This is a genomic window from Moritella sp. F3, assembly GCF_015082335.1.
Taxonomy (GTDB): Bacteria; Pseudomonadota; Gammaproteobacteria; order Enterobacterales; family Moritellaceae; genus Moritella.
Window position 1 is genome coordinate 216844 of the sequence record NZ_BLRL01000006.1, and the last position, 46587, is coordinate 263430.

General features: G+C 37.4%; 54 protein-coding genes and 1 pseudogene (1 of these 55 only partly in view). 34 read left to right on the plus strand and 21 right to left on the minus strand.

Annotated elements, in window-relative coordinates; all coding sequences use genetic code 11:
* Both JFU56_RS12810 and JFU56_RS12815 read right to left on the minus strand, forming a co-directional pair.
* On the minus strand, positions 1-103 hold the 5' portion of the coding sequence (locus JFU56_RS12810; protein WP_198437690.1) for a hypothetical protein. It extends 539 nt beyond the left edge of the window; 103 of the gene's 642 nt are visible here — the first part of the coding sequence; its start codon is at positions 101-103; its stop codon lies beyond the left edge, outside the window.
* A gap of 353 nt (positions 104-456) precedes the next feature.
* Entirely contained in the window at positions 457-1722 is a 1266-nt protein-coding gene (locus tag JFU56_RS12815) for a hypothetical protein (RefSeq protein ID WP_198437691.1), read from the minus strand.
* A 505-nt stretch (positions 1723-2227) separates the two neighbouring features.
* On the opposite strand from JFU56_RS12815, the gene JFU56_RS12820 reads away from it, so the two are divergent.
* Positions 2228-2728 carry a hypothetical protein gene (locus JFU56_RS12820; RefSeq protein WP_198437692.1) on the plus strand — a complete coding sequence of 167 codons (501 nt, stop codon included), beginning with the start codon at positions 2228-2230 and terminating at the stop codon, positions 2726-2728.
* A 33-nt stretch (positions 2729-2761) separates the two neighbouring features.
* Here the strand turns inward: JFU56_RS12820 and JFU56_RS12825 are convergent, their stop codons facing one another.
* Both JFU56_RS12825 and JFU56_RS12830 read right to left on the minus strand, forming a co-directional pair.
* On the minus strand, positions 2762-3073 hold the full coding sequence (locus JFU56_RS12825) for a hypothetical protein (protein ID WP_198437693.1): 312 nt from the start codon (positions 3071-3073) through the stop codon (positions 2762-2764).
* Between the two features lie 87 nt (positions 3074-3160).
* On the minus strand, positions 3161-3640 hold the full coding sequence (locus JFU56_RS12830) for a hypothetical protein (RefSeq protein WP_198437694.1): 480 nt from the start codon (positions 3638-3640) through the stop codon (positions 3161-3163).
* Positions 3641-4035: 395 nt separating this feature from the next.
* Here JFU56_RS12830 and JFU56_RS12835 point away from each other — a divergent pair, with 395 nt between their 5' ends.
* Genes JFU56_RS12835 through JFU56_RS23170 form a run of 3 tightly spaced genes read left to right on the plus strand, consistent with a single transcriptional unit; the run spans position 4036 to position 7405 of the window.
* On the plus strand, positions 4036-6528 hold the full coding sequence (locus tag JFU56_RS12835) for a hypothetical protein (protein ID WP_198437695.1): 2493 nt from the start codon (positions 4036-4038) through the stop codon (positions 6526-6528).
* A 59-nt stretch (positions 6529-6587) separates the two neighbouring features.
* Complete coding sequence (locus JFU56_RS12840; protein WP_198437696.1) at positions 6588-7262, plus strand: hypothetical protein; 675 nt, start codon at positions 6588-6590, stop codon at positions 7260-7262.
* A gap of 11 nt (positions 7263-7273) precedes the next feature.
* On the plus strand, positions 7274-7405 hold the full coding sequence (locus JFU56_RS23170) for a hypothetical protein (RefSeq protein WP_256432184.1): 132 nt from the start codon (positions 7274-7276) through the stop codon (positions 7403-7405).
* 53 nt (positions 7406-7458) lie between these two features.
* Here JFU56_RS23170 and JFU56_RS12845 read toward each other — a convergent pair whose 3' ends face one another.
* From JFU56_RS12845 to JFU56_RS12855, 3 genes are all read right to left on the minus strand, one after another.
* On the minus strand, positions 7459-8013 hold the full coding sequence (locus tag JFU56_RS12845) for a hypothetical protein (RefSeq protein ID WP_198437697.1): 555 nt from the start codon (positions 8011-8013) through the stop codon (positions 7459-7461).
* A 582-nt stretch (positions 8014-8595) separates the two neighbouring features.
* On the minus strand, positions 8596-9126 hold the full coding sequence (locus JFU56_RS12850) for a GNAT family N-acetyltransferase (protein ID WP_198437698.1): 531 nt from the start codon (positions 9124-9126) through the stop codon (positions 8596-8598).
* Complete coding sequence (locus tag JFU56_RS12855; protein WP_198437699.1) at positions 9123-9392, minus strand: DUF1778 domain-containing protein; 270 nt, start codon at positions 9390-9392, stop codon at positions 9123-9125. The genes JFU56_RS12850 and JFU56_RS12855 overlap by 4 nt, the downstream gene beginning before the upstream one ends.
* Positions 9393-9672: 280 nt before the next feature.
* On the opposite strand from JFU56_RS12855, the gene JFU56_RS12860 reads away from it, so the two are divergent.
* The 4 genes from JFU56_RS12860 to JFU56_RS12875 all read left to right on the plus strand — a co-directional run bounded on the left by JFU56_RS12860 (position 9673) and on the right by JFU56_RS12875 (position 11476).
* Positions 9673-10176 carry a hypothetical protein gene (locus JFU56_RS12860; RefSeq protein ID WP_198437700.1) on the plus strand — a complete coding sequence of 168 codons (504 nt, stop codon included), beginning with the start codon at positions 9673-9675 and terminating at the stop codon, positions 10174-10176.
* 191 nt (positions 10177-10367) lie between these two features.
* Positions 10368-11021, plus strand: coding sequence for a site-specific integrase (locus JFU56_RS12865; protein ID WP_198437701.1), 654 nt, complete (start codon positions 10368-10370; stop codon positions 11019-11021).
* Positions 11022-11038: 17 nt separating this feature from the next.
* Positions 11039-11260, plus strand: coding sequence for a hypothetical protein (locus tag JFU56_RS12870; protein WP_198437702.1), 222 nt, complete (start codon positions 11039-11041; stop codon positions 11258-11260).
* 3 nt (positions 11261-11263) lie between these two features.
* Positions 11264-11476, plus strand: coding sequence for a hypothetical protein (locus JFU56_RS12875; RefSeq protein ID WP_198437703.1), 213 nt, complete (start codon positions 11264-11266; stop codon positions 11474-11476).
* 158 nt (positions 11477-11634) lie between these two features.
* Here JFU56_RS12875 and JFU56_RS12880 read toward each other — a convergent pair whose 3' ends face one another.
* From JFU56_RS12880 to JFU56_RS12890, 3 genes are all read right to left on the minus strand, one after another.
* Entirely contained in the window at positions 11635-12429 is a 795-nt protein-coding gene (locus JFU56_RS12880) for a hypothetical protein (protein WP_198437704.1), read from the minus strand.
* A gap of 1036 nt (positions 12430-13465) precedes the next feature.
* Positions 13466-14902 (minus strand): DNA cytosine methyltransferase, encoded by a 1437-nt coding sequence (locus tag JFU56_RS12885; protein WP_198437705.1) that lies wholly within the window; start codon positions 14900-14902, stop codon positions 13466-13468.
* Positions 14903-14971: 69 nt separating this feature from the next.
* Positions 14972-15190 (minus strand): hypothetical protein, encoded by a 219-nt coding sequence (locus JFU56_RS12890; protein WP_198437706.1) that lies wholly within the window; start codon positions 15188-15190, stop codon positions 14972-14974.
* Between the two features lie 600 nt (positions 15191-15790).
* Between JFU56_RS12890 and JFU56_RS12895 the strand changes: the two genes are divergently transcribed.
* From JFU56_RS12895 to JFU56_RS12940, 10 genes are all read left to right on the plus strand, one after another.
* Positions 15791-16507: an integrase gene (locus JFU56_RS12895; RefSeq protein ID WP_198437707.1), complete on the plus strand. Its 717-nt coding sequence runs from the start codon at positions 15791-15793 to the stop codon at positions 16505-16507.
* A 17-nt stretch (positions 16508-16524) separates the two neighbouring features.
* Positions 16525-16776 (plus strand): hypothetical protein, encoded by a 252-nt coding sequence (locus JFU56_RS12900; protein WP_198437708.1) that lies wholly within the window; start codon positions 16525-16527, stop codon positions 16774-16776.
* A gap of 232 nt (positions 16777-17008) precedes the next feature.
* Positions 17009-17242, plus strand: coding sequence for a hypothetical protein (locus tag JFU56_RS12905; RefSeq protein WP_198437709.1), 234 nt, complete (start codon positions 17009-17011; stop codon positions 17240-17242).
* A gap of 15 nt (positions 17243-17257) precedes the next feature.
* Positions 17258-17752, plus strand: a complete 495-nt coding sequence (locus JFU56_RS12910; protein WP_198437710.1) for a hypothetical protein — start codon at positions 17258-17260, stop codon at positions 17750-17752.
* A gap of 26 nt (positions 17753-17778) precedes the next feature.
* Positions 17779-17970, plus strand: a complete 192-nt coding sequence (locus JFU56_RS12915; protein ID WP_198437711.1) for a hypothetical protein — start codon at positions 17779-17781, stop codon at positions 17968-17970.
* 402 nt (positions 17971-18372) lie between these two features.
* Positions 18373-18630, plus strand: a complete 258-nt coding sequence (locus JFU56_RS12920; RefSeq protein WP_198437712.1) for a hypothetical protein — start codon at positions 18373-18375, stop codon at positions 18628-18630.
* A 392-nt stretch (positions 18631-19022) separates the two neighbouring features.
* On the plus strand, positions 19023-19445 hold the full coding sequence (locus tag JFU56_RS12925) for a hypothetical protein (protein WP_198437713.1): 423 nt from the start codon (positions 19023-19025) through the stop codon (positions 19443-19445).
* Positions 19446-19936: 491 nt separating this feature from the next.
* Positions 19937-20680, plus strand: coding sequence for a hypothetical protein (locus JFU56_RS12930; protein ID WP_198437714.1), 744 nt, complete (start codon positions 19937-19939; stop codon positions 20678-20680).
* 130 nt (positions 20681-20810) lie between these two features.
* The gene (locus JFU56_RS12935) at positions 20811-21020 is read left to right on the plus strand and encodes a hypothetical protein (protein WP_198437715.1); all 210 of its coding nucleotides are present in this window, start codon (positions 20811-20813) and stop codon (positions 21018-21020) included.
* Entirely contained in the window at positions 21013-21513 is a 501-nt protein-coding gene (locus JFU56_RS12940) for a hypothetical protein (protein WP_198437716.1), read from the plus strand. The genes JFU56_RS12935 and JFU56_RS12940 overlap by 8 nt, the downstream gene beginning before the upstream one ends.
* Before the next feature lie 172 nt (positions 21514-21685).
* Here the strand turns inward: JFU56_RS12940 and JFU56_RS12945 are convergent, their stop codons facing one another.
* The 9 genes and pseudogenes from JFU56_RS12945 to JFU56_RS23085 all read right to left on the minus strand — a co-directional run.
* Positions 21686-21940, minus strand: a complete 255-nt coding sequence (locus JFU56_RS12945; RefSeq protein WP_198437717.1) for a hypothetical protein — start codon at positions 21938-21940, stop codon at positions 21686-21688.
* A 38-nt stretch (positions 21941-21978) separates the two neighbouring features.
* On the minus strand, positions 21979-22827 hold the full coding sequence (locus JFU56_RS12950; protein ID WP_198437718.1) for a hypothetical protein: 849 nt from the start codon (positions 22825-22827) through the stop codon (positions 21979-21981).
* 92 nt (positions 22828-22919) lie between these two features.
* On the minus strand, positions 22920-23237 hold the full coding sequence (locus tag JFU56_RS12955) for a hypothetical protein (protein WP_198437719.1): 318 nt from the start codon (positions 23235-23237) through the stop codon (positions 22920-22922).
* Positions 23238-23702: 465 nt separating this feature from the next.
* A complete protein-coding gene (locus JFU56_RS12960) occupies positions 23703-23903 on the minus strand; it encodes a hypothetical protein (RefSeq protein WP_198437720.1) in 201 nt (66 codons plus the stop codon).
* A 74-nt stretch (positions 23904-23977) separates the two neighbouring features.
* Positions 23978-24391 (minus strand): hypothetical protein, encoded by a 414-nt coding sequence (locus JFU56_RS12965; protein ID WP_198437721.1) that lies wholly within the window; start codon positions 24389-24391, stop codon positions 23978-23980.
* A 380-nt stretch (positions 24392-24771) separates the two neighbouring features.
* On the minus strand, positions 24772-25260 hold the full coding sequence (locus tag JFU56_RS12970; protein WP_198437722.1) for a hypothetical protein: 489 nt from the start codon (positions 25258-25260) through the stop codon (positions 24772-24774).
* Positions 25261-25314: 54 nt separating this feature from the next.
* Positions 25315-25845 (minus strand): hypothetical protein, encoded by a 531-nt coding sequence (locus tag JFU56_RS12975; RefSeq protein WP_198437723.1) that lies wholly within the window; start codon positions 25843-25845, stop codon positions 25315-25317.
* A 276-nt stretch (positions 25846-26121) separates the two neighbouring features.
* Positions 26122-26616: a hypothetical protein gene (locus tag JFU56_RS12980; protein ID WP_198437724.1), complete on the minus strand. Its 495-nt coding sequence runs from the start codon at positions 26614-26616 to the stop codon at positions 26122-26124.
* A gap of 811 nt (positions 26617-27427) precedes the next feature.
* Positions 27428-28072, minus strand: a pseudogene (locus tag JFU56_RS23085) (site-specific DNA-methyltransferase); the annotation flags it as partial.
* 719 nt (positions 28073-28791) lie between these two features.
* Between JFU56_RS23085 and JFU56_RS12990 the strand changes: the two are divergent.
* The 7 genes from JFU56_RS12990 (at position 28792) to JFU56_RS13020 (ending at position 33101) form a co-directional block, all read left to right on the plus strand.
* On the plus strand, positions 28792-29211 hold the full coding sequence (locus JFU56_RS12990; RefSeq protein ID WP_198437726.1) for a hypothetical protein: 420 nt from the start codon (positions 28792-28794) through the stop codon (positions 29209-29211).
* A 470-nt stretch (positions 29212-29681) separates the two neighbouring features.
* The gene (locus JFU56_RS12995; protein WP_198437727.1) at positions 29682-30011 is read left to right on the plus strand and encodes a hypothetical protein; all 330 of its coding nucleotides are present in this window, start codon (positions 29682-29684) and stop codon (positions 30009-30011) included.
* Between the two features lie 113 nt (positions 30012-30124).
* Positions 30125-30646, plus strand: coding sequence for a hypothetical protein (locus tag JFU56_RS13000; RefSeq protein WP_198437728.1), 522 nt, complete (start codon positions 30125-30127; stop codon positions 30644-30646).
* Positions 30647-30761: 115 nt separating this feature from the next.
* On the plus strand, positions 30762-31589 hold the full coding sequence (locus tag JFU56_RS13005) for a hypothetical protein (RefSeq protein ID WP_198437729.1): 828 nt from the start codon (positions 30762-30764) through the stop codon (positions 31587-31589).
* 172 nt (positions 31590-31761) lie between these two features.
* On the plus strand, positions 31762-32373 hold the full coding sequence (locus JFU56_RS13010; protein WP_242065955.1) for a hypothetical protein: 612 nt from the start codon (positions 31762-31764) through the stop codon (positions 32371-32373).
* Positions 32374-32514: 141 nt separating this feature from the next.
* Positions 32515-32706: a hypothetical protein gene (locus JFU56_RS13015; protein WP_198437730.1), complete on the plus strand. Its 192-nt coding sequence runs from the start codon at positions 32515-32517 to the stop codon at positions 32704-32706.
* Positions 32707-32774: 68 nt separating this feature from the next.
* Entirely contained in the window at positions 32775-33101 is a 327-nt protein-coding gene (locus tag JFU56_RS13020) for a hypothetical protein (RefSeq protein WP_198437731.1), read from the plus strand.
* Between the two features lie 318 nt (positions 33102-33419).
* Here the strand turns inward: JFU56_RS13020 and JFU56_RS13025 are convergent, their stop codons facing one another.
* Both JFU56_RS13025 and JFU56_RS13030 read right to left on the minus strand, forming a co-directional pair.
* Positions 33420-34181, minus strand: a complete 762-nt coding sequence (locus JFU56_RS13025; RefSeq protein WP_198437732.1) for a hypothetical protein — start codon at positions 34179-34181, stop codon at positions 33420-33422.
* On the minus strand, positions 34178-35602 hold the full coding sequence (locus JFU56_RS13030; RefSeq protein ID WP_198437733.1) for a hypothetical protein: 1425 nt from the start codon (positions 35600-35602) through the stop codon (positions 34178-34180). The genes JFU56_RS13025 and JFU56_RS13030 overlap by 4 nt, the downstream gene beginning before the upstream one ends.
* A gap of 1901 nt (positions 35603-37503) precedes the next feature.
* On the opposite strand from JFU56_RS13030, the gene JFU56_RS13035 reads away from it, so the two are divergent.
* The 9 genes from JFU56_RS13035 (at position 37504) to JFU56_RS13075 (ending at position 46386) form a co-directional block, all read left to right on the plus strand.
* On the plus strand, positions 37504-38067 hold the full coding sequence (locus JFU56_RS13035; protein WP_198437734.1) for a hypothetical protein: 564 nt from the start codon (positions 37504-37506) through the stop codon (positions 38065-38067).
* A complete protein-coding gene (locus JFU56_RS13040) occupies positions 38064-39041 on the plus strand; it encodes a hypothetical protein (RefSeq protein ID WP_198437735.1) in 978 nt (325 codons plus the stop codon). Before JFU56_RS13035 ends, JFU56_RS13040 begins: the two co-directional genes overlap by 4 nt.
* 8 nt (positions 39042-39049) lie before the next feature.
* The gene (locus JFU56_RS13045; RefSeq protein WP_198437736.1) at positions 39050-40576 is read left to right on the plus strand and encodes a hypothetical protein; all 1527 of its coding nucleotides are present in this window, start codon (positions 39050-39052) and stop codon (positions 40574-40576) included.
* Between the two features lies 1 nt (position 40577).
* The gene (locus tag JFU56_RS13050; protein ID WP_198437737.1) at positions 40578-41816 is read left to right on the plus strand and encodes a hypothetical protein; all 1239 of its coding nucleotides are present in this window, start codon (positions 40578-40580) and stop codon (positions 41814-41816) included.
* An 11-nt stretch (positions 41817-41827) separates the two neighbouring features.
* Positions 41828-42553 carry a hypothetical protein gene (locus JFU56_RS13055; protein ID WP_198437738.1) on the plus strand — a complete coding sequence of 242 codons (726 nt, stop codon included), beginning with the start codon at positions 41828-41830 and terminating at the stop codon, positions 42551-42553.
* Positions 42554-42560: 7 nt separating this feature from the next.
* Positions 42561-44147: a GspE/PulE family protein gene (locus tag JFU56_RS13060; RefSeq protein ID WP_198437739.1), complete on the plus strand. Its 1587-nt coding sequence runs from the start codon at positions 42561-42563 to the stop codon at positions 44145-44147.
* A 1-nt stretch (position 44148) separates the two neighbouring features.
* Positions 44149-45270: a type II secretion system F family protein gene (locus tag JFU56_RS13065; protein WP_198437740.1), complete on the plus strand. Its 1122-nt coding sequence runs from the start codon at positions 44149-44151 to the stop codon at positions 45268-45270.
* Positions 45271-45371: 101 nt separating this feature from the next.
* A complete protein-coding gene (locus JFU56_RS13070) occupies positions 45372-45851 on the plus strand; it encodes a hypothetical protein (RefSeq protein WP_198437741.1) in 480 nt (159 codons plus the stop codon).
* Between the two features lie 7 nt (positions 45852-45858).
* A complete protein-coding gene (locus JFU56_RS13075) occupies positions 45859-46386 on the plus strand; it encodes a hypothetical protein (RefSeq protein ID WP_198437742.1) in 528 nt (175 codons plus the stop codon).
* Positions 46387-46587: the final 201 nt, after the last annotated feature.

A 46587-nucleotide genomic window follows, 5' to 3' on the forward strand; every position in this document is an offset into this window, starting at 1 on the left:
AAGCAAGCAAACAAACGTCGCGCTCCGCTTGGGTGCTCAACTCTTTAGTCACTTTGAACAGCCAGTCGCGCTGACTTTTTTCGATTAAAGGCGGTAACGCCATTGTAAGTATACTCGAATATAAACTGAATATAACAACAGTAGCATAAAAAATAAGTTACTGATATTAAATGAACGTGACTTCTGTAGGACTTATTAATAATGGTTTTCACGGAAAGCAGGGTAGGGAAGACATGTAAAGTTACGCCAGGGAAGTTAAAGTGAATAGCGGTCATGGGGTTTGATTGTACAGCCACCAGCAGTAAATTTAATTCAGATTGCTGGTGGCTGTTGTAAGCTAGCAGAAAAAAGCCCTTGTGTTGGTATCAACATACTGGCTTTTATCGCCTGTGAAAGCCACTGAAATGTAATCCTACACTTCAGCGTTACGAGTAGCAATTTAAGAGAATTAGTGCGTTATATTTGTAATAACGCATGAATATAGGGGATGGCTTCCTTTAAGTTATAAGGAACATACCACCAAGTGCTATCCTTACTTGATAAGCCATCTGGTTTAGAGATCGATATGAGTGTTTCATTTTTATGCATAATCTCCACTTGTCTCAAAGTGTTTTTCCCATATTCGTTGCCATAACTAAATAATATAGAAATAACAACTCCAGTATTTGGTATCGTGAAACTCACTTCGCCATAAAAAATGATGTACTCTTCAAACTCTTCAGTAGAAATTTCTATCACTTTAAGTATGATGTCATCATAAGCATTATTTCCATAAGTTCGATCTGAAAGCCCTTTTACGGATTCTTTAATATCTTGTGAATACCTGTCTTCTGTTTCACCTGTGATAGAGCTTTCTAAAGCATAAAGTAGTTTTTGTTTTATTAAGTGATCGGCAATATATTTCCTGTCGAGATTTAACCGCCACTTATGCTCTTTAAGTAGTTTTTCTGGGAAATCTGAGCAATAAAAATCACCTACATAGTGACTTCCCCTTTCAGCCATGCCAAAAGCCACGCCTGAAAATAACACTTCTAACGACCATATAGAGGCGTTATCATGTTCATCACCTAAATACTGGCAACCAAGTTTGTTACCATATTCTTCGAGGGTCATACCGTTAATGGTGACAGATGTAAAACTGTCCTCTAATGGTTCAAGTGCATCATCCCGCTCATCTCTAATAAATATAAATTCCACCTGAATATCTAAATCCAAAAAAGAGACATACATTAAGACATTGTATTGATATAAATGATCAAACTTATCAACTTCGCAGTTGTAACCTTGGTAGCTAATTTTAAACTCTTCAGGGGATATGGCACGTAATCGCTTTGCTAGGTCATTTGCGTGTTGATCAACAAGTTCATCATCGCCATTGCTAGCACTACTGCCATAATTCTTAATGAATTTTCCGTACATTTCCGCTCTAGCACCAAACTCATCATCCTTGACAAGGTGATTTCCATTCATTAAGTGAGCAATTTGACTATGATTTTTACCATACAGGGTATTCGCTAAATAGTTCTCTGCACGTCTTCTATCTAAAGGCGCTTTATCTTTAAACTGAGAAGATAGGCCACCTAGTTGTTCGATCATAGCCGAGTGCTGGTTGCTTTTATTTTCTTTGGTTAATTGGTGGCACAACATCGAGAGTAAATCTGACGTAGTCAGTGCGTCTTGCAGGCGAGCAGTCGCCGCATTGAACTGTTTTTTTGATAGCATGGCGCGTATCTTCCTTAAATTAAGTTATCGGAATATAGTGTCAAAAACTGATTCTCTCCTTAGAGCCTGACAACCGAATAAATTAAGGCTGATAGCATAATAAGGTTTTCATGTATTACTGAGTCGTACTTGGCCGAACGCAAAAAGCGCGAGAGAGGCAACGGCAACGACAACCGATAAGTAAGCATAAACCTGTCCATCAGATGACGCAAATAAAATCTTAAAAGTAGCAAGGTATCATTTAAGTGACAATAGGTGGATGTGAGATCTAAATTTGCAATTTGCTGGTGGCCTTTATTTTGTAACTGGAGTGTATTACCGATACCGTGTACCGGCCTTAAGTGAAAATTTAGTGCCGATGTAAGATTAAATGCCTTTTCCGTTCTTTTAAATCATTAGTCTGCAGATCACGGAAAGCAGATTTTACAGTTCTGCAAATTGATACAGGTATTCGTGGTGGCTATGCTATATTTATGATAATTATTGAGATCACAAAGGAATATGTATGGACTTTTTTGACTTGGAAATGCAAAAGAAGATTGCTGAAAAAGATTTATCTAAAGGCGACTCAATTTGGCCGACTTGTATAGTGCAACTACCAAATGGGCAAAAGCAGGCATTAAGTTTCCCGTTTCAAAATAACGAGGAAAAAGCATATAATTTATTAAAATTACGTCGCTACATTCAAAGAGTTCACGCTGATAGTTACATGTTGGTATTAGAGGTTTGGGTATCGGCAGAGCAAATTCCAACGATGACAGAAAATCGACAAGAAGAGGTTTTATTTGCCGTTCACGACGGGAATGAAGAGACACATTACAATTGGCCTATTACACGTAATGATGACGGCACAGGAATGCTAACAGAGCCAAGAGATAACGATATGGCGAATGCACAAGGTTCATTTGCTGATTTATTTGATATTACTGTGTTTGAACAATTGAATACTACTCAAAAACGTAAACTCGATAAAGTTATTGATAAGATGATGAAAACATATCATTAAACGTTAAGGGGGAGGGCGCGGCAAGAGCAGCCGCTAATTAATTTCCATGTCGCAAAGTAACTGCATAGCTAAGTTCACGCTCCAATTTGGTTCGCTTTTAGGGTAAGAATCGAAGTTTCTTATTAATGATAAATGCGAACATTCATCCTTACAGAGTTCTTCTTGTTCTTCGTGATAATAAGAATTGAGTGATTCGAATGAAACGATAGTAAACCACTTTTTTGAATCATCGACATATAACCTTACTTTATCTTGCTTCATAGAGTCTTGTGATAACTGAACCAGTACATTTGCAATGCATGGGACCTCGTTATTTAACCAGGCTGGATACTCTGAATTATGCATTCTAACTCCTGTAATAAACTTAATTTATACGAATTAAGTATGGCACAAATAATTAAGTGTTAATTATGAAAGCCACACACAATCCCGCTATTTTACCCATTCCGATATTTCCTTCAATGTACGCGCATTACCTGTAAACGAAGTGCAGTTTGAGCGAGTTGCTAATTTAGGATGCTTATTTACCCATTCTTTAAGAGCTATATGGCAAGGGCTATCGACAAACGCATCCGTAAAAGAATGGTAATGATAGTCATCTTTCTTCACAAGCGGAACGCCAAAACAGGCCGCAAAGTCAACTATCTCAGCTTCATTCAATTTTGAAAGGTCGACGACATTTTCATCATCATATCGACAAAGATGGTAGCCGACCCTATTGCGGGAAGTCCCCATCCTACAAGCATTTTCATCTAAATATTTCAGCGTTGCATTGCTAATTTCTGCTCGACCAGTAGCACCGGATCTGAGTATTTTAGGTTTTTTCTCGGAGATCATTACCCCTCGGTAGCCAAATTCTGCAATAAATGTCCTGTTCCCAACCGTTTTGCTGTAAATCAGATCTCTACTCATATCAATTCCTTGTGTTGATCATTAACAGAGAGTATAGCCATTATCGGCACATTCACCGTTTCCGTAATCTCTGGCCAGCAGCTCACTGAAAACGAATAAAGATGCTAAGTATTTTGTATAGCCATTTGTATCTACGTAAAAAAGGCCTCCATCTGCATAATTTGTAGCTGGTGGCCTTTTTCTAATAAAAACATTTATACGAGTCAATGTCTGATATTATTACTATTATCAAAAGGTGAATTAAGATTTGTATTGATATGCAAATGACTTTCTCGGTTCTGTACCGCAGCAGCAAGAGATTTCACCACAAGACTGACGATAACACCCAAAAATACTCAATTTCGTTTTTTGTGTTTTTGAATAATATAGCGGCAAATAAACACTCTAAGGCGAAAATGAAATATATAAATCAGAATAGATCTACCGATCTAAATTCACTACTAAGTGAAATAAAAGCGATTCTAGGCATAAAGTTATCTCGCGCTAAAGAACGACACGCAACAGCTATGGGCTTGAATAGTTACAACCATCTTATTGGGAAAATCAAAAGGGAGGGTGAGGTAAGCACTGAACTAAGCTCTTACATTGATTTAGCTAAAAATCAAATGTTCTCGGTCCATGATGTGTCGCTAACCGAAGAACAGATCATATCGCTTACAATTGTACTTGGAAAACATTCAAGAGCAGCACCTACCCAGGGGGCTGAACCTACATTTATGGATTACTTGAAGTTCAGCCTATTCAATTCAGCACAATCCAATCCGTATCTTTTGTTTACATTTTCCCAGCTAAACTTAATTGAGAATGAGGCAACACATAACAAGTGGATCACCGACTACATAGACACCGGTAATATTGATCCCAAGCTTATAGCATCAATCAAGGTTGCAATAAAAACGCTTCGTAAAGCGATGGTGAAATCTCTATTATCAGGTGGATATGACTCACGCTATGCCGCTGTAAGCGAACTTAAGGATTACCGCGCTGCGACAACTAAGAGTGGTGAAAACCATCTTATTAATACTTACTACTTCCCCATCACTACCATAGCAAATGCTCATGATCCAATCTCAATTTGCGTAACTAAAAAGGGACTTTGCGATGCAGCTAAAATCAGCAGCGACCTGCCTATGTCTACGTGCTCTAAAGCGACAGACCTCAGAGATCTATTTTTTAATTCGGTTATACCTCAAGAGTTCTATTTTGAAGAATACGAATCGATAAGCGAGCACTCAGGCCCACACTTATTCTTAGATAATAATGCTGATTTGTTTACAGATGACGATGCAGATGAAAGTGAGGAAGAAGTCGTATTTTGGTGTGAACTTTTAAAGCCTCAAGCTAGTCATCCAAGTGTGAATCTATTTCATTCTAATTTTCACAATGTCGAATACGATATAAATATAATAAACAACACTCCAACTAAATATGAACAACTCCTTATTCCCAAAAGTGTATTTAACGAATTTGACTTTGACCTTTTCGTAACACTGAACAATGATAAGTCTTACAATCTTGAACGAGCACCTTTCAATTGCCATGAGTTCACATTGGAAGAAGATTTCTGCGACAGAGACTATGTAAATGTTAGTGTGATACCTATTACGACAGTAGGGTACGCTTTAAGTAAAGACCAACTTAGTGCAATTCAAGAATATTTAAATAAATCAATCCAATCACCGTGTAAGAAAGACTATTATAGCGTTGTTTCAGAAGCATTAGTGTCACCGACTCACTCATCAGACAATGAAAGTTGTAGCACATCATCGAGCATTTATAATAAATCACTCGCCAAGTTACTCCATGATAATCCGGACATCTCAATAAGCATTGCTAATAATAAAAATGCACTTTACTACACCGTATCATCGGCAAGCTTAAAGTCAGATTATGGTTGCGAGTACAGCCCTATATCAACCACAGAATATGGATTAACTAATTACGACTTCGATCATAACGAGTTTGCACAATTAGCTCTCATTACACCTTTATTTAACGAACTTAGGGCACAAAATGAGTCAATTAAAGCCATGGACTGCTACTACGACAACTTAAGGAAGAAAGAGATTATTATCGCTGGTGATCATGCTCCTTTCCACTTTGAGACTACAGCCCACGCATCTTCTTTTGAAGAGTTGATGGCGGCGATAAGAATAGAGCAGTGCAATAATATCTATTTGATTATAGAAGATAGGGAAAGTAGTGATGATGCCATTTATCTAGTTGGATTCAATCATAGCGGTGAGCAGGTTTTCAATCTAACTTACTTCTTTCTACTTCAATTTATGTTTGGACTGGAAAATTACCACCTGGGTAAGTTTATAGAAGATGTTCGAGAGTTGATTGAGGGAGGTCTATTCTGTTATGAAGACGAGATCACTAGCTATGCATTGAGTGAAATTTTAGAAAATGGAGAGGATGATGACTTAATCACTCAGGAAACTCATGGGCTCGATATGTTTATGAACGAAACTGAATTCGTAAATGAGTATTTTTCTAGCTACAAGAATAACGAACCATGCCATGACGCTATCATTTTAAGCGTGGAGGGCGAGTGTAATGGGGACGTATTAAATATACTCAAGAATCAAGTTAGATTTAGCAAGATTGGACTTAATTGTGAAACCGAGATCGAGCAAATATACCAAATAACACCACTTCCAGTCAGCGATTCAATTCCTTCTGAAATAGAAAAGGGCACAAATCTTTTCGTTGGTAAGTATGTCGGTACAACTCGTTATGCTGATATTGCAATAAGAGCAAAAAATTTCATCACTGAAGAACTGCTACCAGAAAAAGAGGGTGATGTTTTCAAGATTACAACCTACCGAGGTAGCGGCGTTTCAAGTCACGTAACTCTTACTGGTGTTTGTGGAAGTCGTAAGTAGCCGAGTGTAGTGGTTTACTAGCCACTACAGTAAGTCTTAAGTAATCAAGGGAATTAAACATGATCACAGACGAAAATAGTAAATCACTTCCTTCAATAGAACTTGAAATATTGCATGAAGAAGCAGACGAAGCAAATTCTCTTGTGGATGAAGCTTCGATACTATTCAAAGCGATGTTTGAAAGCAAAAATCTTGAGAAAAATAAAGACGATCACGTTCTACTTCTTAAAAGGTTGTTGGATTTCGAGGGAAATTTAATAAATGTTCCAATTCTAAATTATTTATTTGCCACCATAGCCCGAGTATGTCTGAATAGTCATGATTATAAAAATGCAATTAAATACGCACAAGCTGGCATTGAAGTAAATCTCAAGCAAAGTGACGCTCAAGGGGTTCGAGTGAACAACGTTGTTATATTGGACACTGCTTGCATGATGGGGGCACACAAAGAAGCCATAAAATTATTTGATAAAAGCCCCAATATAGCGGATGAAAGCGTTAAGAATATGCTGCAAAATATGCCATCTGATAGTGATGCAGATGCGATTTTTCAGAAAATGTTAAAAAGTACCAAAAGGCCTAAAAGCCTAGTTCTTTGTTTGAACGAGCAATTGTGGCATGAAGAAAAGCCACTAAAGACACTAATGCGAATGATGGATATCTCTAGGAGTGAGGCCCTTAAATATAAGGCGGCAGCAGATAACCTCGCAGATAGTAATTACGAACCAGAATAAGTAACCTTAGTATGGCCACTACTTACTATATTGCTGGTGGCCTTTCTTTCCCTACATTAGACCTGTCATGTCAGTATAAATACCGTTTCCGTTCCTTTAAATCACTAGCGCAGATCACGAAAAACTGGGAGTGGCAGGCGTAAAAAACCGGATATCAATACGGCCTTTGTTCTGGTGGTACTTTGTGAGTGAGTAATTATAAATGTGGGATTGAAAAAGAGGCACTATACCTGGCTATCTTCTTATCAAGTCTAGGAGCTAACCATTTTTTAAAATCTAGGCGAAGTTCTATTTCACGGACGTCATGAGTTGAGTAAACAGTGCGTCCGTTTTGTTCGTAAGGCTTTAGCCATTTTGTAATTGCTGCTGCTGTCCATAGTCTCTTGTTTTTCAAATTAGAGGCTGTTTGCCATTTTAAGCCCCAAAGGTCGGGAATTAAGAAATCAGGGCAGGTAATTAGTTTTTTTTCCAACCTTGGAGCTAACCACTTTTGGAAGTCTTGATGTTGTTCAGCCTCAATTACTTTTTCCACGGCATAAAATTTGTATTTACCATCTGTTTTTGCCTTTCCTAGAAAGCGCTTGATTGCCCCATCAGTCCATAAACGTTCATTCTTCAAACGCCAAACAGTTTGCCAATCAGCCAACCATTTAAACCTAGCTATTTCTCGCTGTTTCTGTCGAAGCTCGCTAAAATCCTGTTTTTCTTTTGTTGAGTAAACTAACTGCTTATATCCAATCCACTGTGGCATAAAGGCTCCGATTATGCGTAATGATTTCTGATAATGGCAGCTCCATAGCAAGCCATTCTTCACATAATGAGTTTAGCATCAGGACAACACAATAGCGCTTGCTGATTGTTAACCCAAAATACCGTTTCCGGTGTTTGGCGGAAAATACTCACTTATTTTGTTTATACGGCCACCACCGGTGAAATTAATTAAGACTGCTGGTGGCGGTTACTAGGCTAACTACTCAATGACTGCGCTAGCTGCGTTAATTCACATACCAGTTGAATGACGTTTTCCTGTTTTTGTAACGATAAATTGAAGAATTCTGATACTAGAATTGATACTAGAATTGATTGTACTGTAATAATGTTTTTCATCATGTTTTATTTAATGTTACATATTAATAACCGGCATATGCAAATTTAATATTGATTATTTTTAATTAACTGCATGTCCACCGTTTCCGTTGGTTCGGCCATTACATGAAGAGATCACGGAACCAGGGTAGGGAAGAGTTGAGTAGTTCGATGTGAAAAGCATACGACTTGTAATCAGACGTAGGGACACTAATAACAGATGTCGGAGGATATTTAAGATTTACCACTAAGTGAATAACTGGCTGACTGTTTTCATTGGTATGAACATTCTTACTCGACCATTAATTTCGCAAAGAACGTCGAAACCATATTTAGCGTAAAATGACTCAGCTTGTTCAGTTAAACAATCAACAACGATGGCATAAGCTCTCATGTGAGAGTTAATTTCCCAAAGGTACTCTAACGCTTTAATTAAGCTAACTTTGCCTAACCCACTCCCATGAAATTCTTTATGGACGGCAAGTTGAGCCAAAAGAAAAACAGGAACCGGATAACGTGGTAACTTTTTAGCCATTGCTTGTGGCAATGTATCACGACTAATTGAACTTGGCGCGATACTATAAAAGGAACAGATAGGATATTTTTTATTTGGTAATGGCGCTGAAGCAGGTAAGACCATAGTGCGGCTAATACCGGCTTGCATATGTTTGGCTGCTTGAGTTTGGATAAAGTCATTTAGCTCTTTTTCGCCACAATCAAATGATGCTCTGTCATGTTGTGATTTATCCAGTTCCTTGAAAGTCTTTAAATAACTCAATTGAACTCACCATTTTGAGTAAATGCAGCAGCTTCAAGTAATGCTTTATTCGGGGCTTTAGCTTCATTACAAGCAGCCATAAATTGGTCAAATACATTCGCTTCAACGGTAATACTTTCATGCTCAGAAACTACTTTGGTTGAATCTTCGTCCATTAAACGAACGACGTATTCAGTTAAACTTTTCAAACCAAGTAAAGCAGATGCTTTCTCAGCCTTAGCTTTGATTTCTTCATCCAAACGGATATCAAGTCTTGATGTAGCCATAAAACCTCCAATTGTACGGAGTAATTCCGTAAATTATTTGATTATAGTTTTTAAACAACTAAAGATCAACTTGTACGGAACTATTACGGATTTAATCTATACCTTGCGAATGTAATATCTGTTTTTAATGCGATTAATTTTAATTAACTCTATTTCCACCATTTCCGAACATTCCCTGCTTAGTCGGGGATTTTTCTTTGGAATATCATTAAACGCTCCTTGCAATTGTCGTGTACACGACTATAATGTCTGTATATTCAAAACAAAGGAAACCACACAGATGATCACTAAAACCAATAAATTTAAACTTGAGCTATTCAACGTACCAAAAGACACTATTCAGTCAAATCTAACTATTCAAAACTCAGACATTTTGGAGTGGAAGTTAGATAAAATCACCCGAATTAACGATTCAGATGTGGCGATTATGTTGGTAACAATGAAAGAGTTTGTAGACACTGATCACATAGATGGTGAAGTTGGGATATCTGCCAACAATCATGAGGTGATGGGTACTGACTTGTACATTTATGAGCTTGAGGGTACACCTATGAGCCTAAGTAACGAAGAAGACCAGACCGCACAATCTGAGGGTTGGGCACTCTTCGATGCAGATGGCGAGATTCAACTTCAAAAAATTGATGAAATGGAAACTTTCGCAAAGGATGAAGACGCTCATGAGTTTGTCAAAACAGCAGCAGAAAAAAGCTCTAAGCTCCACTTAAAGGTGAAAGATATACTTCGCTTTCATAGTAGCAAAGAGTTCGATATTGTTTTTGGCTAAACACAACTAAACCCCGAAAATTATCGGGGTTTTCTTTTGCCTGTTATTCAAGTTTAGATCACTTGAGAACATTCCTCTGTCGCTAGGACGTACAGGTGACTACAACGGTTTTAGTCGCAATTATACTTGCAACGCAATACTATGGGATTACAATAGTTAGATGTTAAGTGTTTTGTTATTAAGGTGAAGCGATGCCAGTTGAGCGAATATTGTCCGAGGCCGACATAAAAAAAGTGATTAAGGCGAACAGCAAGCCACCTTTTGCGGTTAGAAATAAAGCTCTTGTGTTGGTATCAACGTACTGGCTTTTATCCCCTGTAGAAGCCAGTACGTTGCGTCTTGAAGATGTAATGGATAGAGATGGTCAGTTTTATCGCATTTGGGTACTACCCGATCATGTTGCGCAAAATGGTCAAGCAAGAGAAATTAGAACGTCTGATCATATAGCCAAATTAATGCAAGCCTATATGGATTGGTGGATTGCTAACGGGCTGTATGAATCGGGCAAAAAAGCGTATCAAGGCAGAGATCCGAAAGCTCCTTTTATCCTAAACGATAATTATCAGAAGTACGCTTTATCAAAGCGTGAAAAGGATAGCGCAGGAGTGCTACCAGTAGCGTTAAACAAGAAGTTGAACTCACTGCTTGATAACTCTGGAATTAAGGGCTGTAGCGCAAGCTCGTTTCGTGATAGCGGCATTAAAATGTTTTACGATAATGGTGCAAGATATAATGATTTAAGAGATTTTACGGGCATCAAAACCAAGAAAAGCTTGGATGGTAAAATCAGACCACATGAAGCTGAACTTGAATCTGTAATGAATAATCTTTTTAAAAATATATAGATGTAGGTAAGTAAAAAATGACAGAACAAAAAGAGAAGCTATCCAAAGATGTTTCGTACAACAAAAAGCGTGAGCCATTGTTTCGTGTTGAGATCAGCACTGCCGATACTGCTGAAGATGGTGAAGAAATGAGACAGATGAAAACGGCTATTGTGAATAAATCAGGTTCAGCCAAAAAAGGTGTGATTGATATGTATCGGTTTGCCAAAGAAAACGGTTTTTTTAACAAAGAGGAATAGAATGTGGCTTTTGCGATTGGAAAAATTAAGGATGGTCTCGCTATCGGATGGGACAGTGTTATTTCTGAAGATAAGGCTATTAAAGAGGCTTATGAACGTTCAATGTTAAGTCATGACGTTCATTGCATTATGGTCGGTGAATCTGAGAAAGACGAAAATGTTGACGTTAAGTTCATTGTCATTGGTGGTTCGTTTTATCGCTCACATGAACTTTAGCCAAGTAAGGAATTAAGTGATACTCAATCTCAACATTCAGATTTTCTCGAGAGAATGTTAGAGTTCCCTTTGTTAGAGTTCCCTTTGTTACCGTTTCCGTCGGTTCGGCCACTGCATGAAACTAACACGGAAACCATAGGATTGCAGATAGGGGCTAGTTAGATGATGACATAGGGGGCATTATCGACTTCGGCATGAATTGTTTTATTGCGTATTGCTAATGGTTCAAAGCGTTGTTGATGATAACGTTTGATAGTGCTTATAACTTCTTTCTTATTTGTGATTATCCATTGTTTTATATTGGATATTTCAGGATCATTAACTTGAATGTGTGTAAAGTTTCCTTCCCACCACATCCATTCTGACAGCGCTTGAAGTATATTTTCTTTTTTAAACAAGTTATTGATCTGTTCCTTTTCTCTTTTTAAATCAAAAAATTCACCTGATAATTCATCTTTATCAAGTTGCGTATCAATAGGCGTTAAACGGCTAATTTTAAACAGCGTAATTTCTTTTTGTAAGTTATGTGTCAATGTTAAATGGGTAGATAAATACAACCAAACATCAACATCTTCCATTAAAGCTTGTTCTGGCTCAAACTTATTTTTTTTAACATCACACCACTGATTATATTTTATCTCTAAGGCTTCATAATTGTCTTCAATATCGATGTATTTATCCATTTCAATAATCGAGGTAAAAAGAACATCAGATCTCTGTAAGATTACAGCTCTAATGGAATAACGCTCACGATTACTAATTTTACCTATATCAGCTTTTCTGAATCTCAATAGAGCTTCAAGAGAGAAGGTCGCCACAACTCTAAATTCATTATGCAACTTGAACCATTCATCATGTTCAATACAGGGAAAATCAGCAACTTGTTTTGATGTTAGTCTCGCATTATCAATTTTGATTATATTCAAACTACAATTTTTTATAATGACACTCATGATTCCACCATGTAACCGCACCTAAATAGATACTAAAAAGTATAGTTACCCTGAGTATTTGAACTTAATTCAAGTGATGCTCAACATTACCACCGTTTCCATATAAGGTCACAGACCTGCCGATCTCGGAAAGCAGGGTAGGGAAGACAGATAAGGTTACGCGTAGGAAAGTTAAAGTGAATAGCGGTCATTATCAGAGAGGGGGTTTGATTGTACAGCCACCAGCAGTAAATTTAATTCAGATTGCTGATGGCGGTTGCAGGGCTAACTACTCAATGACTGCGCTAGCTGCGTTAACTCACTAACCAGTTGAATAAAGTTCTCCTGTTTTTCTAACGATAAATTGAAGAATTTTGATACTAGAATTGATACTAGAATTGATACTAGAATTGACAATATAATTGATAATAATGCAGTAAGATTTTTCATCATTTTAATTTAATGTTACATATTTATAACCGCCATATACAAATTAAATATGATTTTTTTTAATTAACTGCGTTTACGCCATTTACAGCGAAGCGTATACGGGAGCCGTTTGCCACTTAAAGGCAGGAAACTTAAATACTAATTTCAAAACAATTCGACAGCGTGATCGATGATATGACGGAAGAGTTTATCCTTCGAATGACAAAGACCATTGCCGATCTCGTGACCTTGAAGCGTTAGTTTACAAAGCCGGAGATCAAGGGGGTATCATAGGTGAATTGAGAAATATTGGCGAGTTTGAATTTGTCGAATCCAACAATTAACTATTAGGAACAACGAAATAATTCCTATCTGAACAATTAATATTGGGCTCCGCAATTATTTTTTCATGGCGGCTATTTACTTTTAAATAACTTGTCTTTCATCAAAATAAAAATGACACTAAAAACAAGAAATGTAAGCATACTCATCAGATTAAAGCCTAAAATGTTTAGATAACTCCATTCTGAAATAAAGCCTCGTAACCGAAGGACAAACACTATAATTGTATTAGAAACAGGACGCACATAATGTACGCCTTGTTTCTATTAACAGTTTGAGTGAAAAATTAAGCAGTTAATTTGTAACTAATTAATTCCTTGTTCCAAGGTTGCTGTAACGTGGTCAAGCTCTTTCCAATTGCATAAAAAAATGCAGTAGAAGCCCCCCCGTTTAACCCATTGCCAAGCATCGTGAGTTGATCACGCTTAGCTGGCACACCGTCGACTAATCCTTCAGGAAGCTGCTTAAAGCGCGACACTTCAGTGAAGGTGAATAGTCTAAAATCACCTAGCGGATCATTGTTTTTTTTCAATAATTTAGGGTCTTCAATCCTTACGCGGCCATAGCCCGCACTGATCGTAGACAGACTAGTTACCTCATCAGTCACCACTCTATTTTTCCAATCGGTTTCTAATGACTTCTTCCTAAGAGAAGCGCCGATATTAAAAGCTTTGTCAGGGATCGTACTAGGATCATCGAGCAAGTGCTTTATTGGAGTTGTATTCGTCCGAGCTAATTCATCCATAAAATCAAGATTGATATTTATGCCATTAGTAACAAATACCACGAATAACCTTTTTCTATTTTCTATGTCACCATAATCTTTACCGGCAACGCCCTTGTAACCACCATTCTCATTAAAGTCTCCTGCGACGTGCATCGTGTACCCTTTTATACCGAGAATTCGCTTGAGCTGGTGGAAGGACAGGCTGTTAAAATAAGGTACAACTTGCTCTATAAATATAAGCGGTGCCTTAAAGTTTGACATCTGCAAAGTCATGAGTGTTGAAACAGTTAGGTGGCCAAAATTTTCATCCCATTCAGGCGCATCTCTATTTTTAACGTTTAACGAACTGAACGACTTACAAACGATACCAGCTGTCCACATGTGAACATCAGGTATCGCAGCAGGAAATAGCTCATGTATATCCATTGCCGCAGTAACCGTTTTGCCTTTTTTGTAGGTAGGGTTGTTGTTTGTGAATGTATCCACGAACTTAGACTCGATCTCATTCACGAAAGCCAATTCAGTGTCGAGTCCAACTTTCTTGAATCCGTCTGCGAGGCCAATATCAGCACAACCGACTCCAGCGTATAGACTGCCTGAACTCAATTTACCATTAATGATGGCTTCCGCCATGTATTCAATGCGATCTCTCACACTCTTGCTTCGAGGGGTCTCACAAAAAATTAACCGGTTTTTATTATAAATCATCATGAGCTCAGTCTCGCCTTCAAAAATCTTAGCGATAGTCTGATTTCTTAGATCGAGTCGAGACCCAATGCGAACACCGTCCCGATATTTGTAATTTTTGCTGCTTATATTGTGCGTACCATTATCATCAGCGGTAATCACAATCTTTCTAAGTTCAGGAAAATAATCGACGTTAATTAATTGTCCAGGCGGAAAGCCAACTTCGGGTAATTTAGTTAAATTTTCAATATTTATTCTACCGACAGTAGCTGATGGTTTTTGTAGCGTTATGATTTCAAAATGTTTCATTTGAGGTACCTGCTTGATTTGGATTGCTCAAAGAGCGGGTTGAGTGGGGTAGTGCAAGTCATATTACGATTAGATAATCGAGTACATGATTACCTTATTATTATCGATTGCCTGGTTGTACATATCAGATAAACTTGGTTGAGTTGCACATTTAAAATAACGAGATACTTTGTCCATTTCTCGCTGTATAACAACTTCAAGTACACCTCGTGACGCAGAAGAAACTTCTTCTACACCGACTGCTAACTTAAATCCATCTTGATCGATAGCGGTTGTTGTATTGTTCATAAGTGTCTCCATAGACGGTTTGAAAGGTAGGCCATGCAGTACGCATGTGTCATTGAGTAGCCTTAGCTGACATTTGGTGATAAAGCATCACAAAACAGATAATGCGAGTCACAAGTAGAAATGACTTGGAACGTGCTTTAGCTGTTATTAGTTACTTAGATATGTTGTTTTGATTAGTGTGACGTCGTCACGCGCAAGAAAAATACGCATTAAATTAAGTCGCCATTGGACTTATTTGAATATTGAATTGGAAGTGAGGTCGAAACCTAACTACATCGTAGCACAGTTATTAAAAATATAAAGCTTCAACCACTTAAGCTAAGTTGTAGCCTATCGCGTAGGATATATCGTAAGTCCATCACAGGAATACCAAGATACCGATAATAAGTTTACATACAAGGCAGTTAAAAACGCTGACCATAATGGATAAGCTTAAATGCATATGACTAATAATATGCCCACTGGCAGATTTGTTATCTGTCCACCGTTTCCTATCAGAATCATGTTAACCACTCATTTTTAAATAGTTTTTTAACTTCAACTTGCTATGTAGCTATTTAACTGTCAGTATAAACGCAAATATACAACTATAGTTGCGTTATGATTGGAAGGCCACTTGTAGACAATGAGCTGTTTAAGCCATTGATAAGTCGTAATTACGGCAAGAATACAGAATTGAAGTACCGCAACAAACTTTTGTTGTTATTGGCTGGATTGGTCGGCTTACGAGAAATTGAATTAACACTGGTAACTATTGATTTATTTGTATCTCCGACGGGCGCGTTAAACGAGTTTGTTATCTTGCCTGACTCGATAGCAAGGGACGGTAACGAACGGCCTATATTACTATCAAATGAGCACATCAAGGATGCGCTGGAGCAATACATTAAATGGCTTATTCAAACGGGTATTAATACTCAACCAGGCAAGCACTACCTTGGTCTAGATCCCACCGCTGAATTGCTAGTTAATGATGATCTTAAAAAATTTTCATTGCAAAAGAGAGGGAACGATGACCGATTGAGTCCACACGCTATGAACAAGCGACTGGATAAACTAATTCAAGATGCTGGCTTATGGGATAAAGGTGTAAGACGTTTATCTCTGATCAGAACGTGCGTAATTGAATCTTATAGGTGTGGAATGTCTGTATCTGACATCTGTATTACCACCGGTTTTAGTGATGATAGTATCTCGAAAATATTGATCATGGACTACACAGCATACAGTCCAATCAGTGCGTTCTTTATTAAACGAAAAGAAACTAAGCAACGGCGACTTGAATCCTTTAAAAAACGCCGCCGCTTTATGATTTAACTAATGGGAAACTTAATATGAGTCATGAACGAATAAAAGGCGATAAAGCGATAACAACAATCATCGAAAATAGACTTAAGAAATGGAAAAATGAACAATCGGAAAAAGGGTTTACAGTCACGACTGAGCTTGATTCTGAGGAAACAAAACAATTCACGGCTTGGAACTCTAATCTTGAAATAGAAGCTGTAGCGGGTACTAGAACAGTGGTAGATAACTGTGAGGTTTCTTATCATTTTTATAGTTCAAATATGGACTTTGGTGAATAAAGTCGCGATAGGAAATTTAACATGATTGGAAATTGGTTTTGGAGAAGGTTAGAAAAGGGATCACCAACAGATGCAGTAATTTACATCAGTATGCGTCTATTTATAGTTGCAGCAGTATTAATAGGTTTTAGTATCTATTATTTCATCCCAAATTCAAACGTATTAGTTTCACTTGGGATTGCGTGTAGTTGCTTTTGTTTAATGACTTCGGCGCTTAGTTGGTTTTTACGAAATGATTAAGATGGGAAACTTAGCAGTGGTTACTTGGATTATTGATGATTGGGGCGTAATGAAGCGTCCCAATGGAAAATATGCTGTGATGTTTGGTGATGATGATATGGCCACTGCTAGCGGGTTATATGGAACGCGTAGATCGGCTAAAAAGCAAATCACTCACTACATTGCAAATGGATTGCCGCGAGGGCCGTTTCATGGCGCTTACAAGCAATTAAACGCAACGAATTAAATATGGGAAACTTCGATGCTATCAAATGAATACCTAAACACGCTGACGATTAGTGAAGTCTGTTATATCATGGCTGTAGCTGGGGCTATAGCTTTTACCATACCAATGTTGGTTGCTAGCTTTATTATTGCACTCAAGTTCAAAATGATTAAACGAACACAAAAAGACCCTGCTTTTTTCTTTATGACTAAACCAGTCAATATTATTATTTTATTTATTATAGCAATAAGCTCAGCCATGACATTTCAATCTTCAGGTCGATATTATTTAAGCATGTTGAATGCAGGAGGAACCGCAACTGTGTTAATTGGCGTATATGATACAAGAACTCAAGTGATGGTAGGTGAGGATTATAGTAAGTTTAGTGAAGAATCTTTTACTATGTATATTGGTATAGAGGACTATGAAAACTTTAAAATTAAACTATCAGAGCGTTCTAATCTCGACGTTGAATCTCTAAACTGGAAAGAAGCGAGAGATGCTGCAGTTGCGTTTAGTGGGAACATGTAATTATACATTTTGAATGTAGGAAACTTATGAGTTCAAATTTTAGGAGTTACCTATCCTCACCACTAGACGCAGTTTTAGAAATAATTGGTGTTAGTGAAAGTACTCCGGATGTATTGATATTTTCAATAGTGGAACAAATTGCGCTTCTCGCAATTGTTAATGATGACGATGAAATGGTTATAGCTTGTCAGACAAAAATTGATGCTTTAAACCTCTAATTACCAAATGGGAAACTTTCGATGACAGATAACAGCGAGTTTTGCGATCAAATGGCGAAAGCCATTGTGTCTCTAGGTACAGGAGAAGCCCTCGCATGCATGACTAGAAGATATGCGCAGTGGTTCAACATCAAGGTAAGGAAATTGAGTTTAAGTGCGATATTGGCACTGTCTCATTTCAACCAATAGACCTAAAAAAACACTAACTATTATGATGGAAACTTGAACAATGAATATTAGTAACTTTAAGATATATCTAAAAGAGTCGACTTTAAGTTTGGCATTTGCTGCTCTTCTTACTGCAATTCTATATATCACCATTGGCACTGAAGGGTTGGTTTCAATTGTTTTATGGTTCTTCAATGCAGCCACTGGTGGGAATTTACAGGGCTAGGAAACTGAATGTTAGATCGAATTTTAAAATTATATTGGACGCCAAAGGGGACATCTTTTTGGAAAGCTAACCTACTATCAGTATTAATTGGTTCAGTGTTATTAGCGCTATGGGTATTAACAGGGATAGTACCAGCTGATTATGCGATTGGCATTTTCATTTTAGTTGTTCTAGTTCAACTGTTGCTTGCAACTTGTGCCAGATATCATTATGGCCATGTAAATCCAAATAAAAATAGACTTTTAAAAATGGGGAACTTGGAATGAAACATTTGTTACTTGCTACTTTTGTGGGTCTTATTCTTTTTTATTTGTGGGGGACACTTAAGACAAGGGAGTGTTCGCCTAACGATGCGCTTTGTACATCTAATAAATATAAGTCAGAATAGGAAACCTGAATAAGAATTATTAATGCTATATTTTCAATGAGATAGTTAGTTTGAGACTGTATAAGCAATATAGTTATAAGCAAAGCAATCAATTACACGGGAACAAAATGAATAATATAACAGGCACTCTGAAGGTCGGATTTGGTGAATACATAAAAAAATGTTTTTGCGGGAACCCATTTGTAGCAGGAGTGTGTAGAGGTGGTGACATTCAAACAAAATGCGAACCATGTCGTTTAATGGCGCCAGCAAAGAAGAATGGGTAAATTTGTGGAATTTATTGAAATACCAATAACGCTGAATGCGATAAGAATTGATGGAAATAAACTCACGGCTTCAGTAATTGACCAATTTCAAATAAAGTCATTATTTGATTACATAGCTAAGCATCAGATAGCAGATTTTAACTTTGATTCTTATAAAGTTAGTTCGATTTGCCGAATTAGTTCATTACCAATCTTAAAAAGATATCGAACTCACTTATCAAGTTTACATGATAAGGAAACTGTCGCACGATTAATGCGACGATTTTCCAGTTGTCGTGAGTTCGGTATGTGGTCTATAGAAGGTGAGATTTTTTTGCATCCGATTGGTGCTGATTCATATTATAAATATGACAATAGTTGGGATGAGACATTAGAAGAGTTTAATTCATTATTTAAAAACATACCTAAAGCCATATACGGAATTTAATCTAGTTAAATAACTAGATATCAACGCGGTATCTCAAGGCAGTGCCAATAAGAGTTTGACGCGTTACCGACTGCCTGATAAGGGGTTATCCTTGAAGGTGTAACCGTGACACTAGCTCTGAGACCTTCTGATAAAGTGCCAGAACTCCTCTTTAAAGCTTGTTTAACATTGTGTCGATTGCCTTTTAAGTTCGATGCCGCTATAGTTTGAGCGTCAAAGGGATTTTCGCTGACATTAAATATTGCCCTCACTTCCAATTTTACTCCTCAAATGCTATCCAGCAGCATTAACCAATTCAAATATTTATCAACCACAGTTATGTGTTGTGCTTTTTCGTGTCGGTCAAATTTTCCGTGGCACTACACATACCTGTAATTGATGTTATATACATCAAAGCAAGTGGAATAGGTTTTAAGCCGCGATACCAAATAGATTGGTAACCTACTTACAATAAGCTCAATGAGCTCATACAAAATCGTCGAGGACTACCCATGAATATTGATCGAAACATTTTGAATATGTTTATTAAAACTAGCAACCGGTACAATTTGATACTTAACGGTGAGAATGACAGCCATGCTGATAATCATCCTGAAAACGTTGGTGAGTGGAGAAAAGAGCATCCTGGCACTCTTGATGACCTACCTATAAAATTTTTAAATCAACTACTAGATCTGAGTTTTCGTAAGGACTCACATCCATATTTTATATTTAAACTGAGTGAGCACGAGTGTTTCTTATTCGGTTCTCATAGCAAAGATCCGGACTGCAGAGATATTGCTGTAGAAAAAAGGTTTTACATTTCTATAAGCAATCAGAACAGATCTGAATATGGTGATGTGAATGATTACGAAAATGTATTGTTCACAACTAATTACTTTGAAGATCTGGTGGTTAGATTCGAAGAATTGATTGATAACCGGTTACAAAAACTGTTATTAAATAAAGCTATGTCACTCGTTAGTAAACTTTGGAGTATCGAACACGTTTGCATAACAAGTGAACCACATTTGAAAGAACTAAATGAAACGCAGGGCAAATTGATTAATGAATTAATTCATTGTATCGATGATAAAAACAACCAGTCCACAGTTAATGGTGAAATGCTCAGTAAGGAACAGGTTGCTAGCACCCTAACTGAGTACCCTTTTAAATTCATTAACTACGTTGCTATTGAATCATCAGCTGATACTGGTGAGACAATGTTCATTCTAAACGAATGCGCTGCTGCATAAGAGTGACATCATAATCCAATTTAAACGGGATTATGGTGCTTTTTAAACGTCATTAATCACTGCAGGAAATAGATAGTACCTGCATTAAAACATCAATTAAAACTCGCAATTAAGCGGACTGGAGAATTTTATGCAACAAGAAGTGGCCACAGACAAAGTTGAGCACAAGGTACATCGTTTGATCGGAAAACCAATAAAAACACAATTCGGCATTGCCATCGTTAAATCCTTTATTCGTTCAAAAAATTGGTTCGCGATCGAGTATCCAGATGGCGCAATGGGCTGGGTGAATGAAAGTCAGTTTACTGAAGTCGAAGAGTTGGATGGTTACTATGGATAATAGGCATCTAACACGCGATTTAAAGCTATATCTGGCTGTTCTGGTAGAGGAGGAGCAAGTTGCTAAACAAGCAGGTAATACTGATTTTTTATGCGCCATGCAGCATGCTCGGGTTAATCTTGAAAGCTTACTCGAAAGACATGGCATATCACGGACAACAACACTCGACAATGTTGAACTTCCATTAATGAAGCAATCAGACCAGATGGAAATAATAGAGCCACACGATGAATCGCTGTGGATAACAGCTATCATTGAAGGGCGTTGGGTGAATGCATTGGTCTTAAATAGCCCTGGTATTGATTGTATTAATAATGGTCGTGTTAGTCAGTGCACAGTTGCCAAGAAAAGATTTCGCGATTGGAGTAAATCTTACCGCGATGAGATGGGCTATTGTTATAACAGAGGTCTTAATTTCGATGATTTACCGAAAGGTTTGTTAGACGGGATTATTGGTCGACTGGAAACACTACCCCAGATAAACGTTAATTAATTTTAAATAAGCAGGGCGGCATTTGAGTCGCCCCTGCTAATCTACATGATTACGAACAGCTTCAAAACAGTGTATTTCGACATAATGCCATTTTGTATGCATACATATGGTCACAAACGGCACCCATATCTCAATTGCTTATTTACCACCATACTCACAGGATATTTTCTATTTAGACTTTATCAAGTCCTTTCTTACTCCGAAGTTGCTTGGCCATTTCGGATAGAGCATAACTAATCGCTTTTTCTTTGCTGCCCACATCCTTAACTTCGCTCTTTATGAAAACCATATTGTCATGATCTTCTTTGCTAAACAAAAATGATTGTGGTTTTCGGCCACCGACTTTTTGATTTAATTTAAAATTTTTCTGTGCTTTACGCAATTGAGCTTTTCGCAGCTCCACTTTATCTTCAGCTTTAGCAGCCAATTTATTTCACTCCAATTAAGTATTCATCTATTCAGAGGTTAATGGATAACAGAATAACCAGAAAGTCTTGCTGCAGTGTTTAAGTCCTCGTAAAAACCAGCACGTTCTTCATCACTGAGCAAACCAAATGTTGGCCACGTATTATTTACTAACTTCATTGAAAGAGCATCAGCTAGATTTTCTCGTATTTGAGTATCAACCCATTCAAATTTAGATAGGTCTTCAGAAAGACCGCCCCCTTCCAGTAACTCTAATAATTGAGGTTGATTCAATCTAATACCTGAAGACATTTCTAATTGTTCAACTGCATCTTTAATAAACTCTCTATCGAAAGTAAATCCATCTTTTGTGATAACCACATGTTTAGCTATACGCTTCTTGAATTCACCATGATGACCTTCAATTATGAGCGTTGCGGCTTTACCTTGCATTCCACGAGGTAATCGCCCCTTAATGCCCTTTGTGACACGTCTAGCATACTCATACTCGAAAGCGAACAGGCCTTTGCTTTGGCGGTATAGTTCGGTATCAACCAGTAAATGTCCTTTATCCCTGGTCTTCATTGCTACAATCTCAGAAAGACGCGATTTACCGGTACCAGATTGACTTAAGATGATTGAGTGATTTTCATCACCACCAGATTTAAACAAATTATTTGTGTGAGAAGCATTTCCATCTCGAGGAGCAAATGTTAAATCTGCTGCATTTCTAAATAATTCAGGATCACCGTGTGGGTCTAAAAAGTCATTCATTGACTGTATAGCTATACAATTTATATTATTTTCCAGCATATTTAATTTAGCCCCCAAAGTATCACACCGAAGAAAATCACTCATTTTTTGATTGACCATCATATTTGCCGATTTACTATCGTTAATACTTTTCATAAGCATCCTTTATACTATTACAATGGGGTGGTAATGGCTCTTTCCGTCACAAGAATCACGTCCATGTTGTCAAAACCCCGTGATAAATGGTGTTATTGTTTAACATCCGATTTGGGAACTAATTTGATACTATTTTTCATTCTATTTTCAATTGAGACAGAGATAAATATAGCGAAAAAGCAGGACGAATATACTAACATCAAAGTACTAACCCCCGCGACAAAGAACTTTACACCTGAAATCATCACACCCGTAACAGCGAATAATACAAGATTGGCTATAGCTATAAAACAGAAAACAACCATTGCTACGCGTATATGCTGTTCAACGGTAAAATCGAGCATTGAACCTATTTTATTAGCAATCTTATTTACTTTGTTCAGAATAATTACTTCACTAATTTTACTCATATTACAATTTCAAACCTTTTCTAGTGTGCCTTTTAACCAGAGAGTCTACTAACAATGAACTAATAACCCACAACACTCCCACTGAGAACACGAATGTGACCCACCAGTTTATGTAAGTACTAATATTAAACGTAAAAACAATTAATTCATCAATAATGGGCACGATTAGCCATTTGCTATAGCCCATATATGACAAGGCTAAATACATAATCCACACTGCATTTTTGAAGTAAAGGTCACAGTCATATAACTTTTCACTGTAAGGCTTTTTCATAAAAAGTCCTTTGCATTGCATTTATTTCCGTTAACGTTAAGTTCCAGAAGATTCTAGATGACGTTTAATAAATATCTTGGTGCTTTGGTCAACACGTACATCAACTAAATATTCTAACAGGTTAGCTCTATCAAACACTGAAAGGTACTCTTTGTAATCACCAATATACTCAGTACGAGCTATTTTTACTCTTAGATACTCTTTTCGAGCAGGAAAGAAAAAACAGCTGTAACCAGCATTACAGATATTAGCATAGGAGCCCAAATGTAATCGGATAAAGGCGTGTTCGCTAGAGCTGCGGTCAGTAAGATTACAGATGTAATTGAGCCAAACTCACACCAACGACTCGCTGTTGGTAAAACAAAGGCTTTCAGATTCTTGCTATTTTTCATGAAATTAATTCCCTAAGAGGGGGCCTGATTAATATTTTCGTTCAAAATAACTATCTACGCTATTAATTGTTTAATTATGGATTTAATTGAACATGTGCAGGAGAATGATTTAACCAAGATGTATATGTTTCATCATAACTAATGGCGCCACTTTTAATATCTCTGACGCCTCCTGTATCAGAGAGTAGAATTAATACTCTCAACCGTCTCGCCCCGTCTTTCAAGACAACATATTGCTTTCCGGAAACCTCACAACGGAACATTACTTTCCAGTTGCTCCCAAAGAATTCCCAATTTAGTAAGTAATGGACAAAAACTGTGAAGCCCAAAACGATCAAGCCTAATGATAACCCCACAATAGTGTTCATTTCATAAGAGCCAATTGCAAACGCTACTACAAAGATAGTTAGTGGGTTGATCGCAAGCGAATACCAACGATCCTTTTCGCTTAATTCTAGCAATTCATTTAATGTTATATTTTCGTGCATAACTTATCCTTGTTCATCATGGATCATTTCCACTAATTCTTAAAAAGAGATTTGCTGCAAGAATATACTTACATCAATTTTAGGATTTGTCTTCATAAATTAGTCAATAGACTTAGATGCTTTCTTGTCTGAATATTTTTTTTTAAAATATGAATAAAGTACTTCGCACCCAAACAAAAATAGGCCTACTAGAAGAAACCCAATTTATAAACTCTCAAATTTCGGACCATCAAGTGAGAGTTTTAAACTCACGGTCAATAATGTAAGTGCTATAAATAAAACACCTGTCTGAACTGGATTGTTAATCATCTAAGCATTACTCCTACGAACGTTGAAATGTGGTACCACAAATAAGTAAAGTCTGGACCATTAGACAGAACTTAAGCCCCGTGTAAAATCTGTTTATTTAAAAGCATATTGGCATCAATTAGATCACTAAATGTCATTTTTTCAGTGATTGTAAGTAGCGACCTAGCTTCGAGAATTAATGCGTATTTTTGTAAACTTTCGCAGTTCGACTGAGAAGTATATAAATTACAGTGACTAAATTCTGCGCTTCCAACTATCTCAATATTTCTAGATATTTCAAAAATAGCTTCACGACCTTTGAATATGTGGACTTTATATGCTGGTGATTCAAAGACAAACGCCGTGCTGATAACTAACAATACGACCGTGGGTATGATCAATCGATATCCCTGTGAGAAATACGATGCAACTAGATTGTGCAATTTCGATTTACTTCCATAAATCAGATAGAAGCCTGCAAAGAAGTTTAAAAATAAAAACAACACAATGGTGACGGATATTACTAGGCCAATATTATAGCTAGTTTCCAGTCCTAAACTACTTAACACGTTTTCGAACATATAACTTCCTTAGTGGTATTGCAGTGATCACTTTGTGATAGATTGAATGAAAGACTAAACAAGCCTTAGATGTTTTTCTTGTGTATCATCAATGACAATTATGTTATTGAACTGACGCTGTACTTTTGAACCTTTCTTAATTTCAGTGACACTGCCATAACAATTATATATAGCTTCTGTTGTTTTTAATGTTATTTGGTCATTGGATAAAAAACGGCCAAGTTGCACCTCCACATCAATTACTTCTCCGCAGTCCTTAATGGTTTTCATGTATTCTTCATTCTCATAACGGAATAGCTCTACCCAGCTATTGAACATATAGCGCTGAGAAAATCTTGCGCATAGATACGCAAACGGCTTAATTAATAGCGCGTAGCTGCCCCCTGAAAGTAAGGCATGTAAAAATGATGATAACGCCTGCGTCTCAGGCAGAAAAGCAAGTATGTTGAGTCCAGTTAGATCATTGACAAAAGAAAAAGGTGAGAAACTAATAGCACTAAACCAATATAGAACACAGAACAACAGTCCTAAAAAGGTTAAAGCACTTGCTAGATAATCAAATTTTTCTGATAGTTTTTCATTCATGTTGTGGTTCGCTCCGTGTTAATTAAGACTTTTTTTTTGATGTGAAAATTGAGTTTTTACCAAATTTTCTTCTAAACGTTCTCTTTACTACTTTAGATAGTGACATCATCAAGCACAGCCACAAAACCAAACCGTCAACGCCAAGGGTGGGGGATGCAAACCAACCTATACCATGACCTAGTAATTTAATATAAAGTGATAAGACAAACATTAACGAGGCTATCAAGCTATAAATTAAATACTGTATGAAATGTTTAGTTAATATTTTTGGTTTCACTAGAATTTACCTTTTAAATTACTCTTTAATTCATCATCCTTAGACTGCAGTTCAGCTTGAGCACCGTATTGCATATCAAATATTAAAAGGTTGACCGCGTCATATACATAAAGGCAATTTTGAGTTTTAATTATTTCTTTCATCTTCATTTGAGTTGGCAGAGAAAATCTATTCATCACTTCTTTATACTCAGAACCAGAAAGTTCCTTATCACTCTGATTAACCATCCATTTACGTAGTGGTATGAACTTTCGCTCACTCTGAATTAACCTAAGTCCTGAAAAGAAACCACAATATGGGTGGACTGTGACGTGAAACAGTATCCCTAAAAAAAACGAAACAAAAAATATAACGCCTGGAGTAATGAAACCAAATAATCCAGTTATAATAAGTATGTACCGACCATAACAGAGGCAATTAAGTCGATCCAATGCAGCCTCTCCACTAATTACAAGTCGTGTACTTTCAGAGAACACTTCATGATTGTATATCATTTTACTACCTTCAGATTTTGAATTACACCATGATTGCCATGCATAATTTAATCATACATTACTACAATAAATGGTTAAGTATCTTAATAGAGTTCGATTACGAGGCCTACTAGCTATTGGTTATTTCAACCTTGAAGCTACAGCCACTTATTCACCCCCAACGCTTTGCTAGTTCAAGGCACTTACTGCAAGTCACTTTGCTCGAACCATTTGAAACTGTAAGGTCAAAGGAGCCGCGATTAGGGGTACACAGCAAATCACCACCTTCTCTTTTTAGTCGTCCCTTAATCAATTTTTCGTGCAAATGTATGTGATTAACCGACCTTTTATTTACGCCATCGCCATTTCCATTTGAAGACAAACCTGAAAGCACTATCTTCGAAGCTGTAGACCATTCTACAGGGATGTTCAGTAAGTCATTAAACGTTCTAGCCTCAGCTTCAAGCTTCATCGTTTGCTGCTTATCGTCCTGTTCTTTGGTGGCGTTACGATCATTAACTGTTTTAATCTGTGCAGCTTCATATTCAACGTAATCACTTTTAAGATAAAAACATATTCCTGAATCAGTATTTGTTGCCACCAGTTCTGTACCAGCCTTTAATTCAACTTTTAATTTATAAGTAATCTTTCGTTCAATTGTACAAATTGATTTACCGTCACTACTTACTACGCAATCAAATTTAAGGAGGCGTACAAGAGCAGGATCTACAAATTTGCTGGTACTGTATGTATCGAGTGCAGTAGGAGGCAAAATCACGTCATCCTCCTTACCGTCCGGCTGCAATACTTGAACTGATTGCCACTCTTCATTACGTGTACTTAAGTGGTCGTGGGCGTCAGTGGATAGGTCGTTACCCCACGCTTGACGGTTCAATCGCTTAGCGGCAACTAATGATGCACCAGAACCAAAGAAAGGGTCAGCAACAATATCGCCTTCAGCTGAACTTTGCTCAATCAATGTCTCGAATAGTCCAACCGGCTTCTCAGTTGGGTAGCCGCGATGAACACGCTTGAAACTGAGTACATCAGGGATACCCAAGTTATTCAATTTGCGCTTACCTTTTTCGAAGAACAGAACGAATTCATATTGCGCTCGGAAATGATAACCCATACCTAATACTTCCTTGTTCCAAACTAACGGTTTCCAAAATTTGAACCCCGCATCCTCGCCAACAGGTTTGGCATGAAACATAGTTTCTTGATCGCACATAAAATAGAAATGTGAATTAGGCTTTAACACGCGATAGACTTCAGCGAACAACTCAACAAAACGCTCGTTAGGAAAGATGCTAAACCAGTTATTACTGGAACCTTTGCTTTGCTTGAGTCTCGTTGTAGAGCCAATTTTGCGATGTTTTTCTAGTGATTCATACGGAAGGTCCGTTATTAGCAGGTCAACACTGCTATCAGCTAGTGACTTAAGCCACTCCACTGCATCTTGTTGTGATAACTTCATCTATTGCCCTTATCTGCGTGTATAAATACCAATTTCTTAATCAATATTAAGAACGTCTTTGGCTTGTTCCTTTAGCTGCTTCATGTCCGATTTTAGTGCTTCTGCATTCCAGGCTGCATTGCTGTATATGTTGTGGTACTAGCGCGGCTGAATCCAACGGTGTTTGTTCTTTTAATGAAATTATCATGGCACTTGTCAGATCGCCTTTGCGATTTAATCGCTTCGTTAAGCACAGCCCTTAGACTTAACAGATCGGCCAAATTATCTCTTATCTCACTCATTACAATCACATCCAATAAATCGATTTTGGTCCCGCGTATATGAGATGAACCATCACGGGACAAGGTTGTTTATTAAGCTTTAATTAATAATACTTGATTACGATGTAATCACAAGTTAAATTGATTACAATGTAATCCAGCTTGCATCTGCGAAAATGTTACACCGCTAGATAACAAGGATTACCCCAGTAATTTAACCACGTCAGTAAGTGGTACCGGCAAGAAAAGTATAGGAATGTTGTTATGACTAGAATGTCTGAGGCTCATTTTGAGTTTATTCAAAACAAGATGAAATAGGCTACTTCAGCTGCTTCAAAAAATCAGAACAAAGGTACCAGTGTTGCATCAGTAACTAAAAAACCAAAAACCATAAAACTTCAGAAAAAGACTCGGGTCACAAGTTTATTAGCTTCACCGCATACACGGGCACTGACGGCATTGCACAAAAACCCAAGTTTACTTAAACGAAATCAAGAGCACTTCTTGCAAGTGCGCGTGTTTGAGCATTTAGAATTTGAGATGCCAGAAATCTATGACCTAACTTACGCAATCCCAAATGGTGGTCTTCGTTCGAATAAAACGGCAGGTGATATACTAGCCGAAGGCCTAAAGAAAGGTTATCCAGATACCGCGCTAGATGCAGCTCGTGGAATTTATCATGGCTTCCGGTGTGAAATTAAAACAAATGTCCGGACAAGGACTGAAAACCAGATAGAGTACGCAGATAAATTACGTGCTCAAGGGTATTGCGTAGTATTTTGTTATGGCTTCGAGGCTGTAATAGCAGCATTCGAGGAATACTGGAACTTGGCTGCTGGTGGCGTTATGAGTCAATTTGATTATCGAAGCAAGAAGTAACCATGTTTAAGTGCTCCTAAAGGGGGAGGGCGCTCTACCAATTCATCCATCTTCATTGACATTGGTGGAGCAACTAATATAAAGTTTACTCACTAAGCAACGTCTAAGCCGACCTGATGACGAAAAATACCGGCTCACTTCCAATGCACAACTAAATAAACCTCATTGATAGACCTGTTTAAATCAACTTAAGTGGCCACTACACCTTAAGTTCAGAACATCGATCCCATTTAGCCGCAATTCAATTAGACACTAATCCCATTAAACATTAACTCAACCAGACACTAGTCGATGTTACTAGATACAGCTATGCCTTTTTACTCAGCGCTCTTAATGCGAGAAAGCATAACTGTTTCAAGTGACTTCGTTCACTAAAACTGTCGGATTCAGGCTAATAATACCGACAAATGCTCTTAGCATTGCCCCCTTTCAAATCGCCTTTTGGCAACCTTCAATGTATGGAAAAAACCATGACAGCACTAACACTCAAGCCTACGCCAGTTTCAAAACTGTCCAAGGTTAATTACGTAGCTTTGTATTCACAGCTAAGTCTTATCCAACTAGATGATGCATGTATTGCATTGATGAAGAAGCAAATAACGGATAACGAACCGTTTAATGGTCATACTGATTCAACACTCATGCGATTAGTTGGTCCAATACTAAGAGCAAACGAAATTGAACCATCATTTTTCTTTTACTCAGGACATAAGGTATGGGTGCTCACCGCAAAAGATCGCGAAGGGAACCTAATTGACTTTCCATTTAGTATGGAAGTTTTGATGGCCACTGATAATTAAAAGAAAACGGGATAGACCGGTACATCGAAATGCCGGCATCCTTTAACAACCACCCATTAGGGTCATTCAATTAGGTCTCTCATTAAGACCGACTATACAATTAGGTACTCACAATGAATACTCCAATTACGTTTGAAATCATCCAATCGCAATATGAACAAGAACTGGCGCACTGTATGCGTGCCTACCATATCGATTCTTGGAATACCAAACCACAAAAAGTTGGTTTAACTAATCATAAAACTAAATACGGACGGGCAATGACAAATGCTGATGTATTGATTAACAAGGCATTTATAGGCACAAAGTCTTACAATCAACTGAAGAAAACTATCCGACATGAACTCGCTCATTTCGCGGCAGGTCTTAAGCATAGTCATGACAATGTATTTAAGATGTGCTTGATGGTGTTTGATGGTGAAATTTCGGTGCCACAACACGAAATCGATGAAATCGAATCCAATATCTCTTTTAAATGGCAAGTATATGCAAATTTGGAAGATGGTAATCGGATTCATATAGGTGGCGTACATAAAAAGACAAAAACCTATACCAATTACAATCAAAGTGAACGAAAAAATCGAAGTTGTAATGGTGTGAAGGTGAACACCTTTGACTTTGAGTTAACCGTATAACGCTGAACAATTATGGCAATGCATTCTCGCATTGCTTTTTGTGCAAACCAAACCGTCCACTAGGACATATCTACAAGGCATCATCAATGCCTTCTTACAATCAATAGGTAAAACTATGAATATTTCAAACTTCAACTCAATAGAAATCACGACAATAACTAAAGCACTTCAGTTCTTGCAAGCTAACCTTGACCAAGATCTTATCGCTAAATTTGCAGAAGAAGGACACGACATTTTAGCTAATGACTTTTCTCTGCAGCAACTCGAAGCAAAGGTTGAACGTTTAAATGAAGACAAACCAATTCAATCTCTACTTAAAACATCAATTCAAGACTGGCGTCTTGGTCAAGGTTATGAATTGCATGATCTACCAATCGACCAACAGGGAAAATATACACTTGATGTATCTTACGCACCAGAAAGTGGACAGTTATATTTTGCTGTTTATAACGCAAGCTTTGATAGACATGATCTATCCACTACAGGATTAAATGGGATCCTAGAAATCAGAGCTGGATTACCAACGATCTCACTAGGAGTACATCCTGATGAAAACGTTATCCATATTACATCAAATACTTCGAACAGCCTGGCTGTCGTACCAGAGAACAGTAATGATCACGGTAAGTGGGGACCGGTTGATTTTGTCGACCGCAACTTCCCTGGTTACGTTTTTGAGTCGAATGATTCGGAGTGGTTCATGGAAACTCGCACTACGCTTGCTCATGAGGCATTAGATGGATTTGACTTCGGCGATAGAATTGTTGAAGACACGACTCAAAGTTGGGAAATAGGGGGGGCAGCAGGCCTCGACTCACCAGTTTGGAAAAAAGACATTGAATTATTCAACGGTATAGAAACAACGGTCGAAGTCATTTTTAACAAAGATGGTACACATATTACATCTTGTAAAGAGATAACCGAACCCACCACTGTAATTTAGTAATCAAAATCAATTGATGGCGATTCAAGTATAAACAACGCACCTCTTAATGAGGTCACCGTCAATTCAACCAAGGCATTACGCTTTGGTTGTTTTAATTTACCAACCTGTCATTACCTATGACGAACATTAACTCAATATGTCCATTAGGACCCTAGAAGGAAATTCAATCATGAACGCTCTACTAAAACCGTTAGTACATCAGTCAAAGCTATTAAACGAACCGATAGTACCTACACCCGAATTAATTAAAGAGTTCAACATTAGTGCAAAGACATCGATTGCACGTAGCAAACCATCAGCTCCATTAAAGCAGTTACTTGCAGATGGGTTGATTACTGGCAGCGTCCTCAATTATGGCAAGGGAAGGGCTAATAAAGACTCAGAGGCAATCATTGACGCAACAGGTCGATGTATTGATTATGACTTTTGTTACGCGCCATTTCCAGAGCTACTTGGTACCGAGTACGATACAATTTATTGTGGGTACGTAGTTAACACTTTGCCACCAGGCGGAGCACGGGAACACGTTTGGCAGCAAATGGCTAACGCAACAAAAGGTTTTTGCTACGTCGCGGCACGCAGTAATACTGACCGCGGCATCAAAGGCATTCCTCATGAAGACGGAGTCAGAACATCGATCTCAACTTTTCAGCGAGGATACTGTAAAAATGAGCTCATGTCCGAAGCATTGAGTTACTTTAAACATGTTGTTGAGTTAAAAACAAAGGGAGCGTACCGCATGGTTCAGTGCAGCCACTCCCCATTTGACGAAGCCCAGTAATGTAATTTCAATAAACCAGTCGGTAGCAGGCATTTAGACCGACAAGCGCATTATTGCGCTGCCTATATTGTGTAAGCAGTATCAACCTTCCTAGTTTTCACTGGGAAACAACCAACTAGCCCATAGGGCAAGGATCATTCAATGATAAATCCAACAATACGCGGTACCTTTAACCGTTTAACGAATACAGTCAAAATGATTAGCGGTGAAGAAAAAACGTTTCGCAACGCCGAGCTATCAGCAGCAAGCGGCACCCACGCAGAAACCATGCTGAATAAATGGGCGCGGGGTACTGGCCGAATAGGTAACAATGAGTGCATTAAAGTGCACTAAATTAAACTCAGTATCCATCAGCTTTAATGCTGGTGGATGCTCCTTCCAATTATCCAAGAGGACCATCCATGAACAACATAACATCAACAACATTAGAAATTAATTCGCTATCCTTTTCAAATGGTGATGACGAAATTGAAAAGTTGATTGGCACTAAGATGAATGTAGATGAAGATCAGAAAGAACTACTTGATCGGCAATCTGAATGTGAACTTAAAAGCAATGACTTATCAATCGTAGATAATATCGTTATTGCCAAAGTGAAAACTATATTGGAACCACATAATTATGAGGTGAGTACTGATCGTATCTTTGATGCTTGCGAGGGTGCTTGGTCTATTTATGCGACCGGTCCTAATGGGAGTGTTGGTTTTATAGGAGTCACATATCAGTAATGATGATCGTGCATCCGTTTGAAACCAGTGACGCGTGACGACGTCACACTGCTAGCAAGTATCTCAAACTAAATGCCTAATCCTTGGCACACGATTAAAAATAAATTCAATGAATAACACGAAGAATACCGGCTAATTAGCCGGTATTCTTCGTTGTAAATCCTGAACGTGGAATTGGCATAAAAAAAAGGTTTAGAAGTACTCAACAACTGGCCATAAACGAGAAGATTCCAGTAAAATTAAAAATACGTTAGATGTGTATGTAGGATCCTAAAAATAAGATAGTGAGCGTGATGTAGTCACGCTCACTATCTTAATTTACCTGTCTTCTAGGTAACCACTAGGCTGGTGGTCATAAATAACACCATTACCACTAGAATGTTGTTCTGGCTGGCTTGAAAACCCTTTAATGTCTCTTAAGGCTGCATCTATATTCGCAGTTCTCCTATCTGCAGATGTTAAATTTTTAGGACTTACATGTTGGGTTGCCATATTGAGTTCGTTTATACGCGCACAACTATTAAAAAGAAGGTTGAATGGCATACCTTTACTTCTGTAATAATCACTTGCATAAGCTCCATCAACGGCAGATTTTAACCTCTCAATGGAGTTAGTCTTTAATCTTTCAGAAATTAGCCTTAACTGAGACTTATTAGGGACCATTGATGAATGCTTGCAATCTACAACACTTGCATAATAGCCAAATACTTCGACCGCTGATTTCAGGTGAACGGGCACGCCTTTCTGGTCAATGGACGTGCGTGACTTATCAACCATTACTGGGATTTGGTGACCAGGTGAAGATTCAATTTCTTTAGCATGATTCGGAATGGTAAAGAGTTTTTTGAAATGCTCAAAAGTCTTGTCATGGTCAATCCTATTAACATTAGTCAGACCGTACTCATCATAATATCTTGTAATATCCTCAATAGAGATGGATTGTGCGTGCAATATTTTTATATTATCAACCAGTGTTGCTTCTCGAATGTCAAACCAACTTCGGCATGTAGGCTTATAGCGTTCTCTTGTAACGCGGATAAATAAGCCATAATATTCCAGTAATGATAATGAAGAACTCATGATTCGTTAATTTCTAGATTAACAGATTTAAGATCTTTTTGCGCACTGTTCCACTTTTCTCTTGTAGCTTTACTCATCCCTAGAAATTCATTAAACTCCTTGGTCTCATTGGTTACAATGGCAGAAGCATCTAGGTCGAAAACCATTTTTGTCTTCATAATAATCATATGTTCTAAATCAGCAATAACTTCCATTATATTTTCTTTTTTAGCAAGTAATCTTTTCACTTTACTAGATAACATTGCAGTCGGTTTATTAGGTGTTTTCAGAGGAACACCGTTACTTCTTAAAAATGTAGTAACGGTAGCTAATGAACTTCTATCTCTATGCAAAAGACCCTTTGAGTTATAATCCAACAAATCTTTTTCGTACTTAGTCAGAATCAGATAGCAGTCCAGCGCCCAATCAATCGACTCTTCTACATGCTCACTATCATCCAGTTTATATGGTCGTTTAGGTAACCTAGCCCTTACTGGTTTAATAACCATACCACTGTCAATAAGAGATTCGGTTTCGATGTCTGGATTATCCAAAAGTAACAAGCGTTCACGTTTTTTACGCTTAGCTTTGCAAAAAGTAAAGGACATATCATTATGTCCGTTTTTATCTTTAATCTTTATTGCTTCAAATGTTTCAAAGTATTGCAGATGCCTTAAATCGTCAAAGGCCTCGATAATATGTTTATGAATATTACGAGTACGCTGCTGTCTTGAACGGGGGTTTTTTATCCCGTCTAATTCCTGTAAAAACCATAAATCGCGTAGAGTTGAAGCTCTTACATTTAAAGACTTGGCCCTTCCATGTTCATCGGACCCATTTATGCTTTCTAGATATAAATAAACAGAGCGTGCGTAAAATTTATCTATTTGATTAAATTGTCCGACAAGAATTTGTCTAAATGAATCACTGTACCATTCAGCTAAATGTTCATTACACTGAATGATTATCGTATTATTTGAGAAATCGAATCCAATTGAGTTAAAAGCATTATGAGAGATCCATTTATCTGCAGAACCTTCAGAGACGTCACCATCACTGTAAGAAACAGAGATAGTTTGTAATCTCTTTAATGAGTTTGATAATCTAACGCGAGATGATGCGCCTCCATTCAGATCAACATTTATCGATTTGTCCTTAAACTCCGAAAAGGGGATAGACACAATTTCACCAATGTATAACTTATTATCTGCAATACACTGCATGACTTTCGAAAAAATACCAAAATCTGTTTGAACGTTAAGCCCACAAGATTGGATTTCAACAGAAACACCTGATTTCATCTTATGCTTATACTTTATCAATTTGTCATGTTTATAGCTGGAAGCGAATGGGGCGAACATAGCTTTCATTGATAAAGTTGGTACGGGAGTAAGCCCCGTTGAAATGACTCTATCAGATGGTATTATTTCAATTTGATCCATTTCCCTTCCACTCAGTTCCATAGTAATTTGCCTGTTGTCATTGTTTGGATAAATATATTACTCATCAATATCCACAAGAATATTGTTGCTTATGCGCGAACAACCTGTGCATTAGTTCTTTGTGCGTGAACCATGTACGCATTGTAATTTAACTTAATTTTATAATTATCGCAATAATGCGCGACCTACATACGCTTTTATTTCATAATGTGTGGTACCAACCTGTGCTTTTGCCTTGGTAAAAAGTTATTAACGCTACAGTAATAGACTTCTAAAATGTGGATCGGCTGAATTATGAGATTATAAGGTTGATATTCATACGTATATAGGTAAATGTGTTCATTTGTCACGCAAGGTTAATTAAATTCAGTCGAGTTTAATCGAGTTCAGTTCATTTAAAACTTTGATCTACACTTTTGCAGTTATGATCTGCGCTTTTGCAGTTATGACCTGCGCTTTTGCAGTTATGACCTGCGCTTTTGCAATTATCTCCTCAAATTCCAAAGTCAAAACTAACACTTTATTGGCATTTAACTATCCGTTACCAGTAATGTATACAGTACTCTTCACAAAAATCAGGCTATACATCACTTAAAACTTACACTTCTCAGTTATGACCTGCGCTTTTCAGTTATGACCTGCGCTTTTCAGTTATGACCTGCGCTTTTCAGTTATGACCTGCGCTTATTCAGTTATGACCTGCGCTTTTCAGTTATGACCTGCGCTTTTCAGTTATGACCTGCGCTTTTCAGTTATGACCTGCGCTTATTAGTTATAACCTGCGCTTTTCAGTTATGACCTGCGCTTTTCAGTTATGACCTGCGCTTTTCAGTTATGACCTGCGCTTTTCAGTTATGACCTGCGCTTGTCAGTTATGACCTGCGCTTGTTAGTTATGACCTGCGCTTGTCAGTTATGACCTGCGCTTATCAGTTATGACCTGCGCTTGTCAGTTATGACCTGCGCCTGTCAGTTATGACCTGCGCTTTGCTATAGTGATCTGCGTTTTGCTATAGTGATCTGCGCTTAACTATAGTGATCTAATCTTTTACTAATAATGATCTACGCTTACCGGCCTTATGACCTGCGCAATACCCTCTAGTGATCTGCGCTTATGCCGGTTATGATCTGCGCTTATTAGCACATTAACAGCAACGAAACTCAGCTGTATCTCATTGATAATTCTAACTTAAACCCCGTATGTATAAGGATTGTCATTTTACCTATATAGATCTTAGATAGTTTATATGTAGATCTTATAGAGATCTTTAGTTAAAGATCCACAAGAGTGTATTTATTCATAGCTAGTTTGTATTATTGAAATTCAGCCAATCAACATATCAACAACCACAAATGCAATACTTCAGAGGTACATATTATATATTGAGGTAATTATGACATTAGTGAAAATATACGGATTAGTGACAGAGAACAAAGTAAATAAAATCAGTCGCTATGATGTATTAATAGAATCTGAATTTAAAACACAAAGAATAACTCAATCTTTTCAGCACACGTCATCCAATAGAACACTTCTGAGAGGGTTTATTGCTGCCGTCGACACGTTGACAACCCCTTGCACCGTTAAGCTCGTCAGCGTCACCTCATTGAACTTCGACTCTAAAGATAAATCCGTAGATGGGAATCTAATCAAGCTGCTAATAGAGAAGTTGGAACAAAAAAATTGTAGCTGGAAGGAAGTCATCCGCTGGGGAAAAACCAAAGCAATGCAAAATCATATTGAAAATACAAAATGCATCTCGTAATAAACAAATCAGCATCATGAAAGTCTCAAATCATGAATAACTTAATTCCCAAATCTCAAAATTCAGCCATTCCACAAATCTGAATATATACGTGTCATTATGATCGTACAAACTTAACATATTAGGAATATCAATAATGAAATTTAGCCTAGTTCCGCAAATCGGAGCCATGTTATTGCTAGTGACAACTACGGTTGCAGCTCAGACTGTGGAAATAAAATCGGGTACCTATGGCCCCAAATGGGCTAATGATGTACATGGTGAACAATCAGTTAAAGAATTAAGAAAACAAATAGTCGAATTACAGGCTGAAGTTAATCAATATCAAACTGTGTTTAATGACCTTGGTGACAAGCTTACTTCAAAGCTGACATCAATAACACATACGTTAGATACTAGAAGTAGCGCTATTAACTATATCGAAAGTAAAAATGGGGAGCAGTATGCAGAAATCATCCCTGGTTCTTTTAAAACTCAATTGTATTCACTAGCTGACCGAATGGGTATTAAGACTATTCGATGGTTCAATGTTCCAGAATGTGTTGATTGGATGATCGACTCAACGTATCAAATTGACGTAAGCGACCGTGAATCAGCAATCGGTGAATTCATCGAAGGTTATAATCTTTCTCACCATGTTTTTGATAAAGATAACTCACTAAATGTGACCTCTCTTCAACATCTGGAGGGATGTCAATGATTAATAATAAACACAAACTCGCACTATCCATTGTTATAGCTATAACTACGACTGGGTGCGCGAATAACGTCAGTAGCGGTAAGTATTCAGACCAAACAACAATTAACAGTTTGGCTGCTAATAACACATCCCTCAACGTCAGCTATATCCAGAACTCAGAAATAGGTTATGAAAAAACTCATTTAGATTCTGGTGATGTTAACGTTCAAACACCTTACATGGTCAACGATCAAAACCAGCCTGAAGAATTATATGAATTGGCTGGTCTAGATACGCCAGTTGTAAATAATAGTTCAGTAGTTGCTAATCATACATACAATGATCTGGCTAAAACTAGTGCTGAATCAGATGCAATCACTAAAAACACAGTAACAGTATTATCTCCAAAGGTAATGCTAACTAAAAATGTTGCTAGTAATAAGTCTAATAATTCAAGACCACGAACTTATGGTACTTCTAGTGTATCAGCGCTCTCATCTAAATCCAAAGTCGTGGCTGCACCTGATAAAGTAATGTCAGCTGAAGATAAGATTAGATCTCTAACGATTAACCCCTTTGATTACCAACACACACCTGAATTTTCATATTTAACTTTGAATAAAAAAACAGACCGTGTCTGGATGAGCATCGATGACGATAAAGTTAAAGAGTATTTATTAGATAAAGAATGGCGACTGGATCCAGAGTTTGAAACTGAGTCAGAAAAACCAGTCAAACCCATAGCAAAGGTACATTTTAAAGTTATAAAAGGTTCATTAAAAGAAAATTTAGAAGCACTACTTTCGGCTACAAAAAGTACTGAATTAGTTTATAGCGCTTCGCTTAATCATTATTTTTATAATGACTTTGAGCTAGAAGAGGATTCGGTACTAAAAGTCATAGACCGCATCATTGAACCATTTAAAACGCCCCATCAAGTGGTCGGAATGGCATATGTAAATGATATTTTACGTGCATACTCAAAAAATAATTAAAGGAAATAATGATGCGCTCTAAACTGAAAGCAATACCACTTGTCATTGCAATGGTGATTTCTGGGTGTTCTTTGTATACCCAACCAGATAAAACGTATGAGATGGCAAAAGAGAACCTTACTGAAGCGACTGACCTTCGAAATCAGCTGCCAGCATACAAAAATATTGAAATCAACAGTGGAATTTACATTGAAGCGATATCAAGTTCTGAGGCAAACCGTGAGAGTTGGTATTTTGAAAAGGAAGATATTAATTTTAGACAAACCCAATTTGATATTGTACTTCAAAACGTTTTCGCTGAAACAAATATCAACTTTAAATATATTGACGGCATTGACCGTACTCGACTAATTTCCGTAAATCACGATGGTACATTAGGTGAATCTCTAAAGATTATTGGCGACGCTGCCGGTTATAGCTTTACCCTTAATGCCAATACTGTGACATGGAGTAAATATGAAACGCAAACATTTGATCTTGCAATGTTCCCTGGTATTGAAACATTTGGTGTAGGTAAAGGTGGCGGTAATGTTGATTACAACAGTGATACATCTGTAACGGGTAGTTCTATTATCTCTTCTGTAGATGAATTTGTTCATACTTCGGGTGAGCTTGACGTATATCAAGATTTAAGGAAATCAATTCCATTACTACTATCTAAAGAAGGCAAATTTGAATTAAATCCAGCTACAACATCACTTTTAGTGAAAGACTTCCCAACTAATGTAAGCAAAGTTAAAAAGTACATTGGCGACCAGAATGAGATGTTAACACGCCAAGTGGCTGTAGATCTTACTGTGATAGATGTGCAGTTTGATGATGAAACTTCTCTTGGTCTTGATTGGGATCTTGTTATAAAAAATCTTGGTCAACATGCGGTTGATGTCAGTATGGGAAGTGGTTTTACTACTGGAGCTGGGACCCTTGGTGGTGTTGCCCCAATGATCATTGATAGTACAGTTGGTTCGGGTAAATTCACTGGCACTCAAATGTTAATTTCAGCATTGCAATCACAAGGTTCAGTGAGTAAGAAAACATACCCTCGTACCATCTCGCTTAATAACCGAGTAACTAAATTACGTTCGATACAGCGTACTAATTATATCCGTGAGCAAACTACAACAAATACAATTAACGTAGGGTCGGAATCCAGTATTGAACAGGGAACTGTATCTTCAGGCTTTTCTATGTATTTGTTACCGAAAATATACAGAGAAGACGTAATAATGCGACTTACTACCAATATTTCAACTCTTATTTCTATTGAAAAGAAAGGAACTACAGGGGAAGAAGCCAGCTCTGGTTCACAGGTATATATTGAATCACCGACAGTTGCAGATAAGGATTTTGATCAATCCATTATCATTCGTTCAGGCCGTACCTTGTTGATTGCAGGTTTATCTACAGTAGTAACTCAAAGTAGTAACCAGAATGCTGGTCATGACGCTCTGGGTATGAAAAAAACTTCAAGCAAGCAGCGTGTTGAAACAATTATTGCGATTACTCCTACCATTTTACGTGGTGTGAGAGGCTAGCATGTTTAACTTGAATGATTTATGGGTAATTAATCCACTTATTACACGAATTGTAGCACCTAAGAGTATTCAAGTGATTAAGCGTCATCTGAACAACTTAGACAAAGGGCTAAACAAATTTCACGTTATAAAAAAACATGGTAAAGACATTGTCACTTCAAGTGGGCAGTCTTCAGGGTATTTATTGAGTGAGTGTGTTGATCATGAAATTAGAAACGTACATGAAGTAGCTGAATTTGCTTTCATTGAACAGAAAGAAAATGAAGTTTATTGCTTGATAATAAAACAAAATGAAGTGGCTTTAGAAGTAAAGTCTGTTGAATCATATATTCATATGAACGCTCTTTCATTAATTATAAAGCTACAAAAGAAAAGTGATGGGGAAGTTGATGTGTCATTCCCAGTATTTCTCGCTGGTGAAGTATCGAAATCTTTACTTAATGGAATTGAAAATACTGAATGTACAGCATTACGAATTGAATCGATCCAGCTACCAATTGATGATAACGATACCACTAGACTTCAATTGACGCAAAATGCACCTTTACCAAAAATTATTAATTCTAATAAGCAGTATATTGCTGGTGGTTTGATTGCTCTTTTGATTGTCGGTTCTTTCTTTTTAGGTGATAAAGAAAAAGAAGAAGTAAAGGTAATTAAAGTGCCAGAGTCCCCATTTAAAGTCCTTAATAAAATTTTAACTCGTTCAGGTGTAAGTGTGAAAGGGCGTATGATTCAGACTTATGTCAATCTCAATGTAATTAACGAAATTGAGGCTGAAGGGTGGTCATTAGAATCGGTCAAGCTGAATTCTGATTCTACACATATCACGTTAAAACATGATGGTGGGTCATATGAACGATTAATATCAGTTGCAAATAAAAACAATTTTTTGGTTAAAAAATCTGGTGATAGACAGATACTTGCAACGAATACCATTAATGCAGTAATTATGCGTAGACCTACATTAATTCCTTTAGATCAAACCTTAACATATATCGAACAAGGTATTTCAAACTGGTTACCAAGTGTGAGCGTAGAGGCTGATAACAGTCGTCTCTCCAATCAAAAATGGAAAGAAACATTTCTCTTACTTAAATATAAGAACTGGGGCGTTAACGATTTCGATACTCTGGGATCTATCACAAATGGTCATCCAATTTCATTTGATAACGGGACTATTAACCATAATGAAGACGGTTATAACGGCGTGATAACACTAATTATATACGGAAATTAAAGGAGTTTTAAATGGCTACGAGTAAAAAGAATAAGAAAACACCCATAATCCAAATCGTTATGGTAGTTCTAATTTCGGTTGTAATTATCTGGCAAGTAAGTGATTTATTTACATCTGACGTGAGCGAAGGTGCTCAATTACCGGTGTCACAGGACCAAGATAAGCAAAATGTAAGTACAGAAGATAAATCATCTGTTGCTGCAATACCAATTCGTATGAATTCAGCTCCCGATTATGATGACATACTTATGGCCGCGACCATCTACAAACAAGCAATAAATCAAACAGAGGCTAAACACTTCATTCGCTTAAAGATGAGTGAACGTAGCTTAGCACTATCAGCAAAAATAATTAAAACACAAAGAGAAATGGCAGAAGACTCATTTAAACTTGCAGAATTTAAAAAACGTAAAGGTGACCTGAGTAATGACCCTGAAGACACAACTGATAGTACATCTGAATTTGTTTCAAATAACGAATATCCTGCACCAATTTTATCTACAGACCAGATACAAGGTCCTATCGATGAAATGAAAGTAGGTGTTATTCAAGTTAAAGGGTGGTCGGGTTCAGGACGTATAACAATGACCAATGATGGGAAATATGCAAACAACATCCGATTAAGCCAAGTGTTATGGGGAAGATATTTAGTTAAAGAGATCAATGCGGAACTGAAATGCGTGAACCTTTTTGATGAAAAAGCTTCTATTAAAATTCCAATGATTTGTTTCAACTAGTGAGTGTATGATGGAAGCTACAACAATGCGTGAAACTCAGTTCAATTCAATACAATTACAGCAGAAAACGCCAAACATTCAACTCATTGAAACAATCAAAGACTTTGCAAGTCGAGGGTTCAACTTTGTTCATTACAAAGATGGAACGTTTGTCGTCTCTGAACATGAGTATCGTGAAAAACCAGAAGAGTTTAATGCTCTTAGGCTTATCCTTGACTCTAATGGGGCATCAATAGCCAATTTTGGGTTTAGTGATCTCGATACAATTTCAGGTGAAATCAATCGAGCAAAGAAAATCGATTCTGAATCTTCAATGGAAGATTTAGATGAGTCTGAAGCTCAACAGCACGCTGAAGATATTATAAGTTATGCTATTAAAAATAAATGTTCAGACGTTCATTTATTTCTTAGAAACCCTCAAACAGAAGTACGTTATAACCGTTACGGTAAGGCAGTTAGGGCCGGTACTGGTGGTCAATCTTATGATGAATTGAAGCGTATGACCGCGCGTTTATTTAACTGGGCTGGTGCAAATAACAGTCAGGACGACTTTAATGAGATGAGCATCCAAGATACGACATTAACCATGAAGATTAAACTGGATAATCAAATGGTTGAAACTCGGTTACGAATTGAAAAATCGCCTCTTGAAACAAAGGGCGATATGAAAATTGTTATTCGTGTTAGTCCTGCTGTGCAATCTAAAAGTTTAAAAAACATGAATATTGCTCCACCGAGCGAAAAATTATTCAGCGACATAATGAAAAAGCCAAATGGTATGATCGTTGTCTCTGGTCCTACTGGTAGTGGTAAGACAACATTGCTCCACGCTTTGTTACATGAAATCCCTAAAACAGCATTTTGTTCAACAATCGAAGATCCGGTGGAGTTACTTGCGAATTACAACCCTCTTATCTCACAACACAATTTGATGCAGGACCTCGGTTACAATAAGCAGTTGCGTTCATTGCTGCGACAAGATCCTAATGTAATAGCCATTGGTGAAATGCGTGATGAAGAAACAGCTAGATCTTCAATCAGAGCATCGTTAACGGGTCATTTAATTATTACTACCATTCATACCAACAACAGCCTTGGGATACCCTCTCGCCTTAATGATATGGGAGTAAAGTATAATGAATTAGCATTACCTGATGTTCTAAGTCTGCTTATTGCTGTTCGTTTAACGCCAACTCTTTGTCGTGATTGCTCAACACCTTTGTCAAACCATAAAGAAATGGGCGAGCTAATAAAGACTAGGCCATTGGCAAACATAAATTCAATTCGAATTAAAAGTGCTAGAGGCTGCTCTAAATGTGTCAGTGGCGTTACTGGTCGTGAGAGTCTAATTGAGTTTATTGTCATTAATGATGAGTTCAGAGATTATTTAAGGTTGGGTGATATGGATGGCGCAAAAAAACTATTGAAGACAAGAGGGTGGAAATCATTACAGGATCTTGCGTGGGACAAAATTAATAGTGGCCAACTTGACCCACAAGATGCAGAAATGACGATTAAAGACATTTTATTTGATTCCACTCAATCGTTTCATTATACAGATTTTTATCAAAATGAATTGATACCGGAGGGCTAGTATGATTGAACAAATAACATCTTTTTTTCAAAAATCAGAAAAATCAAATAATATAAATGACAATATTAATTTTTTTAAGCAACTTCAATTTAGAATACTATTTACGAACAATAGGCAATTTGACTTTCTAGATAATTATCTTGCATTGAAAGGTGTCGGTGAGAAACAAATGCCGGATAAAAATGTAATTTCAGGTATTAAAGAAGTTTACTCTGAAACGGTAAGTGAGCATTGTCTTGAAGTTTATATGTGTGACTTTATTGAAGATGTACTTAAGAATGGCGGGAACATGGCTGAAGCACTAGAGCCATTTCTAGATCCAAAAATAATAATGGCTTTTAGAGCGACGTACTCAGTCGGTAAAACAACTTATGGCATAAAACAAGTAATAAAGAACATCAAAGGGCAGGCTGAACTGCGTAAATCGTTCAGGAAAAGCATACAGAGTGGACTTATGTTCTTTTTCGCTGGCATAACGGTTGTAACGGTTGTATCTAGCCAGTTCTTACCAATGTTGCTAGGCATGGTCGATGAGTCGAACGTGGACGGATTGACTCTTTTCTATAAAGACCTTGGTATTTTTATCGATAATAACCTCTTTAAAATAATGATTGGTTTGGTTCTTTGCGTGATATCTTACATCATTTCTCTGCCTATCTGGGTTGGCCCTTCACGATCAGCAGCAGACAGTTTATTCCTTTACTCTATTTATCAAAGTTTTGCGGCTAATCAGTTTTTTAACATGTTAACGTTATTAAAAACTGGGAGCCTTAGTTTACGTCAATCACTGGAGACAATCCTCGAGGACTCAACACCTTATATGGAATATCACATTGAACAAATGCTAGATATGACGCGTACTGGCTCGACGGATCTTGAGCAGTTAAACACCGGTTTACTACCCCCACGTCTACAAGTACGTTTGAAAATAGCTGGTATGCAAAATGGCTCTATGGACTCTGTATTCGAACTGATAGCTGAAACTGCTAGTTCAGATGTAACCAAGAAACTGAACTTGATTGCCGCAAACATTAAATTTTGGTTGATGATTACAGGAATTTCGATGTTAGCTATGTCTGTGATGGTTATTCTTAACATTCTTCTTGGTGTTGCAATGAACTAAGAATTTGAAAATTCAGCCGATCAACATTAAGCCACTAAAGCTTGATAAGATTAACTTTAGATTACATCACTAATGACTCAACCAAAGTATAGGAACTTAATATGAATGCAACAGGACTCTTGAATTTACCACAAAATGATGATGAACACTTCAACAAGCTGCAGCGAGGTTTTACCGCAATTGAAACCTTCATCGTGCTGGGCGTTATAATATTGATTGCAATCGGTGTCGCGAAAAATATAGGTCCGATGCAAGTTGAATACAAAGTTTACCAAATAACCAATCAGGCCAGCACTATTCACGCTGGAGCTAGCTCATGGGCTGGTGGTGGTGTTTACACTGGTGTTTCAATGGCTTTATTGAAGGATGACTATATTCCATCAGACTTTGTGGATGGGAAAGGTATAAACCCTTACAATGGTGACGTAACTGCAACAGCAAATACTGACCCGTACAATCTAGATATTACATTTCTTAAAATTAAAAATGATGCTGGTGTCCGAACTGTAAAAAAATATGGTTCAACTTATGCTAGTTATGATAAAGCAACAAAAACTCTTGTTCTTACAATGCAAGGTTAAGTTAATTATGAAAAGCACTTACTTTTTTAGATCTAAAGGTATGATTTCACTCAACATCGTAATACTTTTGGGAATATTGACGTCAATGCTTATTATGGCAGGAAGGTCTGTTGCTTTTTATAAAAAAATATCGCAAGAAGAGCGGGTTGTTGAAAACCTTGCTCTTATTTACCCAGCCTTTTATGACTATTTCTACACTGAATGCTCATTATCTTCGACGCATTCTGTAAGCAACCCCACGCTTGCAACATTGACGTCGATGGGTTATTTGAATATGCAGCCATCTATTGTAGATAATCCCATTGGAAGCACTTTTGTTTTATCTATTCATCGGCTGACTGGTGTTCCAACAAATTTAAGATTAACAACTACATTTACAACGACTAAGCGTGCAAAACGAATTGCAAAGCGAATTTCGGTAGGAGAGGCAACATTTATATCACCTGCAACAATACAATGGGATCTTTCTTCCATTAAATATAGAAACACTATCGATGCTAATAGTGATTCTTATTTGGATGATAAGTGTAAATAGAAATTTTTTACTATTACTCAATATAATTTGATGGGTAATAGTTAAGAATCGTTAGCTCATGACATTTAATTCTGCATTTCAAGCCGCTGGCTTTCATTGTACTGCTTTCGAAGAATTAGTTGATCTTCAATACAGGTGTAATTTAACAACTCAAGGACTTGAAATGAGAAAATACTCCCTCATAGCGGCAGGGATAATGCT

What these genes read in the sequence shown, in the direction of transcription:
- JFU56_RS12815 (WP_198437691.1), bottom strand. Translation starts at nt 1,722, where the DNA reads ATGCTATCAAAAAAACAGTTCAATGCGGCGACTGCTCGCCTGCAAGAC.
- JFU56_RS12820 (WP_198437692.1), top strand. Translation starts at nt 2,228, where the DNA reads ATGGACTTTTTTGACTTGGAAATGCAAAAGAAGATTGCTGAAAAAGAT.
- JFU56_RS12825 (WP_198437693.1), bottom strand. Translation starts at nt 3,073, where the DNA reads ATGCATAATTCAGAGTATCCAGCCTGGTTAAATAACGAGGTCCCATGC.
- JFU56_RS12830 (WP_198437694.1), bottom strand. Translation starts at nt 3,640, where the DNA reads ATGAGTAGAGATCTGATTTACAGCAAAACGGTTGGGAACAGGACATTT.
- JFU56_RS12835 (WP_198437695.1), top strand. Translation starts at nt 4,036, where the DNA reads ATGAAATATATAAATCAGAATAGATCTACCGATCTAAATTCACTACTA.
- JFU56_RS12840 (WP_198437696.1), top strand. Translation starts at nt 6,588, where the DNA reads ATGATCACAGACGAAAATAGTAAATCACTTCCTTCAATAGAACTTGAA.
- JFU56_RS23170 (WP_256432184.1), top strand. Translation starts at nt 7,274, where the DNA reads ATGGCCACTACTTACTATATTGCTGGTGGCCTTTCTTTCCCTACATTA.
- JFU56_RS12845 (WP_198437697.1), bottom strand. Translation starts at nt 8,013, where the DNA reads ATGCCACAGTGGATTGGATATAAGCAGTTAGTTTACTCAACAAAAGAA.
- JFU56_RS12855 (WP_198437699.1), bottom strand. Translation starts at nt 9,392, where the DNA reads ATGGCTACATCAAGACTTGATATCCGTTTGGATGAAGAAATCAAAGCT.
- JFU56_RS12860 (WP_198437700.1), top strand. Translation starts at nt 9,673, where the DNA reads ATGATCACTAAAACCAATAAATTTAAACTTGAGCTATTCAACGTACCA.
- JFU56_RS12865 (WP_198437701.1), top strand. Translation starts at nt 10,368, where the DNA reads ATGCCAGTTGAGCGAATATTGTCCGAGGCCGACATAAAAAAAGTGATT.
- JFU56_RS12870 (WP_198437702.1), top strand. Translation starts at nt 11,039, where the DNA reads ATGACAGAACAAAAAGAGAAGCTATCCAAAGATGTTTCGTACAACAAA.
- JFU56_RS12880 (WP_198437704.1), bottom strand. Translation starts at nt 12,429, where the DNA reads ATGAGTGTCATTATAAAAAATTGTAGTTTGAATATAATCAAAATTGAT.
- JFU56_RS12885 (WP_198437705.1), bottom strand. Translation starts at nt 14,902, where the DNA reads ATGAAACATTTTGAAATCATAACGCTACAAAAACCATCAGCTACTGTC.
- JFU56_RS12890 (WP_198437706.1), bottom strand. Translation starts at nt 15,190, where the DNA reads ATGAACAATACAACAACCGCTATCGATCAAGATGGATTTAAGTTAGCA.
- JFU56_RS12895 (WP_198437707.1), top strand. Translation starts at nt 15,791, where the DNA reads ATGATTGGAAGGCCACTTGTAGACAATGAGCTGTTTAAGCCATTGATA.
- JFU56_RS12900 (WP_198437708.1), top strand. Translation starts at nt 16,525, where the DNA reads ATGAGTCATGAACGAATAAAAGGCGATAAAGCGATAACAACAATCATC.
- JFU56_RS12905 (WP_198437709.1), top strand. Translation starts at nt 17,009, where the DNA reads ATGATTAAGATGGGAAACTTAGCAGTGGTTACTTGGATTATTGATGAT.
- JFU56_RS12910 (WP_198437710.1), top strand. Translation starts at nt 17,258, where the DNA reads ATGCTATCAAATGAATACCTAAACACGCTGACGATTAGTGAAGTCTGT.
- JFU56_RS12915 (WP_198437711.1), top strand. Translation starts at nt 17,779, where the DNA reads ATGAGTTCAAATTTTAGGAGTTACCTATCCTCACCACTAGACGCAGTT.
- JFU56_RS12920 (WP_198437712.1), top strand. Translation starts at nt 18,373, where the DNA reads ATGTTAGATCGAATTTTAAAATTATATTGGACGCCAAAGGGGACATCT.
- JFU56_RS12930 (WP_198437714.1), top strand. Translation starts at nt 19,937, where the DNA reads ATGAATATTGATCGAAACATTTTGAATATGTTTATTAAAACTAGCAAC.
- JFU56_RS12935 (WP_198437715.1), top strand. Translation starts at nt 20,811, where the DNA reads ATGCAACAAGAAGTGGCCACAGACAAAGTTGAGCACAAGGTACATCGT.
- JFU56_RS12940 (WP_198437716.1), top strand. Translation starts at nt 21,013, where the DNA reads ATGGATAATAGGCATCTAACACGCGATTTAAAGCTATATCTGGCTGTT.
- JFU56_RS12950 (WP_198437718.1), bottom strand. Translation starts at nt 22,827, where the DNA reads ATGAAAAGTATTAACGATAGTAAATCGGCAAATATGATGGTCAATCAA.
- JFU56_RS12955 (WP_198437719.1), bottom strand. Translation starts at nt 23,237, where the DNA reads ATGAGTAAAATTAGTGAAGTAATTATTCTGAACAAAGTAAATAAGATT.
- JFU56_RS12960 (WP_198437720.1), bottom strand. Translation starts at nt 23,903, where the DNA reads ATGAAAAATAGCAAGAATCTGAAAGCCTTTGTTTTACCAACAGCGAGT.
- JFU56_RS12965 (WP_198437721.1), bottom strand. Translation starts at nt 24,391, where the DNA reads ATGCACGAAAATATAACATTAAATGAATTGCTAGAATTAAGCGAAAAG.
- JFU56_RS12970 (WP_198437722.1), bottom strand. Translation starts at nt 25,260, where the DNA reads ATGTTCGAAAACGTGTTAAGTAGTTTAGGACTGGAAACTAGCTATAAT.
- JFU56_RS12975 (WP_198437723.1), bottom strand. Translation starts at nt 25,845, where the DNA reads ATGAATGAAAAACTATCAGAAAAATTTGATTATCTAGCAAGTGCTTTA.
- JFU56_RS12980 (WP_198437724.1), bottom strand. Translation starts at nt 26,616, where the DNA reads ATGATATACAATCATGAAGTGTTCTCTGAAAGTACACGACTTGTAATT.
- JFU56_RS12995 (WP_198437727.1), top strand. Translation starts at nt 29,682, where the DNA reads ATGACAGCACTAACACTCAAGCCTACGCCAGTTTCAAAACTGTCCAAG.
- JFU56_RS13000 (WP_198437728.1), top strand. Translation starts at nt 30,125, where the DNA reads ATGAATACTCCAATTACGTTTGAAATCATCCAATCGCAATATGAACAA.
- JFU56_RS13005 (WP_198437729.1), top strand. Translation starts at nt 30,762, where the DNA reads ATGAATATTTCAAACTTCAACTCAATAGAAATCACGACAATAACTAAA.
- JFU56_RS13010 (WP_242065955.1), top strand. Translation starts at nt 31,762, where the DNA reads ATGAACGCTCTACTAAAACCGTTAGTACATCAGTCAAAGCTATTAAAC.
- JFU56_RS13015 (WP_198437730.1), top strand. Translation starts at nt 32,515, where the DNA reads ATGATAAATCCAACAATACGCGGTACCTTTAACCGTTTAACGAATACA.
- JFU56_RS13020 (WP_198437731.1), top strand. Translation starts at nt 32,775, where the DNA reads ATGAACAACATAACATCAACAACATTAGAAATTAATTCGCTATCCTTT.
- JFU56_RS13025 (WP_198437732.1), bottom strand. Translation starts at nt 34,181, where the DNA reads ATGAGTTCTTCATTATCATTACTGGAATATTATGGCTTATTTATCCGC.
- JFU56_RS13030 (WP_198437733.1), bottom strand. Translation starts at nt 35,602, where the DNA reads ATGGATCAAATTGAAATAATACCATCTGATAGAGTCATTTCAACGGGG.
- JFU56_RS13035 (WP_198437734.1), top strand. Translation starts at nt 37,504, where the DNA reads ATGAAATTTAGCCTAGTTCCGCAAATCGGAGCCATGTTATTGCTAGTG.
- JFU56_RS13040 (WP_198437735.1), top strand. Translation starts at nt 38,064, where the DNA reads ATGATTAATAATAAACACAAACTCGCACTATCCATTGTTATAGCTATA.
- JFU56_RS13045 (WP_198437736.1), top strand. Translation starts at nt 39,050, where the DNA reads ATGATGCGCTCTAAACTGAAAGCAATACCACTTGTCATTGCAATGGTG.
- JFU56_RS13050 (WP_198437737.1), top strand. Translation starts at nt 40,578, where the DNA reads ATGTTTAACTTGAATGATTTATGGGTAATTAATCCACTTATTACACGA.
- JFU56_RS13055 (WP_198437738.1), top strand. Translation starts at nt 41,828, where the DNA reads ATGGCTACGAGTAAAAAGAATAAGAAAACACCCATAATCCAAATCGTT.
- JFU56_RS13060 (WP_198437739.1), top strand. Translation starts at nt 42,561, where the DNA reads ATGATGGAAGCTACAACAATGCGTGAAACTCAGTTCAATTCAATACAA.
- JFU56_RS13065 (WP_198437740.1), top strand. Translation starts at nt 44,149, where the DNA reads ATGATTGAACAAATAACATCTTTTTTTCAAAAATCAGAAAAATCAAAT.
- JFU56_RS13070 (WP_198437741.1), top strand. Translation starts at nt 45,372, where the DNA reads ATGAATGCAACAGGACTCTTGAATTTACCACAAAATGATGATGAACAC.
- JFU56_RS13075 (WP_198437742.1), top strand. Translation starts at nt 45,859, where the DNA reads ATGAAAAGCACTTACTTTTTTAGATCTAAAGGTATGATTTCACTCAAC.